Annotated in this window: 49 protein-coding genes, 2 tRNA genes, 1 other RNA gene and 48 pseudogenes (2 of these 100 only partly in view); 43 read left to right on the top strand and 57 right to left on the bottom strand. The window is 71.7% G+C overall.

Annotation, left to right across the window (positions count from 1 at the left end; translation table 11 throughout):
* The 4 genes and pseudogenes from DA06_RS21865 to DA06_RS21850 form a co-directional block, all read right to left on the bottom strand.
* Positions 1 to 143: the start of an Ig-like domain-containing protein gene (locus tag DA06_RS21865; RefSeq protein ID WP_418606015.1), read on the bottom strand. It extends 157 nt beyond the left edge of the window; the window shows 143 of its 300 coding nt (coding positions 1–143); its start codon is at positions 141 to 143; its stop codon lies off the left edge, out of view.
* Positions 140 to 331, bottom strand: coding sequence for a hypothetical protein (locus tag DA06_RS21860; protein WP_043504914.1), 192 nt, complete (start codon positions 329 to 331; stop codon positions 140 to 142). The genes DA06_RS21865 and DA06_RS21860 overlap by 4 nt, the downstream gene beginning before the upstream one ends.
* Before the next feature lie 225 nt (positions 332 to 556).
* Positions 557 to 679 (bottom strand): annotated as a pseudogene (locus tag DA06_RS21855) (VOC family protein); the annotation flags it as partial.
* A gap of 118 nt (positions 680 to 797) precedes the next feature.
* Positions 798 to 1,364 (bottom strand): annotated as a pseudogene (locus DA06_RS21850) (long-chain fatty acid--CoA ligase); the annotation flags it as partial.
* Here DA06_RS21850 and DA06_RS21845 point away from each other — a divergent pair.
* Complete coding sequence (locus DA06_RS21845; RefSeq protein ID WP_418608158.1) at positions 1,336 to 1,911, top strand: sensor histidine kinase; 576 nt, start codon at positions 1,336 to 1,338, stop codon at positions 1,909 to 1,911. The pseudogene DA06_RS21850 and the gene DA06_RS21845 overlap by 29 nt on opposite strands.
* On the opposite strand, the gene DA06_RS21840 is transcribed toward DA06_RS21845, so the two are convergent.
* Positions 1,817 to 2,299 carry a gamma-glutamyltransferase gene (locus DA06_RS21840; protein ID WP_418606013.1) on the bottom strand — a complete coding sequence of 161 codons (483 nt, stop codon included), beginning with the start codon at positions 2,297 to 2,299 and terminating at the stop codon, positions 1,817 to 1,819. The two genes, DA06_RS21845 and DA06_RS21840, sit on opposite strands and share 95 nt — an antisense overlap.
* Position 2,300: 1 nt before the next feature.
* On the opposite strand from DA06_RS21840, the pseudogene DA06_RS21835 reads away from it, so the two are divergent.
* Positions 2,301 to 2,598 (top strand): annotated as a pseudogene (locus DA06_RS21835) (epoxyalkane--coenzyme M transferase); the annotation flags it as partial.
* A gap of 320 nt (positions 2,599 to 2,918) precedes the next feature.
* On the opposite strand, the gene DA06_RS21830 reads toward DA06_RS21835, so the two are convergent.
* Positions 2,919 to 4,175, bottom strand: a complete 1,257-nt coding sequence (locus tag DA06_RS21830) for a glutamine synthetase beta-grasp domain-containing protein (protein ID WP_418606011.1) — start codon at positions 4,173 to 4,175, stop codon at positions 2,919 to 2,921.
* Between the two features lie 90 nt (positions 4,176 to 4,265).
* Between DA06_RS21830 and DA06_RS21825 the strand changes: the two are divergent.
* A pseudogene (locus DA06_RS21825) lies at positions 4,266 to 4,595 on the top strand (acyl-phosphate glycerol 3-phosphate acyltransferase); the annotation flags it as partial.
* Between the two features lie 219 nt (positions 4,596 to 4,814).
* Here the strand turns inward: DA06_RS21825 and ffs are convergent.
* An RNA gene (gene ffs / locus DA06_RS21820) (signal recognition particle sRNA small type) lies at positions 4,815 to 4,909 on the bottom strand.
* A 136-nt stretch (positions 4,910 to 5,045) separates the two neighbouring features.
* Between ffs and DA06_RS21815 the strand changes: the two genes are divergently transcribed.
* The 4 genes from DA06_RS21815 to DA06_RS21800 all read left to right on the top strand — a co-directional run bounded on the left by DA06_RS21815 (position 5,046) and on the right by DA06_RS21800 (position 6,524).
* Positions 5,046 to 5,130, top strand: a tRNA-Ser gene (locus tag DA06_RS21815).
* 211 nt (positions 5,131 to 5,341) lie between these two features.
* The gene (locus DA06_RS21810) at positions 5,342 to 5,488 is read left to right on the top strand and encodes a hypothetical protein (RefSeq protein ID WP_418606010.1); all 147 of its coding nucleotides are present in this window, start codon (positions 5,342 to 5,344) and stop codon (positions 5,486 to 5,488) included.
* A gap of 5 nt (positions 5,489 to 5,493) precedes the next feature.
* A complete protein-coding gene (locus tag DA06_RS21805; protein WP_418606009.1) occupies positions 5,494 to 6,225 on the top strand; it encodes a hypothetical protein in 732 nt (243 codons plus the stop codon).
* 56 nt (positions 6,226 to 6,281) lie between these two features.
* The gene (locus DA06_RS21800; protein WP_418606008.1) at positions 6,282 to 6,524 is read left to right on the top strand and encodes a hypothetical protein; all 243 of its coding nucleotides are present in this window, start codon (positions 6,282 to 6,284) and stop codon (positions 6,522 to 6,524) included.
* Positions 6,525 to 6,787: 263 nt separating this feature from the next.
* Here the strand turns inward: DA06_RS21800 and DA06_RS21795 are convergent, their stop codons facing one another.
* The 5 genes and pseudogenes from DA06_RS21795 to DA06_RS21775 form a co-directional block, all read right to left on the bottom strand.
* Positions 6,788 to 7,183: a hypothetical protein gene (locus DA06_RS21795; protein WP_418606006.1), complete on the bottom strand. Its 396-nt coding sequence runs from the start codon at positions 7,181 to 7,183 to the stop codon at positions 6,788 to 6,790.
* A 122-nt stretch (positions 7,184 to 7,305) separates the two neighbouring features.
* Positions 7,306 to 7,763 (bottom strand): annotated as a pseudogene (locus tag DA06_RS21790) (AAA family ATPase); the annotation flags it as partial.
* 75 nt (positions 7,764 to 7,838) lie between these two features.
* On the bottom strand, positions 7,839 to 8,063 hold the full coding sequence (locus DA06_RS21785; protein ID WP_418606005.1) for a VOC family protein: 225 nt from the start codon (positions 8,061 to 8,063) through the stop codon (positions 7,839 to 7,841).
* A gap of 96 nt (positions 8,064 to 8,159) precedes the next feature.
* Positions 8,160 to 8,825, bottom strand: coding sequence for a hypothetical protein (locus DA06_RS21780; protein ID WP_418606003.1), 666 nt, complete (start codon positions 8,823 to 8,825; stop codon positions 8,160 to 8,162).
* Positions 8,798 to 9,166 (bottom strand): hypothetical protein, encoded by a 369-nt coding sequence (locus DA06_RS21775; RefSeq protein WP_418606002.1) that lies wholly within the window; start codon positions 9,164 to 9,166, stop codon positions 8,798 to 8,800. The genes DA06_RS21780 and DA06_RS21775 overlap by 28 nt, the downstream gene beginning before the upstream one ends.
* 207 nt (positions 9,167 to 9,373) lie before the next feature.
* Between DA06_RS21775 and DA06_RS21770 the strand changes: the two genes are divergently transcribed.
* The gene (locus tag DA06_RS21770) at positions 9,374 to 9,700 is read left to right on the top strand and encodes a dsRBD fold-containing protein (RefSeq protein WP_418606001.1); all 327 of its coding nucleotides are present in this window, start codon (positions 9,374 to 9,376) and stop codon (positions 9,698 to 9,700) included.
* 90 nt (positions 9,701 to 9,790) lie between these two features.
* On the opposite strand, the pseudogene DA06_RS21765 reads toward DA06_RS21770, so the two are convergent.
* Positions 9,791 to 10,094: pseudogene (locus DA06_RS21765) on the bottom strand (SRPBCC domain-containing protein); the annotation flags it as partial.
* A gap of 1,434 nt (positions 10,095 to 11,528) precedes the next feature.
* A pseudogene (locus DA06_RS21760) lies at positions 11,529 to 11,771 on the bottom strand (alcohol dehydrogenase catalytic domain-containing protein); the annotation flags it as partial.
* Positions 11,772 to 11,998: 227 nt separating this feature from the next.
* On the opposite strand from DA06_RS21760, the pseudogene DA06_RS21755 reads away from it, so the two are divergent.
* The 4 genes and pseudogenes from DA06_RS21755 to DA06_RS21740 form a co-directional block, all read left to right on the top strand.
* Positions 11,999 to 12,208: pseudogene (locus tag DA06_RS21755) on the top strand (tRNA pseudouridine(38-40) synthase TruA); the annotation flags it as partial.
* A pseudogene (gene carB / locus DA06_RS21750) lies at positions 12,197 to 12,617 on the top strand (carbamoyl phosphate synthase large subunit); the annotation flags it as partial. The pseudogenes DA06_RS21755 and carB, both read left to right, overlap by 12 nt.
* A gap of 178 nt (positions 12,618 to 12,795) precedes the next feature.
* Positions 12,796 to 13,239: a hypothetical protein gene (locus DA06_RS21745; RefSeq protein WP_418608373.1), complete on the top strand. Its 444-nt coding sequence runs from the start codon at positions 12,796 to 12,798 to the stop codon at positions 13,237 to 13,239.
* Positions 13,124 to 13,558, top strand: coding sequence for a cysteine hydrolase family protein (locus DA06_RS21740; RefSeq protein ID WP_418608157.1), 435 nt, complete (start codon positions 13,124 to 13,126; stop codon positions 13,556 to 13,558). Before DA06_RS21745 ends, DA06_RS21740 begins: the two co-directional genes overlap by 116 nt.
* 626 nt (positions 13,559 to 14,184) lie before the next feature.
* Here the strand turns inward: DA06_RS21740 and DA06_RS21735 are convergent.
* Positions 14,185 to 14,618: pseudogene (locus tag DA06_RS21735) on the bottom strand (GTPase); the annotation flags it as partial.
* 564 nt (positions 14,619 to 15,182) lie between these two features.
* Between DA06_RS21735 and DA06_RS21730 the strand changes: the two are divergent.
* The gene (locus tag DA06_RS21730; protein WP_418608372.1) at positions 15,183 to 15,506 is read left to right on the top strand and encodes a helix-hairpin-helix domain-containing protein; all 324 of its coding nucleotides are present in this window, start codon (positions 15,183 to 15,185) and stop codon (positions 15,504 to 15,506) included.
* A 48-nt stretch (positions 15,507 to 15,554) separates the two neighbouring features.
* On the opposite strand, the pseudogene rplJ reads toward DA06_RS21730, so the two are convergent.
* Positions 15,555 to 15,840: pseudogene (rplJ, locus tag DA06_RS21725) on the bottom strand (50S ribosomal protein L10); the annotation flags it as partial.
* A gap of 642 nt (positions 15,841 to 16,482) precedes the next feature.
* Positions 16,483 to 16,911 (bottom strand): annotated as a pseudogene (locus DA06_RS21720) (nucleoside-diphosphate sugar epimerase/dehydratase); the annotation flags it as partial.
* Between the two features lie 514 nt (positions 16,912 to 17,425).
* Between DA06_RS21720 and DA06_RS21715 the strand changes: the two are divergent.
* Positions 17,426 to 17,794, top strand: a complete 369-nt coding sequence (locus DA06_RS21715; RefSeq protein ID WP_418608371.1) for a hypothetical protein — start codon at positions 17,426 to 17,428, stop codon at positions 17,792 to 17,794.
* 212 nt (positions 17,795 to 18,006) lie between these two features.
* Here DA06_RS21715 and DA06_RS21710 read toward each other — a convergent pair.
* The 3 genes and pseudogenes from DA06_RS21710 to DA06_RS21700 form a co-directional block, all read right to left on the bottom strand.
* Positions 18,007 to 18,315, bottom strand: a pseudogene (locus DA06_RS21710) (pyridoxal 5'-phosphate synthase lyase subunit PdxS); the annotation flags it as partial.
* A gap of 122 nt (positions 18,316 to 18,437) precedes the next feature.
* Positions 18,438 to 18,605 (bottom strand): DUF948 domain-containing protein, encoded by a 168-nt coding sequence (locus tag DA06_RS21705; RefSeq protein WP_418605999.1) that lies wholly within the window; start codon positions 18,603 to 18,605, stop codon positions 18,438 to 18,440.
* A 110-nt stretch (positions 18,606 to 18,715) separates the two neighbouring features.
* Positions 18,716 to 18,911: pseudogene (locus tag DA06_RS21700) on the bottom strand (hypothetical protein); the annotation flags it as partial.
* Between the two features lie 50 nt (positions 18,912 to 18,961).
* On the opposite strand from DA06_RS21700, the gene DA06_RS21695 reads away from it, so the two are divergent.
* Positions 18,962 to 19,195 (top strand): hypothetical protein, encoded by a 234-nt coding sequence (locus DA06_RS21695; RefSeq protein ID WP_418605997.1) that lies wholly within the window; start codon positions 18,962 to 18,964, stop codon positions 19,193 to 19,195.
* Here the strand turns inward: DA06_RS21695 and DA06_RS21690 are convergent.
* Positions 19,152 to 19,823 carry an ABC transporter transmembrane domain-containing protein gene (locus DA06_RS21690; protein WP_418608155.1) on the bottom strand — a complete coding sequence of 224 codons (672 nt, stop codon included), beginning with the start codon at positions 19,821 to 19,823 and terminating at the stop codon, positions 19,152 to 19,154. The two genes, DA06_RS21695 and DA06_RS21690, sit on opposite strands and share 44 nt — an antisense overlap.
* A 102-nt stretch (positions 19,824 to 19,925) precedes the next feature.
* Positions 19,926 to 20,131: pseudogene (locus tag DA06_RS21685) on the bottom strand (CHC2 zinc finger domain-containing protein); the annotation flags it as partial.
* Positions 20,132 to 20,851: 720 nt separating this feature from the next.
* Here DA06_RS21685 and gltD point away from each other — a divergent pair.
* From gltD to DA06_RS21670, 3 genes and pseudogenes are all read left to right on the top strand, one after another.
* Positions 20,852 to 21,068, top strand: a pseudogene (gene gltD, locus DA06_RS21680) (glutamate synthase); the annotation flags it as partial.
* A gap of 87 nt (positions 21,069 to 21,155) precedes the next feature.
* Positions 21,156 to 21,344 (top strand): annotated as a pseudogene (locus DA06_RS21675) (DUF6058 family natural product biosynthesis protein); the annotation flags it as partial.
* The gene (locus DA06_RS21670; protein ID WP_418608153.1) at positions 21,281 to 21,529 is read left to right on the top strand and encodes a DUF6058 family natural product biosynthesis protein; all 249 of its coding nucleotides are present in this window, start codon (positions 21,281 to 21,283) and stop codon (positions 21,527 to 21,529) included. The pseudogene DA06_RS21675 and the gene DA06_RS21670, both read left to right, overlap by 64 nt.
* A 23-nt stretch (positions 21,530 to 21,552) precedes the next feature.
* Here the strand turns inward: DA06_RS21670 and DA06_RS21665 are convergent.
* From DA06_RS21665 to DA06_RS21635, 7 pseudogenes are all read right to left on the bottom strand, one after another.
* A pseudogene (locus tag DA06_RS21665) lies at positions 21,553 to 21,927 on the bottom strand (DEAD/DEAH box helicase); the annotation flags it as partial.
* A 1-nt stretch (position 21,928) separates the two neighbouring features.
* Positions 21,929 to 22,323, bottom strand: a pseudogene (locus DA06_RS21660) (peptide chain release factor-like protein); the annotation flags it as partial.
* A gap of 447 nt (positions 22,324 to 22,770) precedes the next feature.
* Positions 22,771 to 22,980, bottom strand: a pseudogene (locus DA06_RS21655) (LCP family protein); the annotation flags it as partial.
* 1,076 nt (positions 22,981 to 24,056) lie between these two features.
* Positions 24,057 to 24,433, bottom strand: a pseudogene (locus tag DA06_RS21650) (IMP dehydrogenase); the annotation flags it as partial.
* Positions 24,434 to 24,441: 8 nt separating this feature from the next.
* A pseudogene (locus tag DA06_RS21645) lies at positions 24,442 to 24,872 on the bottom strand (alanine:cation symporter family protein); the annotation flags it as partial.
* Positions 24,862 to 25,278, bottom strand: a pseudogene (locus DA06_RS21640) (1-acyl-sn-glycerol-3-phosphate acyltransferase); the annotation flags it as partial. The pseudogenes DA06_RS21640 and DA06_RS21645, both read right to left, overlap by 11 nt.
* Positions 25,279 to 25,281: 3 nt before the next feature.
* Positions 25,282 to 26,061 (bottom strand): annotated as a pseudogene (locus DA06_RS21635) (aminotransferase class I/II-fold pyridoxal phosphate-dependent enzyme); the annotation flags it as partial.
* Here DA06_RS21635 and argB point away from each other — a divergent pair.
* From argB to DA06_RS21615, 4 genes and pseudogenes are all read left to right on the top strand, one after another.
* A pseudogene (gene argB, locus DA06_RS21630) lies at positions 26,039 to 26,391 on the top strand (acetylglutamate kinase); the annotation flags it as partial. The pseudogenes DA06_RS21635 and argB overlap by 23 nt on opposite strands.
* A gap of 109 nt (positions 26,392 to 26,500) precedes the next feature.
* Positions 26,501 to 26,692, top strand: coding sequence for a PspC domain-containing protein (locus tag DA06_RS21625; RefSeq protein WP_043499070.1), 192 nt, complete (start codon positions 26,501 to 26,503; stop codon positions 26,690 to 26,692).
* A 160-nt stretch (positions 26,693 to 26,852) separates the two neighbouring features.
* Entirely contained in the window at positions 26,853 to 27,416 is a 564-nt protein-coding gene (locus tag DA06_RS21620) for a nitronate monooxygenase (RefSeq protein ID WP_418605996.1), read from the top strand.
* Between the two features lie 148 nt (positions 27,417 to 27,564).
* Positions 27,565 to 27,989, top strand: a pseudogene (locus DA06_RS21615) (N-acetyltransferase); the annotation flags it as partial.
* 4 nt (positions 27,990 to 27,993) lie between these two features.
* On the opposite strand, the pseudogene DA06_RS21610 reads toward DA06_RS21615, so the two are convergent.
* The 3 pseudogenes from DA06_RS21610 to DA06_RS21600 all read right to left on the bottom strand — a co-directional run.
* Positions 27,994 to 28,318, bottom strand: a pseudogene (locus tag DA06_RS21610) (WhiB family transcriptional regulator); the annotation flags it as partial.
* Positions 28,319 to 28,515: 197 nt separating this feature from the next.
* Positions 28,516 to 28,815, bottom strand: a pseudogene (locus DA06_RS21605) (glutamine amidotransferase-related protein); the annotation flags it as partial.
* A gap of 384 nt (positions 28,816 to 29,199) precedes the next feature.
* Positions 29,200 to 29,382, bottom strand: a pseudogene (locus DA06_RS21600) (cell division protein CrgA); the annotation flags it as partial.
* Positions 29,383 to 29,525: 143 nt separating this feature from the next.
* Here DA06_RS21600 and DA06_RS21595 point away from each other — a divergent pair.
* Complete coding sequence (locus DA06_RS21595; RefSeq protein ID WP_418605995.1) at positions 29,526 to 30,344, top strand: aldehyde dehydrogenase family protein; 819 nt, start codon at positions 29,526 to 29,528, stop codon at positions 30,342 to 30,344.
* Between the two features lie 292 nt (positions 30,345 to 30,636).
* On the opposite strand, the gene DA06_RS21590 is transcribed toward DA06_RS21595, so the two are convergent.
* Positions 30,637 to 30,816, bottom strand: a complete 180-nt coding sequence (locus DA06_RS21590) for a hypothetical protein (protein ID WP_418605993.1) — start codon at positions 30,814 to 30,816, stop codon at positions 30,637 to 30,639.
* A 444-nt stretch (positions 30,817 to 31,260) separates the two neighbouring features.
* Entirely contained in the window at positions 31,261 to 31,647 is a 387-nt protein-coding gene (locus tag DA06_RS21585) for a hypothetical protein (protein ID WP_418605992.1), read from the bottom strand.
* A gap of 499 nt (positions 31,648 to 32,146) precedes the next feature.
* Here DA06_RS21585 and DA06_RS21580 point away from each other — a divergent pair, with 499 nt between their 5' ends.
* A complete protein-coding gene (locus DA06_RS21580) occupies positions 32,147 to 32,569 on the top strand; it encodes a hypothetical protein (protein WP_418605991.1) in 423 nt (140 codons plus the stop codon).
* Positions 32,570 to 32,893: 324 nt separating this feature from the next.
* On the opposite strand, the gene DA06_RS21575 is transcribed toward DA06_RS21580, so the two are convergent.
* Complete coding sequence (locus DA06_RS21575; RefSeq protein ID WP_418608151.1) at positions 32,894 to 33,421, bottom strand: LLM class flavin-dependent oxidoreductase; 528 nt, start codon at positions 33,419 to 33,421, stop codon at positions 32,894 to 32,896.
* A 399-nt stretch (positions 33,422 to 33,820) separates the two neighbouring features.
* Here DA06_RS21575 and DA06_RS21570 point away from each other — a divergent pair.
* Together DA06_RS21570 and DA06_RS21565 are read left to right on the top strand one after the other, a co-directional pair.
* Positions 33,821 to 33,988, top strand: a pseudogene (locus DA06_RS21570) (hypothetical protein); the annotation flags it as partial.
* Positions 33,989 to 34,769: 781 nt separating this feature from the next.
* Positions 34,770 to 35,057: an ATP-binding protein gene (locus tag DA06_RS21565; RefSeq protein ID WP_052437035.1), complete on the top strand. Its 288-nt coding sequence runs from the start codon at positions 34,770 to 34,772 to the stop codon at positions 35,055 to 35,057.
* A gap of 96 nt (positions 35,058 to 35,153) precedes the next feature.
* Here the strand turns inward: DA06_RS21565 and DA06_RS21560 are convergent, their stop codons facing one another.
* The 5 genes and pseudogenes from DA06_RS21560 to DA06_RS21540 form a co-directional block, all read right to left on the bottom strand.
* A complete protein-coding gene (locus tag DA06_RS21560) occupies positions 35,154 to 35,606 on the bottom strand; it encodes a helicase-related protein (protein WP_418605990.1) in 453 nt (150 codons plus the stop codon).
* 186 nt (positions 35,607 to 35,792) lie between these two features.
* Positions 35,793 to 36,359, bottom strand: a complete 567-nt coding sequence (locus tag DA06_RS21555; protein ID WP_418605989.1) for a hypothetical protein — start codon at positions 36,357 to 36,359, stop codon at positions 35,793 to 35,795.
* 176 nt (positions 36,360 to 36,535) lie between these two features.
* Positions 36,536 to 37,300, bottom strand: coding sequence for an ABC transporter substrate-binding protein (locus DA06_RS21550; protein ID WP_418608150.1), 765 nt, complete (start codon positions 37,298 to 37,300; stop codon positions 36,536 to 36,538).
* Positions 37,301 to 37,327: 27 nt separating this feature from the next.
* Positions 37,328 to 37,683 (bottom strand): annotated as a pseudogene (locus DA06_RS21545) (carbon starvation CstA family protein); the annotation flags it as partial.
* A gap of 262 nt (positions 37,684 to 37,945) precedes the next feature.
* Complete coding sequence (locus DA06_RS21540) at positions 37,946 to 38,185, bottom strand: BMP family lipoprotein (protein WP_418605988.1); 240 nt, start codon at positions 38,183 to 38,185, stop codon at positions 37,946 to 37,948.
* A gap of 71 nt (positions 38,186 to 38,256) precedes the next feature.
* Here DA06_RS21540 and DA06_RS21535 point away from each other — a divergent pair.
* Positions 38,257 to 38,559 (top strand): annotated as a pseudogene (locus DA06_RS21535) (WhiB family transcriptional regulator); the annotation flags it as partial.
* Positions 38,560 to 38,935: 376 nt separating this feature from the next.
* Positions 38,936 to 39,136: a hypothetical protein gene (locus DA06_RS21530; RefSeq protein WP_418605987.1), complete on the top strand. Its 201-nt coding sequence runs from the start codon at positions 38,936 to 38,938 to the stop codon at positions 39,134 to 39,136.
* A gap of 162 nt (positions 39,137 to 39,298) precedes the next feature.
* Here the strand turns inward: DA06_RS21530 and DA06_RS21525 are convergent.
* The 3 genes from DA06_RS21525 to DA06_RS21515 form a co-directional block, all read right to left on the bottom strand.
* Positions 39,299 to 39,371, bottom strand: a tRNA-Lys gene (locus DA06_RS21525).
* Positions 39,372 to 39,679: 308 nt separating this feature from the next.
* Positions 39,680 to 39,979 (bottom strand): hypothetical protein, encoded by a 300-nt coding sequence (locus DA06_RS21520; RefSeq protein ID WP_418605985.1) that lies wholly within the window; start codon positions 39,977 to 39,979, stop codon positions 39,680 to 39,682.
* 240 nt (positions 39,980 to 40,219) lie between these two features.
* Positions 40,220 to 40,312, bottom strand: a complete 93-nt coding sequence (locus DA06_RS21515) for a hypothetical protein (RefSeq protein ID WP_418608148.1) — start codon at positions 40,310 to 40,312, stop codon at positions 40,220 to 40,222.
* Between the two features lie 65 nt (positions 40,313 to 40,377).
* Here DA06_RS21515 and DA06_RS21510 point away from each other — a divergent pair, with 65 nt between their 5' ends.
* The gene (locus tag DA06_RS21510) at positions 40,378 to 40,542 is read left to right on the top strand and encodes a hypothetical protein (RefSeq protein ID WP_418608147.1); all 165 of its coding nucleotides are present in this window, start codon (positions 40,378 to 40,380) and stop codon (positions 40,540 to 40,542) included.
* 227 nt (positions 40,543 to 40,769) lie between these two features.
* On the opposite strand, the pseudogene DA06_RS21505 reads toward DA06_RS21510, so the two are convergent.
* Positions 40,770 to 41,060: pseudogene (locus tag DA06_RS21505) on the bottom strand (DUF2071 domain-containing protein); the annotation flags it as partial.
* A 181-nt stretch (positions 41,061 to 41,241) separates the two neighbouring features.
* Positions 41,242 to 41,445, bottom strand: a complete 204-nt coding sequence (locus DA06_RS21500) for a hypothetical protein (protein WP_418608369.1) — start codon at positions 41,443 to 41,445, stop codon at positions 41,242 to 41,244.
* Here DA06_RS21500 and DA06_RS21495 point away from each other — a divergent pair.
* Positions 41,428 to 42,477, top strand: coding sequence for a hypothetical protein (locus DA06_RS21495; RefSeq protein WP_418608367.1), 1,050 nt, complete (start codon positions 41,428 to 41,430; stop codon positions 42,475 to 42,477). The genes DA06_RS21500 and DA06_RS21495 overlap by 18 nt on opposite strands.
* A 56-nt stretch (positions 42,478 to 42,533) precedes the next feature.
* Here the strand turns inward: DA06_RS21495 and DA06_RS21490 are convergent.
* Together DA06_RS21490 and DA06_RS21485 are read right to left on the bottom strand one after the other, a co-directional pair.
* Positions 42,534 to 42,749 (bottom strand): annotated as a pseudogene (locus tag DA06_RS21490) (VOC family protein); the annotation flags it as partial.
* A gap of 5 nt (positions 42,750 to 42,754) precedes the next feature.
* Positions 42,755 to 43,152, bottom strand: a pseudogene (locus tag DA06_RS21485) (helix-turn-helix transcriptional regulator).
* Here DA06_RS21485 and DA06_RS21480 point away from each other — a divergent pair.
* A pseudogene (locus tag DA06_RS21480) lies at positions 43,130 to 43,771 on the top strand (chromosome segregation protein SMC); the annotation flags it as partial. The pseudogenes DA06_RS21485 and DA06_RS21480 overlap by 23 nt on opposite strands.
* Positions 43,772 to 43,787: 16 nt before the next feature.
* Here the strand turns inward: DA06_RS21480 and DA06_RS21475 are convergent.
* A pseudogene (locus tag DA06_RS21475) lies at positions 43,788 to 44,205 on the bottom strand (ATP-binding cassette domain-containing protein); the annotation flags it as partial.
* A gap of 119 nt (positions 44,206 to 44,324) precedes the next feature.
* Between DA06_RS21475 and DA06_RS21470 the strand changes: the two are divergent.
* Both DA06_RS21470 and DA06_RS21465 read left to right on the top strand, forming a co-directional pair.
* Positions 44,325 to 44,723 (top strand): annotated as a pseudogene (locus DA06_RS21470) (hypothetical protein); the annotation flags it as partial.
* Between the two features lie 134 nt (positions 44,724 to 44,857).
* Positions 44,858 to 44,986: pseudogene (locus DA06_RS21465) on the top strand (low molecular weight phosphatase family protein); the annotation flags it as partial.
* A gap of 58 nt (positions 44,987 to 45,044) precedes the next feature.
* Here the strand turns inward: DA06_RS21465 and DA06_RS21460 are convergent.
* A pseudogene (locus DA06_RS21460) lies at positions 45,045 to 45,424 on the bottom strand (GTP-binding protein); the annotation flags it as partial.
* 51 nt (positions 45,425 to 45,475) lie between these two features.
* On the opposite strand from DA06_RS21460, the gene DA06_RS21455 reads away from it, so the two are divergent.
* A complete protein-coding gene (locus DA06_RS21455) occupies positions 45,476 to 45,622 on the top strand; it encodes a hypothetical protein (RefSeq protein WP_418605983.1) in 147 nt (48 codons plus the stop codon).
* Positions 45,623 to 45,713: 91 nt separating this feature from the next.
* Positions 45,714 to 45,839 carry a hypothetical protein gene (locus DA06_RS21450; protein WP_418605981.1) on the top strand — a complete coding sequence of 42 codons (126 nt, stop codon included), beginning with the start codon at positions 45,714 to 45,716 and terminating at the stop codon, positions 45,837 to 45,839.
* Between the two features lie 9 nt (positions 45,840 to 45,848).
* On the opposite strand, the gene DA06_RS21445 is transcribed toward DA06_RS21450, so the two are convergent.
* Positions 45,849 to 46,277, bottom strand: coding sequence for a hypothetical protein (locus DA06_RS21445; RefSeq protein WP_418605980.1), 429 nt, complete (start codon positions 46,275 to 46,277; stop codon positions 45,849 to 45,851).
* A 56-nt stretch (positions 46,278 to 46,333) separates the two neighbouring features.
* On the opposite strand from DA06_RS21445, the pseudogene DA06_RS21440 reads away from it, so the two are divergent.
* A pseudogene (locus DA06_RS21440) lies at positions 46,334 to 46,666 on the top strand (alkaline phosphatase PhoX); the annotation flags it as partial.
* Positions 46,667 to 46,734: 68 nt separating this feature from the next.
* Here the strand turns inward: DA06_RS21440 and DA06_RS21435 are convergent.
* The 4 genes and pseudogenes from DA06_RS21435 to DA06_RS21420 form a co-directional block, all read right to left on the bottom strand.
* Positions 46,735 to 46,909: pseudogene (locus tag DA06_RS21435) on the bottom strand (ROK family protein); the annotation flags it as partial.
* A gap of 60 nt (positions 46,910 to 46,969) precedes the next feature.
* Positions 46,970 to 47,350, bottom strand: a pseudogene (locus DA06_RS21430) (M24 family metallopeptidase); the annotation flags it as partial.
* A gap of 123 nt (positions 47,351 to 47,473) precedes the next feature.
* Positions 47,474 to 47,710, bottom strand: coding sequence for a hypothetical protein (locus tag DA06_RS21425; protein ID WP_043504570.1), 237 nt, complete (start codon positions 47,708 to 47,710; stop codon positions 47,474 to 47,476).
* A 2-nt stretch (positions 47,711 to 47,712) separates the two neighbouring features.
* The gene (locus DA06_RS21420) at positions 47,713 to 47,901 is read right to left on the bottom strand and encodes a hypothetical protein (RefSeq protein ID WP_418605979.1); all 189 of its coding nucleotides are present in this window, start codon (positions 47,899 to 47,901) and stop codon (positions 47,713 to 47,715) included.
* 77 nt (positions 47,902 to 47,978) lie between these two features.
* Between DA06_RS21420 and DA06_RS21415 the strand changes: the two genes are divergently transcribed.
* The gene (locus DA06_RS21415; protein ID WP_418605978.1) at positions 47,979 to 48,119 is read left to right on the top strand and encodes a hypothetical protein; all 141 of its coding nucleotides are present in this window, start codon (positions 47,979 to 47,981) and stop codon (positions 48,117 to 48,119) included.
* A gap of 181 nt (positions 48,120 to 48,300) precedes the next feature.
* Here the strand turns inward: DA06_RS21415 and DA06_RS21410 are convergent.
* A pseudogene (locus DA06_RS21410) lies at positions 48,301 to 48,486 on the bottom strand (AGE family epimerase/isomerase); the annotation flags it as partial.
* A 32-nt stretch (positions 48,487 to 48,518) separates the two neighbouring features.
* Here DA06_RS21410 and tsf point away from each other — a divergent pair.
* A pseudogene (tsf, locus tag DA06_RS21405) lies at positions 48,519 to 48,938 on the top strand (translation elongation factor Ts); the annotation flags it as partial.
* 276 nt (positions 48,939 to 49,214) lie between these two features.
* On the opposite strand, the gene DA06_RS21400 reads toward tsf, so the two are convergent.
* Positions 49,215 to 49,442, bottom strand: coding sequence for a hypothetical protein (locus DA06_RS21400; RefSeq protein ID WP_418608366.1), 228 nt, complete (start codon positions 49,440 to 49,442; stop codon positions 49,215 to 49,217).
* Positions 49,443 to 49,562: 120 nt separating this feature from the next.
* Here DA06_RS21400 and DA06_RS21395 point away from each other — a divergent pair.
* Both DA06_RS21395 and DA06_RS21390 read left to right on the top strand, forming a co-directional pair.
* Positions 49,563 to 49,840, top strand: a pseudogene (locus DA06_RS21395) (ArsR/SmtB family transcription factor); the annotation flags it as partial.
* Between the two features lie 15 nt (positions 49,841 to 49,855).
* A pseudogene (locus DA06_RS21390) lies at positions 49,856 to 50,056 on the top strand (helix-turn-helix domain-containing protein); the annotation flags it as partial.
* Positions 50,057 to 50,131: 75 nt separating this feature from the next.
* Here the strand turns inward: DA06_RS21390 and DA06_RS21385 are convergent.
* A complete protein-coding gene (locus DA06_RS21385; RefSeq protein ID WP_418605977.1) occupies positions 50,132 to 50,578 on the bottom strand; it encodes an Atu1372/SO_1960 family protein in 447 nt (148 codons plus the stop codon).
* A gap of 362 nt (positions 50,579 to 50,940) precedes the next feature.
* On the opposite strand from DA06_RS21385, the gene DA06_RS21380 reads away from it, so the two are divergent.
* The 3 genes and pseudogenes from DA06_RS21380 to DA06_RS21370 all read left to right on the top strand — a co-directional run.
* On the top strand, positions 50,941 to 51,117 hold the full coding sequence (locus DA06_RS21380) for a hypothetical protein (RefSeq protein ID WP_418605976.1): 177 nt from the start codon (positions 50,941 to 50,943) through the stop codon (positions 51,115 to 51,117).
* A gap of 59 nt (positions 51,118 to 51,176) precedes the next feature.
* Positions 51,177 to 51,407 (top strand): annotated as a pseudogene (locus DA06_RS21375) (cytochrome d ubiquinol oxidase subunit II); the annotation flags it as partial.
* A gap of 169 nt (positions 51,408 to 51,576) precedes the next feature.
* Positions 51,577 to 51,809, top strand: partial view of a hypothetical protein gene (locus DA06_RS21370; protein ID WP_418608364.1) — the 5' portion only. It continues 184 nt past the right edge of the window; the window shows 233 of its 417 coding nt (coding positions 1–233); its start codon is at positions 51,577 to 51,579; its stop codon lies off the right edge, out of view.

Raw genomic sequence — 51,809 nt, 5'->3', positions numbered from 1 at the left:
GTCGTGCCGTCGGTGACCTCCTCGCCGTCGAGCGTGATGTCGACGGCGTGCACACCGCTGAGGTCGTCGGACGCCTCGACGTCCACAGTGAACGTCTCCGTGTAGGAGAACGCCGCACCGTCCGCCGTGCCGACGGAGATCACGGGGCGACGTGGTCCTCGGCCTGCAGCGCCGCGGCGTACTGGCCGAGCGTCATGAACACGGCGCCGGAGCGTTCCGCGAGGTCCTCGAGCTCGGTGAGCGTCTGCCGGTACCCGGCGAAGGCCCGGGGGTCGAGGCTGCCGTCGGCGAAGTCACCGTCGTACGAGGTCAGCTCGAAGAGGACTCGCACATGCCGTACCGGCCGAAGTCGTTCTCGCACCGGTCGGCGAGCGAGTTGTCGGCGTGCTGCTGCCAGGAGTAGTCCTTGCCGTCCTTGGTCGGGGCGCACGCCCTCCGGGTCCTGCATGACGATCCAGCCCGCGTCCATGCCGCCGGGCTCGAAGCGACGCACGCGCACGGCACCGAGGGCGACCAGCTGGTCGCACCGCTCCTCGAGCGCCCGCCATCCCGCTCCTCACCCCTGCAGCCCGGGAGCTGCGCGGACGTCCAGGTGCACGCGATTCTTCGCGGTCTTGCTCTCCGGCACGCGCTGGAAGAACAGGCGCGGTCCTGTGCCTCCGGGGTCGCTGACGGCGGACCGGTCGTTGCGGCGCTCCTCGGGGCGCCCCCAGGCGTCGAGCGCGTCCGTCCAGGAGGCGAACCCCGGGCGGTGGCGGGTCGAGCTGGTAGCCGAGCACGTCGGCCCAGAAGCGCGCGAGCGCGCCGGGGTCGGCCGCGTCGAAGGTGATCTGCACTGTCGCTGCCATGACGTCTCCTGACGGGGTCAGGTAGCCGTTCTCCACCGTGAAGTCCATGTCGAGCACGTGGAAGGAACGGATCTGCTCGGCGCGCGAGACCTTCGTGTTGGCCCTGTCGACGGCCATCTGCAGGTGCTCGCGCACGAACGGGTCACGTGCCGCCTGCTCCACCGTGAGCGGCTCCCGCCCGTGGTTGGTCAGCCACCCGGGCAGCATCTCGGCGTCGAGGGTGACGAGCGCCCCGATGAACGGGCGCTGGTCACCGACCACGACGCACTGGGAGACGAGGGGATGGGCGCGGATGGAGTCCTCGAGCGGGGCCGGCGCGACGTTCTTGCCGCCGGCCGTGACGATGATCTCCTTCTTCCTGCCGGTGATGCGCAGGTAGCCGTCCTCGTCCATGGACCCCAGGTCGCCGGTGCGGAACCAGCCGTCCTCGAAGGCCTCCGCCGTCGCCGCCGGGTTGTTGTGGTAGCCGCGGAAGACCGGCACGCCCCTGGCGAGGATCTCGCCGTCGTGCGAGATCAACGCCCTCGCCCGCGACCTCCACGACAGCGTCGGTCACGCCCTGACAGTCACCTCGCTTCAGGCCGCAGCCGCCGAGCGGGCACTCGACCGCGATCCCGAGTTTGTCCGCTCCGCGCTCACCGCTATCGCCAGCACCGGTAGGGATGCGGCTGCCGAGCTCGACCGTGCGCTGGGACTGCTCCGCCAGGGCGCGCCGACGGCCGCGGAGGCCGCCGCGGGGGATCGGACCCTTGCCGACCTGCCCACTCTCGCCGATGAGCTGGGCACCGCCGGGGCCGAGGTCGCGCTTGCGCTGCCCACCACCGATCAGGTGCCACCGCTCGTCTCTCGCGCGAGCTACGCCGTCGTCCGTGAGGCGACGCGAACGCTCTGCGCCACGGGTGACGGGCAGCATCGTCATCACCCATGGGGGGGTCACCCGGGCTCCCGCAGTCGAGATCGAGGGTGGGTCAACGGGTCTGTCCCGGGCGGGGGGGAGCGGGGGGAACCCCCCGGGGCAGGGGCGGGGGGATTGGGCCCGGGCATGCGGGGAGAGGGGCTGTAGCCCCTCGGGTGGGCTGCGACCGAGGCCGGCTCCCGGGAGCGGCGGGGCGGCAGCGAGCACCGTGTGGTCGCCGAACTCTCGCCCGGACGGTCGGTGCGGACCACGGAGTAGCCGGCCAGCGTCGCGGCGTCGAGCCCGTCGACGGAGGTGAGCGCTCGGTGAGCTCGCCCTGGTAGAAGGCGTCGGCCCCACCGTCGGCGATCGTCCGCATCGTCCCGGCAAGGTCCTCCTGGACGAGCCGCTCCCCGGCGGCCAGCGGCTCGCCGCCGGGCGAGAAGTGCTCGAGGGCGCCCACGGCGGCGGGCCCGTAGTCACTACGCATGCGAAGAGCGAGGAACTCCGAGACCTCGAACCCGTCCGCGGCCAGCTCGATCGCCGGTGCGACCACCTCGGACCAGGGCAGCAACGTCCGTCACGAGCACGAGTACAAGGTGTGGGACGACGTCGCGCTGCCGGAGGGCAAGCTCGTCCTGCCCGGCGTCGTCTCGCACGCGACGAACGTCCGTCGAGCACCCCGAGCTGGTCGCCGACCGCATCGAGCGGTTCGCGGTCCGCGTGGCCGCGAGAACGTCGTCGCCTCCACCGACTGCGGGCTGGGCGGGCGGATCCATCCGCAGATCGCGGTCGCCAAGCTGGAGGCGCTCGCGCAGGGGGCGGAGGATCGCCACCAGGCGGCTCTGGGGCTGACAGCGGGAACGTCGTCGGGGGGCGCGCGCCGCGATCGCGCGCGCCCCGGTGCCGGATCCCCACCGGTTCCGAGCGCCGTCGACCCGCCGGCCCGTGGTCCCGTCAGGACAGGGCCACGACGAGCCTGCTGCTTCCCGACTCCACGGCCGCGGCCAGGGAGCGACCCACGCGGGAGCGCGACACGTGCCAGGCGCCTCCGCTGACCCGCCCGGGCTTGCGTCCGCGTCCCGCCACCACCACACTTTTTGTACCAATGCATTAGTTCATTGAGGGAGTGGAGACCATGGCGCTGTTCTCGTTCGTCCTCGTGCTCGTCCCCGTCACGGTCGCCGTCGTGCTCTCGACCTGGATCGCCCGTGCCGCGCGGGAGCCGGCCCGAGAACACCCCCGGCCGCCACACTCGTCGCCGCACGCAGGCACGAGAGCGTCACCTCGGCGCTGGGGCTGGCCGGCGGGGTCGCCGTCGCGGTCGTCGCCGTCGTCGTCGCGGGGAACGGTGCCAGGGTCGTGCCGGGCGCACCCGGCCTCGTGGCGGCTCTTTCCTCGTGCAGGCGGGGCGTCTGGAGGAAGACCTCGCGGATCGTGGCGGTGATGATCGGCAGGATCATCACCGCGAGCACGATGCCGGCGGACATGACGTTCTTCGCCGGGGCCTGGAAGTCGGCGAAGAGCGGGATGAAGCCGAGCGTGCCCGAGAGCCAGTCGAACAGCGGCTCCAGCTGGGGAACGAGCCAGGACATGCCCCACATGCCGTAGACGACCGACGGGATGGCGGCCAGCAGGTCGACCAGGTACCCCAGGCCCTGCGCGGCCCGGCGGGGGCGTAGTGCGAGATGAAGAGCGCGATCGCGACGCTCAGCGGCACCGCGAGCAGCAGGGCGATGGCGGAGGAGAGCAGCGTGCCGAAGATCAGCGGGGCGATGTAGGCGCCCAGGCCCTTGCCCTGCATGAACCCGACGGCCTCGTAGTCCTCCTGCGAGGCCATGATGGCGGGCCACGAACGCACGAGGAGGAAGCCCGCGACCGCCGCGAGGATGATGAGGATCGCGATGCCCGCTCCGGTGGAGACGCCGGCGAAGACCTTGTTGTCGGTGGGCGGTGCCGCGGGCGACGTGGTCGAAGTACCCGCCGGTGTCGATCGGCACCAGCGGGTCCTTCGGCGAGGAGACGTTCTGGAAGAGGTAGAACTCGATCTCCGGATGGGTGTAGAAGGTGAAGCCGGCGTCGGCCGCCTTGTTCATCGCCCGCTTGAGGACGCCGCGCGGGTCGGACGGGCGGGTCGCCGGTGGGGTCAGCACGTCGCAGAACATGCGGGCGACGCCGTTCTCGTCGCCCCGCCACGGGAGCACCTGGAACGTGGAGGGGTCCGGCTTGGCGAGCATGTCCGACTCGTAGACCCTGGAGAGGCCCTCGATCGAGGAGCCGTCGAAGCCGATGCCCTCCGCGAAGGCGCCCTCGAGCTCGGCGGGGGCGATCGCCACGGACTTGAGCACGCCGAGGACGTCTGTGACCAGCCGGATGAAGCGGACGTCCCGCTCCTCGATCGCCCTGAGGACGTACTCCTGCTGCTTGTCCATGTGTCGGCTCCTGGTTCGGCGTGGCTGACCGCGGCGAGGCGGCGTGCGGCAGGTGTCCGCACGGTCCCATCATGGCGCAACTCCGCCTGCAGGCTCGTCGACGAGCTCGTCTCCCGGGTGAAGGCGGGCGAACGGTTCTACCTCGTGGTCACCCCGGGAGGGACGCGCAGCGCGTCGCCGTACTGGAAGTCGGGCTTCTACCGCATCGCACGGGCCACCGGGCTGCCCGTCACGCTGGGATACGTCGACCGCACCACGATGACGGCCGGCCTCGGACCCACTCTGGCGCTCACGGGCGACGTGACGGCGGACATGGACCGGATCCGAGCGTTCTACCGGGACAAGACCGGTGTCACGGGTCGGACCACCACTCCGCGCCTGCACGAGGAGTCGTCGGACGGTCCGGCAGACGGCCGCTGAACCCACGCCGCAACCCCGCCGTGCCCGGGCGGCAGGGAGTCCGGGCGCCCCGCAGCGCCGCCATAAGAGGTTCGGTGACGTGCTCCTGGCCGATGACCTCCTGGAAGGTCTCGGGCCGGTAGCGGCGGTACAGGGCTGTGCTCACGGACCGAGGTTAGCCGCGCGCACCCACACCTGGCACACACCCTCGTCAGGGCTGTGCACAGCCGCGCACGGGCATGAGAGGACCCCCCGTGCACCCGCCAGAGCTCACCTACTTGCTGCCTTCCGGCCCTGGGGGAGTTCGGCAAGATGACGCCGCACGAGGGGTCGCCGACAAGTCTAACGGACCGCCGCGCACCTGTGCGCACGGGTGACCAAGCCCACCCCGCGGCCCACGCCGCCGTGGTCGAGGCCCCGCGCCCGGTCGGGTATCCTCGACACTCGAAAGTCCGCCGCAAGTCTTTCCCAGGAGGATTCGCCTAGTGGCCTATGGCGCACGCTTGGAAAGCGTGTTGGGTTAACGCCCTCGGGGGTTCGAATCCCCCATCCTCCGCACTCGGATCGGGTGCCCGCTTCTGCGGCGGGCACCCGATCGTGCTTCCCGGGCCCGTCCCTCCTCCGGCACACGGCGGCCGTCCTGGGCGTCGTCGGCTACGTGATCGTCGTGGAGCTGATGCTCATGAACTACCTCGGCGAGCTCCAGCCGTGGCTGGTGGTGAAGAACGTGGAAGTGGATCAACCGAGGCGCCAGCTACTTCGTGGACGTGTGCACCACCGGGCCGACCGGCACCACGTGCGAGTTCACGGAGAGATCGCTCGCGTTCGGGCACTCGGCCGTCTACCTCGTCACCCTCACCGCCGTCGTCGTGCTGGCGGGCGCGCTCGTGCTCCGCCGCCGGGACGCGGTTTGACGCCCGTGGGAACCACACGCGTGGGACCGTGGAGCATGGGTGACCACGGACCCCTACATGCGCGCCGAGGGCCGTTACCGGCTGATGCCCGGCATCATCACGCCCTGGCCGAGTCCGGAACCCCGTTCTCCATACTCACCAAGGGGCTGCTCCGTCGGGACCTCCCGTTGCTGGTCGAGGCCTCCCGCACGGTGGACGTGTCGGTCGCGGTCTCGGCTCGCTCCTGGTCGATCCCGATCTCCAGCAGCGGCTCGGAGCCCGGGACCCCGACGCCGAGGGCGCGCCTGGACCTCGTCCGCGCGATCACCGCGCGGCTCGAGTGCTCCGTCCTCGCGATGCCGATCCTGCCCTGGCTGACCGACTCCGAGGAGCAGCTCGACGCCCTCTACGCGGCCCTCGCCGACGCCGGGGCGTCCGACGTCACCACCGGTGCGCTGCACCTGCGGCCGGGCGCGCGCGAGTGGTTCCTCGCCTGGCTGGGGCGGGAGTACCCCGCGCTGGTGCCGCGGTACCGCCGCCTCTACGGCACGAGCTCCTACGCCCCTGCCGACTACCGGAAGTGGCTGGGTGAGCGGTTCACGGGGCAGGCTCGCCGACGGCACGGGTTCGCGCGCGTCGCGACTCCGTCGAGTTCCCGTCACCGGACAGGTCTGAGGAAGAGGTATCGATGTCCCGACCAGCCCAGCCCCCGAGCTCACCGTCGCCATCCTCGCGGGAGGCCTGTCCCACGAGCGTGACGTGTCCCTGCGCTCGGCGCCGCGTCGCGGGTGTCCTGCGCGACGAGGGGGTCAGGGTGCACGTGCTGGACGTGGACGCGAATCTGGTGCCCCGCCTGGAGCAGCTCCGGCCCGACGTCGTGTGGCCGCTGGTGCACGGGTCGACCGGCGAGGACGGGTCGCTCCAGGACCTGCTGGGTCTGCTGGGCCTGCCCTTCGTGGGGAGCGAGGCGGCCGCGTGCCGGCTCGCGTCGCAGAAGCCGGTCCGTCCTGCCGCGGATCGAGCGCCACGGCTCGTACATCCATCCTGCGCGCGGTGACCAACGTGCTGCTGGCGCGACCTCGCCGGGCTCACGTCGAGCAGATGATGGCCGGGGGCACCGTCGGTCTTCTGCGACTTCACCGACTACGACGAGATCGCCCCATCACGCCGGCCCGACGCGTCCGGAGTCGATGGCGTCGCTGGAGGGGCTCGACCACCTGATCGGCGTGCTGCAGAGCGCGTCGGAGCAGCGCCGAGGCCGTACGAGTTCGTCGTCCTCTCGGACCACGGGCAGAGCCAGGGCGCCACGTTCCGGCAGCGTCACGGCCAGAGCCTCGAGGAGCTCGTGCGCGAGCTCGTCAAGGGCGGCACGGTCGCCGCCGCCACGGAGCGCACCATGCCCAGCCCCCCACGGAGCGTCGAGCTCCCCGCTCCGCCTCGTAACGGGTCCCGCCGACGTAGGGGCCCCTTGGCGGTGAGCGCGCAGAAGTTGACGTGCCCGCCAGCTCGTCCAGGAGCGCCGCCTCGTCGACGACGGCGTGCACCGGCACCCGGCGCCGGCGCCTGCAGCCGGATGCGCAGGGCGTACCCCTCGGCGGCGAGGTAGTAGCTCTGGACGATGAGGACGGGATCGGGCTCCCGCAGGACGGAGTCCGGCAGCGCGCGGACGAGGAACTTGCGCTCGAACTCGAAGTCGCCGTAGCCGGTGTCACTCATGACCAGAACCTATCGCCGCCGGCCCGCGGGGAGGCGGCCACCCGCCGGGGCCTGATGGCCGCGAGGCGTCAACTCCCCACGGAGCGGTCGACCCGGCGCAGGTCGCCGTCGCGGTGACAGAAGGGCACGAGCCGGAACGGGTAGTGGTGCGTGCGCGACCGGATCGTGCCGATGACCTTCTCCGGCTCCGTCGTCGCGAAGATGAATTTGATGTGGGGCGGGGCTCCTCGACGAGCTTGAGCAGGGCGTTGAAGCCCTGCGAGCTCACCATGTGGGCCTCGTCGAGGATGAAGATCTTGTAGCGGCGGGCCGGGGCGAAGCTGGCACGCTCACGCAGCTCGCGGGCGTCGTCGACACCGTTGTGGGAGGCGGCGTCGATCTCGACGACGTCCAGGGAGCCCGGTCCGCCGCGCGCCAGCTCGACGCACGACGGGCAGGTGCCGCACGGGGTGTCGGTGGGGCCCTTCTCACAGTTCAGGCAGCGGGCCAGGATGCGGGCCGACGTCGTCTTGCCGCAGCCGCGAGGCCCGGAGAAGAGATAGGCGTGGTTGGACACTCGTACAGCCAGGAAGCGTCGCACTCGGTGGTCTGCTCAGCCCCGGTCCGGCAGCTCGCGGCGTCGCTCGCCCCGGGGCGTCGCTCGGCCCGCGTCCGCTCAGCCCGCCGTAGGGCCGTTCCAGTCGACCAGCTGGACGATGACGCCGTTGGGGTCGCGGACCTGGAACGCGCGCTCGCCCCACTCCTCCGCGGTCAGCGGCATGGTGATCTCGACTCCCTCGCCCTGCAGGCGGGCGAGCTCCGCCTCGAGGTCGTCGACGACGAACGCGAGGATCTGCCCCTGGGCGTGGACGTCCCGCTGGTCGTCCGGGAGGGTCGGCATGCCGGTGCCCAGGTAGACGACGTTGAAGCCGGCGTCCGGCCGCGCGCCCTTCTCGGCGGACTTCGTCGGACCCGGAGCCGCCGCAGGCGGCGAGGGTCAGGGCGAGGGCGGCGGACGCGGCGACCGCACCGCCACGGCGCAGGTTGAACATGGTGAGTCCTTCGATAGGTCCGGGCCGGGCACCGGGCGCCGGGCGGAGACCGCCGGGGGGTTGGCGGCTCGACTGGTTCCAGAAAACAGCGCGGTGCGGCCTCGTGCGAACCGTGAGCCGCGCGGTCTCAGGATTCGGTCGCCACGGAGGCCGGATGAGGCGGACATCACGCGTGCCCGCCGGGGTGGTCGCGCCCGGCGGACGGTCCGCGCTCTGCGGAGGGGCGGAAGGTTGGTCGCTTCCGCGTGCGGGGAGGGTGCGCGGACCTCGCGCAGCACCTGCAGCAGGTAGGCGGGGTCCGCCGTCAGCTCGGCACGCCTGGCACGGATCGGTGCGAGCATCTCGTTGACCGCCTCGATGGTGGCCTTCTTGAGGGTGGCGGCTCCGCCGTCGCCGATCTCCGTGGCGACCTCGTACGGGTCCCGCCCGCCTGCCAGAGCCGTCAGGAGCACCAGGTTCGAGACCTCGGGGCGGTTCTCGGGGTCGTAGGTGATGCGGTCGGAGTCCGTGACCGCCCGCTTGAGCACCTTCGCGGTGGTGTCCGCGTCCATGCCGAGCTCGATCGTGTTCCCGCGCGACTTGCTCATCTTCTGCCCGTCCGTGCCGAGCACGCTGGCGGCGCTCGACAGCAGCGCCTCGGGTCCGGGGGAAGACCGGCTCCGAGCCGGCCCCCCGCGCGGCCGTAGCGCTCGTCGAAGCGCCGGGCGATCACGCGTGCCTGCTCCAGGTGCGGGAGCTGGTCCTTGCCGACGGGGACGAGGTTCGCCTTGCAGAAGAGGATGTCGGCGGACTGGTGGGACGCGCGCCGAGGCCCGCATCCGGAGCGGGATCGGCCGCGCGCCGTACGGGTCGCGGCGGGGGAACCCCGGCACGCGGATCGCGGCCGGACCGAGGCCGAAGGCCCTTCCGCTGCGGGGTGGGCGGAGAGACAGTGGGTGTCACGGTAGGCCACGCACGAAGGAGCGCGTCATGAGGGGCTCGACGAGGAGACCGCATCTCCCTGGGCGGGGGGGAGCAGGGTGGGCCCATCCCGGGTCCGGGGACGGGGGGAGATCATCGAGGGTGCGCGGGCGCGGGACGGGGGGGGCCCCGCCCGTACGTGGGTGAGGTGGAGCGACGGGGCACGAGGCCACGTTCTTCCCCCGGGCCAGGAGCGGTGGTGCGCACGCGCGGCGAGACGACCGGCCAGCCGGAGGCGGCCGGGGGCGACGGCGGAACCGCTGCACGAGTGGAGCATCCGGGTGTCGCTGTTCGAGCAGGAGGACGACACGACGGCGCAGGCGTGCTGGTCAGCGGACCCGCGGAGCAGACGGACGCCAGCGGGACCGCCCACCGCAGCGCGCGCGATCCGGCGTCGCCGCGCATCGGCGACGAGATCGCCGTGGCGAGGGCGCTGCGTCACCTTTCCGACAAGCTGTTCGAGCGGGCCCGGCACGACGTCGAGGAGGCGACCGGCGAGCACGACGTCGACATCCGGGTGAGCTGAGCGGACGCGAGGCGGGGGCGCCGACGGCGGTGCGGTCGGGGGGGCGGGCCGGACCGCACCGACGTCGTCGTGCGGACGACGACGTCCGCGCTACTCCTTGCCGAGCAGCAGCTCCTCGAGCCGCTCGTAGCCCTCGCTCATGCCCTGCTCCATCCCGGAGGACACCATGCCGTCACGAGCCTCCATGCTCGGGTACACGGAGTGGCCGGAGACCTTGGAACGGCCGCCGCCGAGGTCCATGAAGGTCAGGAACTCGATGCTGACGCGTCCGGGTAGCCGCCGAACTCGAAGGTCTGGATGGCGAACTCGTTCTCCCGCACGGTGTGGAAGACGCCGGAGAACTCGTAGGGACGCCGTCGGGACCGGTGTGGACGTAGCGGTAGGTCCCGCCGGTGAACGGCCGACGACCGCCCGGAAAGGCCTCCGCGCCCGCGCACCGTCCGGTGCCGGCACCGCGCTCGGCGACAGGTGCGGGCAACTGGTCGCACAAAGGCCCCGGCAGGCGTGGGCGTGCGGGGGCCCTTGTGCGTTGAGCTCAGGCGTACGGCGTCACTTCGTGGCGTTGGGGGCGGCCTTCACCGCGGACACGCACTGGCCCTGGTTCGGGTAGCCGAGGTCCGCCCAGCTCCGTCCTTGCACTCCCACGCCGACTCGTAGGACCGGCCGGCGCCGTAGGCGTAGAGGTCTCCGACGCTGACCGGCAGCCGGCGCCCGGCTCGGCCTTCCCGACCAGGACGTTGGCGAGCCCCTCGAGGACCGGGGTGGATGACACGGCGTTGACGTTGAGGGCATAGGTGGCCACCGCGGCGTCGGCATCCTCGGCACCGGCCAGGTCGTACGGGATGCCGAGCGAGACGACGACGACGGGCTTGCCAGTTGCGACGAGACGGTCGACGAGCTCCTGCTGCTGCGAGCAGTGACTCCTGCCACCACGTCAGCGCGGCGTACATGGTGGCGAGAGCGTCCGTCACCTCGTCCGGCTCGCCCTCCGGCGACGCCCCGTCCCCCTGCCCGGTCGTAGACCGCCTCCGCGTCCGCCTCGTCGGAGATCCCCCAGGCGGGTCGCGATGACGAGCCGGACGTCGGTGAGGGCGGCGAGCCAGTCCCCCTCCGCCCCGGTCGGCACGACGACGCGTCCGCGTGGACCTCCGGGGCCGAGAGCTCACGCCAGACCACCTCCAGCCGTGACACCTTGCCCGAGCGCACCGAGTCCTCGGTCAGGCGCGCAGCTCGGCGGACAGCCTCGCGTCGTCGTGGCTCATCGGAGGCAGCAGCCGGGCCAGGGCCGGGTCCGACGGCGCGTCGGGCGTGGCGTCGTGCGAGGGCTCGAAGTCCAGCGCCGCCAGGAGCGCCTCGTCACTCCCGAGGTCGGCTCTACGCCGAGCTCTACACGACCCAGTTCCAGCCGCAGGACAGAGCCCGCACCTGACGGCCGGTTGTGGGCGCTGGCCCGCAGAAAGCCGCTGCGGCACCAGACGTGCCCCACCCGATTTTCCCCACCCTTCCCAGGCCGTCGCTTTCACCCCGGGGTTCATCCAGGACGAGCTGCCACGCGCGTGGACGCCTTGCTGTGCTTCTTCCTCCCAACGGAGGTCACGAGGGAGTCCACATGACGAGGCACGCCCGCTTCCGGGTCCTGCACGTCGTCGAGAGCTACGGCGGGGTCGCCAGCGCGATCGACGCGTATGTCGCCGCGACGCCCGAGCTGGAGCACCACATCCTGAGGAGGAGACGTGAGGGCTCGCTCGCCGGCGACGCGAGTGCCGCGACGTTCGCCTCGGTGACGGATCTGCCCGGCGGCCCTCAGGCGGTTCTCGCCGTGAGGCGCCTCACCGGTGATCTCGTGCCCCAGCACCAGGCCCTCCGGGGCGGTGGTGCGGCCACGCACCATGTGCTGGTCGGACCCGCAGATATTCGTCGAGACGGTCTTGAGGATGACGCCGTGGTTGACCTGGCGCCCGATGTTGGCCGGGTTCACCCCCGGTCCGTCCTTCAGCTCGAACTCGGGGTAGGGGGTGTCGATGACCTCGACCTTGCCCGGACCTGCGTAGCTGACAGCCTTGTTGGTCACGAAACTGCTCCTTCGACGACGTCGTTGTCCGAAACAGGAAGCCGGCCTCTTCCGATCCTGGAGGCGACCGACCCCCACCAGCCTGCCACGCCGGATGGGGGTCCGTCACGGGTCGGGGGCTGATCCACCCCGGCCGGGAAGGGGGAACGACGGGTTAGCCTCGGGCGGTGAGCACTTCACCCTCCGTGCCGTCTTCGGGGGCCCCCCAGGCGGCCCCGACGGCGCAGCTGCGGGTGCGCCTCGACCTCGCCTACGACGGCACCGAGTTCGCCGGGTGGGCCCGCCAGCCGGGGCTCCGAACCGTCCAGGGCACGCTCGAGGAGGGGCTCACCACGGTGCTGCGCCTGCCGGAGCCGGCGAGGCTGACGGTCGCGGGCCGCACGGACGCGGGTGTGCACGCGCGCGGCCAGGTCGCGCACCTCGACCTGCCCCGCGAGGCCAAGCGGCACGGCTTCTCCGACCTGCAGATCGGGCGCTGCGCGATCTCGGCGAGGAGGCGGTGCGCGAGGTCCGCCACGCGTACGGCCTGCGCCCGGTGTACAAGACCGTCGACACCTGCGCCGCGGAGTTCGCCGCGCGCACGCCGTACCACTACTCCGCCTACGACCTGGAGACCGAGGTCGCGCCGCGAGCGCGAGGCCGTGATCATCCTGGGTTCTGGCCCGAACCGGGATCGGCCAGGGGATCGAGTTCGACTACTCCTGCGTGCACGCCACCATGGCGCTGGCGGAGAAGTACGAGACCGTCATGGTCAACTGCAACCCGGAGACGGTCTCCACGGACTACGACATCTCCGACCGCCTGTACTTCGAGCCGCTGACCTTCGAGGACGTCCTCGAGCTAGTTCTCGGGCCGGTCATCGACGACCTCGGCCTCGACACGACGCCCACCGGCCTGAAGTCAGCTCTCACCGTCACCGTCCCGCCGGAAACGGTCATGGTGGACATCACCGCCACGGATGAGCAGCCCGAGCGGGCGGCCGATATCGCTAACGCCGTCGCCGAGCAGCTCAGCGTCGCCGTCGGTGAGCTCTCCCCCGAACGGCAGGACGGCGCGGAGGCGGTTCGCGCCACCGTCACGACCCCGCCGCCGCCCCGACTCGCCCTCGTCCCCCAACGTCACCCGCAACCTCGCGCTCGGCCTTGTCCTGGGTCTCATGCTCGGCGTCGGCGTAGCCATTCTCCGCGAGATGCTCGACACCAAGGTCCGCAACGAGAAGGACATCAACGCCGTGACGGACAGCTCCGTCATCGGGACCGTGGGCTTCGATCCCTCGGGGATCGAGCATCCCGTGTTCATGTACGACGACCCGACCGGCCAGCGCGCCGAGGCCGTTCGCCGGCTGCGCACCAATCTCCAGTTCGTGGATCTGGCCGACCGGCCCGGCTCGATCGTCGTCACCTCCTCCGTGCCGGGCGAGGGCAAGTACCGTATTCGCGGGCACCGACCTCGTCAGCTGGCTGCGTGAACGCGAGATCGACACCGTCACGCTCGTCGGATACATGACCAACAACTGCGTCATCGCCTCCGCGGCGGAGGCCGAGACGCACGGAATCTCAGCTGAGGTGCTCGCCGACGCCACGGGCGCGATCAACATCGCGAACGACGCAGGCTTCGTCGACGCCAGGACGGTGCACACCACCCTGCTCGCGCTGCTGAACTCGAACTTCGCCGCCGTCGCGGACACCGCGACGTGGTCCGGTGCGGTGGCCGGCGAGGCGCTGCCCAAGAGCGACCTCGGCGCCTCTGCCGTGACGGGTGCACAGCTCGCCGCTTCTCTGGTCTGACGCCAGCAAACCCCCACGCCCGCCCGCGCCGAGGACTCCTCCTCGCGCGGGCGCGCCGTGGGTGTTGAAGGCGTTCGAGACGGTTACGCGACACGCCGAGGTCGTCGGCGAGTGTCTGCAGCGTCACACGTGGCACCTGGCTCCCTCCGACTTGTCGTCTTGCTCTCGCGCGGACCGTAGCGCGCGAGCATGCCTACCTACGTACCGCCGCGGGCCGGAGTCGTCGGCAACGCCATTGCCCGGCCAGGGACCTCGAGGTCGGGGTGACTCCCTCGTGTGTGGTTGCCTCATTGCGTGTCCCACTGTGCTGAGGGTTGCCTGAACGGAGCCTGAATGCACCTGCGTCCTGCTCAGTCGGTAAGGTCCGGTCCTCACGGTTCCCCGCGCCCCGTCAAGCGTGGTGTCCGTTCGGCCCGGCAGGTTCCCGGTCCGGTCAGGATGCTGAGGAGTGCGCCGGTGACCGTCCCCGCGGTCGCGCCCGAGGGGCGTAGAGCCGGGGGCCAGGGTGACGCAGCAGTCCGTGACGACTCTTGGGCGGGAGGTGGGCGACGACCACGGCGTCGCCGCGACCGTTCTCCCCACTCCCGCCCAAGCTCCGTACACGCTGTCGTGTAACGCCTTCTCCGCGCCGCCTGCGTGCGCAGCGAGGCGTAGAAGTCGCGCCGGACGTCTGGTGCACGCGGCGGCGGATCCCCGCGGTGTCGACGAACCACCACGGCTTCCCGTCGAGCTCCACGAGCTCCGTCGACGGGTCCCGGGTGGTGCCGGCGGTCTCGTGGACCACCACCCGCTCGCGCCCGCGAGCGAGTTCAGCAGCGAGGACTTCCCCACGTTCGGACGGCCCAGCAGGGCCACGCGCCGCGGCCCGCCCGCCGGCAGCCTGCCGGCGACGGCGGAGACCTCGGGGAGGATCTTCATGGCGGCGTCGAGCACGTCGCCGGAGCCGCGCCCGTGGAGCGCGGACACCGGGGTACGGCTCCCCCCAGCCCCCAGCGACCACAGCATGGCCGCGGTCGGCCTCCTGCACGGGCGAGTCGACCTTGTTGGCCACGAGCACCATGGCCCCCCTGGCTGTCCCCTGCCTGCTGCCCGTACGCCGCCTGGGTCCGGCGTCGGGCTGCTGCCAGCCGGACGAGGAGTTGCTGGCGCCGACGTCCGCGCCCGGGCGGCGGCGCAGGGCGGCGTCGACCGCGACGTCACCGAGGCCCACGAGCCACTGCGCCGTGGGCTCCAGGGGTGGACGGGGTTCGCCGCCACCAGGGCACGCAGTTCCGGGCGGTGCGCGGGCGATCTCGGCGAGGGCCTCGGGGGCGTGGACGGGTTGCTGGCGTCGTAGGACGAGTACTGGTCGGCGGTGGTCATGCGGGTTCCTTCGGGTTACGGTCGTTCTCCTCCGGAGGCTAGGGCATAGACCCGCCCGTGCCGATGGGGAGGACTGCCCGGTGAGACCTCGCGCACGCCGGCACCACCCGTCCGAGCGTTTGGCGACGACGAGCCGCGGTTCTTCACGACGATTCACACACCTTCGTCAGCAAGTGGCATGATCTGTCCATGCCCAAGATCATCGGCGGCTCACTGGCGGAGCACCGCGAGCGCACGCTCCGTCGGCCGGAGCCCGGCCGACGTGCTGGAGGCACTGTCGCGGCTGACGTCGGCACAGCTGGTAGACATGCCGACCATCGCACGGGTCATCGGTGTCGGGCCCGACGGCGATGCGCTGGACTCCGCCCTCGCACCGCGCGGCTACCGGGTCCTCGCGAAGATCCCGCGCCTGCCCACACCGGTCGCGGAGTCGATCGTCGCCCACTGCGGCAGCCTGCAGGTGATGCTCTCGGCGTCGGCCGAGGACCTGCAGTCCGTCGACGGCGTCGGTCCGCACCGCGCCCGCGCCGTCCGTGAGGGACTCTCCCGCCTCGCCGAGTCCTCGATCCTCGAGCGCTTCGCCTGACGGGGCGTTGCCCGTCACTCCAGCGTGAAGACCGTCGCCGCCGCGGGCAGGCTCGCCCCGTCGAGGGTCGCGTCGACCGGCTCCCCCGGTCACGAACGCGATCGCGGTGGGGCCGGAGAGCTCGTCCTCGAGGTTGTCGAGGCCGGCCTCCTTCGCCGCGATGGCCGTCAGCGTGTTCTTCACCACGGCGTAGCTAGCAGTACCGGCGAGCGAGGCGCAGCTGCTTGAGCTGGGCGACGCTGAGTCCGCGGTACTCGGTCAGCATGACGGCGCTCGACCCACGGAACTGCTCCGTGATCTCGGCAACCGCTGCCGCCTTGTCAGGCCTCGCCATGGCCCTCCTTCCGGTAGTGACGCCGGTCGGCGGCCCGAAACGCAGAAAAGCCCCGTGCGCAGGAAGCACGGGCTCGGGCGCCACGAATGGCTCAAGCTCGTCTCTCACCTGCGCAGGCTCCGCGTCAGCGGACTTGGCCCCGTCTGCGAGACGGCGACCGGCGGTCTTTGGCAGCTGCCACCTTACAGGGCCTCCCACGTCCCCGACAACGGCCGGGCCACCCTGCGCCGCCCCGGAGGCCGTGTCGTTGGCCACACAGCGCCCCGGCAGTCGCCCGCTCGGGAACCGGTAGGGCTGGGACACAGGCAGCGCTCGGACACCGAGCGGGCGGCTGTTCTGTCGGAGCCGCGTAGCGGCCGAGCTGGCGGAACGTCTCGACGGCGTGGCGGTACACCTCGGGGTCGTCGGGTCGGCGGCGCCGGGCTCGTGCCAGAACCAGGTCGCCGTCTGCTGCGCGGGGGTCAGCGGCTGGTGCAGGCCGAGGCACACGGTGCGCACCCCGAGCTCGACCGCGGCGTCGACCGTGCGGTACGAGTACGCGACGTTCGCCGCCGCGGCGACGGGGTCGTGGTCGACGACCGACCGGCGCGACACGGAGATCGCGCTGACGCCCAGCCCTTCGTCGGCGCCGGCCGACGGGATGGCGAGGATCACGGCGGTGGCACCGGTGCCGCGGGCGTGCTCGGCGAGGGCCTGCCCGGTGCCGAGGACGCGGCAGCCGTCGATCACCAGGTGGCGCTTGAGCCGGTCGTCGTCGACGAGCCCGACCACGTGGTAGGCCGCGGCACGGTCCTCCCTGATGAGCCGCACCAGCTGCGAGCCGGCGTCGCCGGCGCCGTAGACGAGGACCCGCTCGCACGTGGGCGGTGCGGGGGCCGTTCGCGGTCGTGGAGCATCCGGTAGCGCCCCGGCCCAGGGCCATGAACAGCAGCGCGAGCAGGGGGCAGAGCACGGACAGCGCCACGGCGGTGGACTCCAGGCCGTAGAGCGAGACGGAGAAGGTGCTGGCCGGGCGGCTACGCCTTGCTGCGCAAGGGCAGGAAGACCCTCGCCGTCATCGCTACCAACCACGTCTAGGTGAACCGCTCCGCGCCGCCAGAAGTATCGCGGGGCAGGTTCCACGACCCTCCGCAGCGCCGCTACGGACGCGCAGGGGCGAGACTCGGATCGGCCGACGGCGCCCGGGCAGGACTTGCGCGGGTGGCGTGGGAATCAGCTGAAGGGGCGGGGCGCCACCGGGTGCCTCGCCCCTTCTCGTGCCCCGGGCCGGAACTTCCGGGGATCTCACCGCGCGGCGGCCGGGAGTTCGTAGACCGTCGCGACACCGGTCGGAGGCGGCGCGAGGCGGAGGCAGGTCCTGGGAGCGGAGTCGCGAGGCCGGAGTCGCCCCTGGAGTGAGTCAGGGGTCGGAGCCGGGGCGTCCGAGGTCGGAGCGGGGTGGAGCGAGTTCGGGCGGGGAACTGCGGTGACGTCTCGGAATTTGAGAAGAACCACCTCGGGAACGGGGAGCATTCGGACAACGCATGGCGTCCGGATTCGGGTGGGACTAAGGTCCCGTCTCAACGCCCTTCCCCCAGGAGGTTCGATGCGCGACTCCGGCACTCCCCGTCGCCCGGGCTGGTCCAGCCAGCTCTCACCCGCTCGCAAGGGTTGGATGCTGATGGGCGGAGGCCTCCTCGTGACAGCCCTCCTCGCCTCCGCCGGCATCAACAGTTCCTTGCTCGCCGCGCTCCTCGCGGTGATGATGGGGATCGGTCTGGTGCTCGGCCTCGCCCCGATCTTCTCCGCCGGCACTCCTTGGTCCTCCCTGCGACGGGCGGGGCAGGGACGAGGAGGACCGTCGGCCGGACCGGTGGTCACTTCCTCGAGCGGCCGCCGTTCGCCGGCACCGGCTTCACCAGCACGGGCGATATCGTGGTCCCCCCTCTCCCTGGGGTGGAGCACACCCGCCTGACGCCGGCGCCCCGGCTGTGGCGGTTCACGCCGGGCGCGGACGAGCCGGAGCTGGTCGGCACCTACCACGGCGTGGCGTTCGGGTGGCAGAACCACCTCGACGGCGACAGCTTCCACGCGATCCTGCCCTCGAAGTACGTGGGCCACGTGGCGAAGATCGACGTCGGCACGTTCGCGGCGGACGTCACCACCGACGAGTCCGGCAACCCGACGGTGCTGACCCTGTCGGCCGGGGGTGAGCACCTCGGACTCGTCGACGTAGTCGACGCCGAGGGACTGCAGGACCTGGGCCTCCACGAAGTGGCCGATGCGGGCCTTGGCCATGACGGGGATCGAGACGGCCCCGATGATGCCGTCGATCATGTCTGGGTCGCTCATGCGCGAGACGCCGCCCTGGGCGCGGATGTCGGCCGGGACGCGCTCGAGAGCCATCACGGCGACGGCGCCGGCGTCCTCGGCGATCTTCGCCTGCTCGGGGGTGACGACGTCCATGATGACGCCGCCCTTGAGCATCTCCGCCATGCCTCGCTTGACCCGGGCGGTGCCCTGCTGCGGGGCGGGACTGTCGATGGCGAACTCGTTCTCAGACACGGTGACCTCGGTGTTAAGCGGTGGAAGGGCCGCGGTGCAGGCCCGCGCCGAGTCTAGTCGGGCGGTCCGCGGGCCCGGGAGGGTGTGCTCGGTGAGCTGCCGGACGGTGCCGCGGGTCTCGTCGAGAACCTTGCCGAGCTTGAGCAGGGCACGGCGAGGAAGATCACCAGCGCCACGAACGCGATCGCGGCGATCAGACCGGCGATGTCACCGACGGACATGTGGGCTCCTTGGGAACGAGAGGTCAGGCCCGGCGTCCGGTCCTGAGCCGACGCCGCCGGGAGGAATCTACCCTCCGACGGCAGCGCCCCGGGAACCGGCGTGGTGGGCCGTCCTCGGCGCCGACGGCGCCGCGGTGGTCCAGGTTGAGCAGTGCGGTCAGCCCCGGCGTCCACGATGTCGCGGCCCGGGGTGCCGCGGAGCGTCGCGACGAAGGCGACCCCGCAGGCGTCGTGCTGCCCGGTCGGGCGAGTACACGACCCGTGCGCGCGCGCGGGGAAAGGCCCGGAGACCTGAGGTGACTCCATCCGCGTGCTGTCCTCACTGCGGAGGCCCGGTCGGACGGCTCCGCATCGTCGTGGTGCTGATGTGGTGGGTCGTCGTCGTCCCGTGGAGGCAGATATTACTCGCCGATGACGTTGGGTTAACGGTATGTGTCCACATACTTGACCTCGCACCGGAGCCCGCCGCCCGAGACCCCAGCGCTCGCGTCGAGGACCTCCTTGACGCGCTCGGAACTGACCTCGCGCGCGGGACCATCACGAACATCATGACCGCCATGAGCACAGACATAAGGATCTGCATGAGGTAGTTGAGGAAGGCGACGAGGGAGCCGATCTCCATCTCTCCGGCGTCGATCCGGCCGCGCCGAACCAGATGACGCCCACCGACGAGGCGCCGATGATCAGCTGCACCGCCGGGAAGACCACGGCCATGATCTTCCGACGCAGCGCCGTCGCCATGAGCTCCGTGCTCGCCTCGTCGAAGCGGACCCGCTCGGTGGGCTGGCGGTTGAACGCGCGGACCACCCGCACGCCGGCGATCTGCTCGCGCAGCACCAGGTTGATCCGGTCGATGCGCTTCTGCATCACCTTGAACAGCGGCGCCATGCGCCAGATCGCCAGCCCCATGACGGCTCCGAGCACCGCGTCGATGTCGGCGGCGGTCTCCAGCCGGCCCGCATGGTGGTAGTCGTCGATGACGACGGTGAGCGGTTCCGCGCGTCGCGTCAGCCCCTGGACCACCCGGGTGCGGTGGCCGGACTCCCCGTCGAGCACGCTGGCCTGCGTGAGCTCCGCGTCGACCGCGCGCCAGAACTCGTCCGGGTCGTTCGCGTCACGGGTCAGGGAGAGCCGCACCACCTGGTGGGTGGGCGGCGCGGAGGAGAGCCAGGCGCTCAGGGTGGCGGACTTGCCGTAGCCCCGGGGGCCACGTACCACCGTCAGCGGCGCCTGCTCGACGAGAATCTCGAGGACCGCCTCGTCCACGACGAGGTCTCTGGGGACTCGCGCGCGGGAACGCGTCGCTCGCAAGGCTGTCGCGTCGCCGCCCTCGTCGCAGCCGAAGCAGTGCCACAGCCCGAGCTGGGGCCGGACGTGGAAGGAGGGGGTGCGCTCGTCGTGGAACGGGCACAGCCCCTTCATCGAGCCGCGGCGGGCTTGAGGGTGACGTAGGTGCCCACGACCTCGTCGATCCGTGCACGCTCGCGGACTGCCGCGATGTCCTCGCGCCGGATGAGGCCTGCCATGGCGTCAGTGTAGGCGTGGCCGTCCGGTACCCGGCCCCGCGCCCGGGATCAGTAGACCTCGGAGAGCATCCCGCACAGGCGGGCGTGCCACTGCTCCTCCGGCCTGCACCGAGATGATCGCGATGATGAAGAGGCCGGGACCACGAGCAGCAGGTCGATGACCCACACGCGACCTTGTCGAACCACCGTCCGTAGTAGGCGGCGAACGCGCCGACGGTGGCCGCGACGAAGGTCTGGATGAGCGCGACCCCGAGGCCGATCATCATCGACTTGCGCAGGCCCTCGATCGTCAGGGCGACGTCGCGCCCGGCCTGGGTGGTTCCCAGCACGTGGGCGTCGCTCGGAGGCTTGAGGAAGGCGCTCTGGTCGACCTGGGTGTAGGACCACGGCGAGACCAGCGGCCCCACGAGAGCCACGACGACGAGGAGCAGGTAACCGACCAGGCGACCACGGCCGTCTTGTTGCGCAGGAACCGGCGCAGCACGATGCGGCCGCGGGGAGAGCCGCCGCGAGTCGGGCGCACTGTCCTGCGCGATCTCCGGCAGCGTGGCGCTCAGGGGATGTCCTGGCCGCTCTGCTCGACGTCGACGGTGATGCCGGCCGGGCCGGCGGAGTGCTTCAGTACGCCGCCGTCTCCGCCGCCCTCGTCCGGGCGGCCGAGGACGGCCTCGACCCGGCCTCGCCCGACGTGTGGGCCACGATCATGGAGGCGACCCGTGGCTGACCCCCCAGGGCTTCCTGAAGCACCGCGAGCGTGAGCTCCCGGCCCGCCGGCCGGTGGCCGTGCGCATCCTCGACAACCGCGAGGTCTACACCCGCCGCCTCGAGGACTCCCCGGCGCTGACGCGCCAGGCGAGCCGCTGCATGGACTGCGGCGTGCGTTCTGCCACAACGGGTGCCCGCTCGGGAACTCATCCCCGAGTGGAACGAGCTCACCCGATGGCCGAGCCGGAGGCTCCCGCTGCCGGCCTACCCTGCTCTCCGGACGGGACGCCGATGGTGCACACCGGACTTCCTCGGTCCCGTGCAGGAGGCCGGTTCGGAGACGGCGCTGCGGGACTGGTTCCTCGGGCAGTGGCCGGCCGAGGAACGTGACGTGGCCGAGGCGGAGTGGACGCACGGGTATCTGTCCGGGCAGTACGTCTGCCTGTGGTCGGTCTCCCCGACGACGATCCGGGCGAAGGACGAGGTGATCGAGGAGATCAAGAAGGAGATCGCTGCGCTCGAGGAGGGCGGGGCTCGCGGGATCGCCTCGCTGCGGCGGTGGACCGGCTCGACGAGCTGGAGCCGCCGTTCACCGGCTACGACCGCAAGCGCTTCGGGGGGCCGACCTCACGGCAGGTGTGGATCGACGACGTGCGCACGACGCACCTTGCCCAGGAGCGTGCGCGCCGCTGATTCTCCGGGCGCGAGGCGTGCGGGCCGCGGCCGTCGGCCTGGAGGATGCGCGCGAGCATCTCGACCTTGTTCAGGGCGTGTGCGCGGTAGACCACCTGGCGGATGTTCTTGACGGTGGTCCCCTGGTCGTCGGGGTCCTGGGCGCGGATGTGCGTCGGCGCGTCATGTACGCCGCGCCATGGCCACGAGGCGCCGGGCATCGTGGCGGAGAAGAGCATGGTGTGGCGCGAGGCGGGCGTGCGCGAGAGCAGGGTCTCGACGTCGGGCAGGAAACCCAGGTCGAGCATCTCGTCGGCCTCGTCGAGGACGACGGTGCGCACGTGCGAGAGGTCCAGGATGCGCTGCTTGAGCAGGTCGATCATGCGGCCCGGGGTGCCGACCACGACCTCCGCACCCTTGTCGCATCGCCTGCTCCCGGTTCTGCAGCTGGGACTTCTCGTTCTGCATGGACACGACGATGCCGGTGGGCACGTGCGTGATGCGCACGGCGGAGTCGGTGGTGTTGACGGACTGCCGCCCGGGCCGGAGGAGCGGTAGACGTCGATGCGCAGGTCGTTCGGGTCGATCTCGACCTCGCCCGGGTCGTCCACCTCGGGCAGCACGAGCACGCCGGCCGAGGTGTGGATGCGGCCCTGGGACTCGGTGACCGGCACGCGCTGGACGCGGTGCACGCCGCCCTCGTACTTCAGGTGGGCCCACACGCCCTCCGACGGGTCCTGCGGCACGCCCTTGGTCTTGATGGCCACGGAGACGTCCTTGTAGCCGCCGAGGTCGGACTCGGTCGCGCCGATGACCTGGGCGTGGGGCGCTCGTCGCGGAACGCCAGCCACAGCTGGCCCGAGCGTCGTGCAGCCACGTCGCCGGGACCTGCTGCGCGTCGAGCTGGACGGAGATCGGTGCACCGAACGCGACGACGGGCGTCCCGTGAGGGCCAGGGACCGCAGCTCGGTGGAGACGCCGCCGGCGGTCGACCTCGGCGGCCGGAGGCTGATCGAGCTGCGCGAGAGGTAGCGGTTGTCGATGACGCTGCCGGAGAGGTCGACGGCGAGGTGGTTCACCGCGTCGGGGGCGGTCATCTCGGCGGTGACGGCCACGTCGCTCTCCCGCAGGTGCAGGGCGTCCCGGAGCGAGCCGGCGACCCGCTCCGCGAGCTCCTCACCGTCGACCGGAATCTGTGCGGCGCCTGCAGGGATCATGCGGCGCCTCCCGGGCGATCCGCGGCCACGTACGCTCCTGCTGCGTCCGATGCGGGAGATGTCCGAGCCGTCGCGACGGTCTTGCGCGCGCGGGCGACCCCGAGCGCCTCCGTGCCGTCGAGCACCTGGCAGCCGGCGGCACCCGCAGCTGCGCGTAGGGTCGTCGATCGGCTTGTCGAAGTAGAGCGGCACGCCGTCGAGAGCGTCGACGACGTTCTTGAACCCGGCGAAGTCCACGACGACGAAGTCGTCGATGACGATGCGGTCAGGTCCTGGACCGTCCGGATGGTGCAGGCCGCCGCCGCGCCGACGTCACCGGTCTGCCCACCCGTCTGGAACGCGGAGTTGAACATGGCGTCCTCGTGCGGCGTGGTCGTGCTGCCGTCGGGAAGCGTGCAGGCGGGCACGTCGACCAGCGTGTCGCGCGGGATGGCCGCGCCACGACACCCAGAATTCAAATGGCATCAAAAAACTTGGCACACTGTTGAGTTCTCAAAGAACAGACACACACCGGAGACAGAACCCGAAACAATTCCCGCTCTCGGACCCCCTCCGGGGCAACCTCTCAAACCTAACCCGTCCAACCCCGCCCCCGCAAATCCCCCCGGAGTAATCCAGGACACATTCACCAGGACAAAGAATTCGACACAGGCACCCGGCCCCCGCGCAGCACGAAACCACACTCAGAACCAGGACTCCCCCGGGACCGGCCACCCTCACGGTGTCCGTGCCTCCCTGGCAGGGCCCACCAATACTACACAGCCCCCGAACCCACGATCAACCCCCCACCCATGACCCCCATCACACAAATCGGAGGCGCCCGGCCTCCTTCCGTACGCTGCCCCGACCGCAAGCCCCGCCGTGGCAGCTGTGCGGCCGAGAGCCGGGCATCCGCGCGGGCTCCACTTCACAGCCAGGGCCGGGCATTCGCGCGGGCATCGCTGCACAACCGCCCCCACGGGCATCACTGCACAGCCGGCCACGGCGACGTGCGTCCACGGCCGTCGGCCGGCACCACAGCATGTCGACGCCGTGGCGCTTCAGCACCTCGACGCTGACGCGCGGATGAACACCGACAGTCTCTGTACCGGTGCACGCAATACCGGTACGGTTCTGTCCGAACTCAGGCGTGGACATGCATTTCCATAATGTGGAACCCGATCGATCCGGCGATGACGCCGGCACCTGGAGGGCTCATGGACAACCTCGCAGTACTCGCTCTACTCGCCTGCTACCGATCCTGGTGGTCGGCACACTCCTGCTCTGGCTCAGATGGCCTGCCAAGTACGCCATGCCCGTCGGTCTCGCGGTGGTCGGTCTCGCACCGAACTCCGGCCGAGATCGGTGCGCGCGGTGTGACGGCCCATCAGGATGATGCGCTCGGCGCCCAGCCGGCGCGAGGCCTGGACGGCCGAGAGACCGACCGCACCGTCGCCGATCACGGTGACGGTGCTACCGGGCGCACCCGGCCCATGTAGGCGGCGTGGTAACCGGTCAGATAGACGTCGGTCAGTGCGAGCAGCGACGGGTACAGGTCCTCGCCCGCGCCCGCCGGTGCGACCACCAGGGTGCCGTCGGCCTGAGGGACGCGGATCGCCTCCGCCTGGCCGCCGCCCACGCCACCGGCGCCGTACCAGCCGCCGTTGACGCAGGAGGTGTGGAAGCCCTCCTGGCAGAAAGGGCAGGAGTTGTCGCTGAACGCGAACGGTGAGCGCCGGTGGCGACGGCCAGCACGAGGCCGACGATCCACACCGGAACCCCGAAGGACTCCTCCACCGAGGTGGCGACGGTGTTGGACTGGGTCATGTTGCCGATGCCGAAGCTGGCCAGCACCGCGAAGACGGCGAAGACGAGGCTCAGGACGAGGCCGAACCGTGGGTGATGGCCCGGGCGAGGTAGGTACTGGGGGCCGCCCGAGACGTCGCCCCTGGCGTCCTTCGTGCGGAACCGCACGCCCATGAACGCCTCTGAGTACTTCGAGGCCATGCCCAGCAGACCGGTGACCCACATCCAGAACAGGGCACCCGGCCCGCCGAGGTGGATGGCGGTGGCGACACCGGCGATGTTGCCGACGCGACGGTGGCGGCAAGCGCGGTGGTGAGGGCCTGGTAGTGCGAGATGTCGCCGTCGGCCTCGTCCTTGCGCTTCCCGGTAGAACGCTCGGATCCGGTCCATGTCCGCCGTCACGTCGCCCGTGAGCGCCAGAGTGGGTCCGAGGCCGGCCGTCATCGTGGTGCGGTCGACGTATCCCAGCGTGACGGGCAGCCCGGTGGCCCGTGCGATGCGGTAGAAGCCCGACTTCCAGTACGGCGACGCGCTGCGCGTCCCCTCCGGGGACCACGAGGTAGAACCGTTCGCCCGCCTTCACCCGGGAGACGAGCTCGTCGACGAGCCCTGCAGGTTGGCGCGGTCCACCGGGATGCCGCCCAGCGCCCGCATCAACGGTCCGAACGGCTTCCTGAACAACGTGTGCTTGCCGAGGTACCTCACCGGCGCGCCCGCCCGCCAGCTGATCGCCAGCATGAGCGCGAAGTCCCAGTTCGAGGTGTGCGGGCGGGCGGAGTGGTAGAAGTTCCGCTGGCCGAAGCGGCACTGCAGCCCGCCGAGGCACTCGCGGTAGATCTGGATGGTGGCGCCCATGCCGCGCAGCGTCGGTGAAGCCGAACCGGTTCTCGTACACGGTCTCGTGCACGATCGACAGGCCCTTGGCCTGCGTGAGCGCGACGACGAGCGGCTGCTGCCAGTCGGTCATGAGCGGGGTGGACGTCGGTCTCCAGCACGATCGAGTGCAGGTCGCCGCCGGGGTGCCAGAAGCGGATGCCGTCGTCGCGCACGTCGAATGCGCCGCCGACCTTCCGGAAGGTGTTGAGGAAGGTCATCATGTCGGGCTGGGTGGCGCCGCGGACGGCCGTCCGGTAGGTGGTCCAGGTGACGGGGCGGGAGCACGCACCTCGCCGCCCGGGTCGACGATCGCCGCGAACGCCTGGTAGACCGCCTGCTTGCCGCCGTTGGTGACCAGCACCGAGTCGGGGAGACCTCGTACCCGGAGTCCCGCAGGGTCTTGGCCGCGATGGCCTCGCGCAGCACCGGCAGCCCCTTCGCCGGGGTGTAGCGGTGGTTCACCGGGTCCTTCGCGGCCGCGACTGCGGCCTCGACGATGTAGTCGGGCGTCGGGAAGTCGGGTTCGCCGGCGCCGAAGCCGATCACGGGGCGGCCGGCGGCCTTGAGGGCCTTGGCCCTGGCGTCGACGGCGAGCGTGGCCGACTCGCCCGCCGGCCCCGAGGCCTGGACGTCGAGCAGCACCTGTACCCCCGTGCACAAGGCCGAGGTGCTCATCCAGGCGCTGCCCTGGCTGCGCCGGTTCTCGCGCCCGCGTCGTCGTCAAGTACGGCGGCAACGCCATGGTCGACGACGAGCTCAAGCGGGCCTTCGCCAAGGACGTGCTGTTCCTCCACCAGGTGGGGCTGCGGCCCGTCGTCGTGCACGGCGGCGGTCCCCCAGATCTCCACGATGCTCGAGCGCGTCGGCCTGGAGTCGGAGTTCCGCGGCGGGCTGCGCGTGACCACCCCGGACGTCATGGACATCGTGCGCATGGTGCTCACCGGGCACGTGCAGCGCGAGCTCGTCTCCCTGCTCAACGCCGACGTCGCCCACGCCGTGGGCCTGTGATCAGGGTGAACTTCAGGGTCCGACCCCGATGCACGTGGCGGGCTGGTGCGCACCGTTGAGGTACCGACACCGAAAGGATCTGTCACTGACCGACATCCGCCAGTCCGTGGGCCGCACCGGCCTCGTCCGTCCGCGCGACACCCGCGTGATCGCGGGCGTGTGCGCGGGGCTCGGGCGGCGCTTCGGGCTCAGCCCGTGGGTGGCCCGGCTGCTGTTCGTGCTGCTGCTGATGGTGCTGCCGGGCAGCCAGTTCCTCGTCTACTTCATCCTGTGGATCCTCATGCCGAACGAGTACTGATCCATGATCCATGACGGCGGGGCCTGCTGCGGGGGCGGCGGAGGTCCGGCGCGGCGCGCCGTCGGGAGGATCACATCGGTGAGGAAGCTCTGCTCCGATAGCATTCAGGTGGAGTTCCGGGTGCGTGAGGAGGGGCGATGACCAGCGGAAAAGCCATGCGTTGGGGCGCGATCTCCGTGATCGCCGCAGCCGGCATCGCGGTGCTCGCGACCACCGCCGTGCCCCGCGCGCCGCGGACCTTCGGAGCCAGATACCCGAGGAGCACCGGCAGTTCGTCGACGGCCTGCTCGAGAAGTACGGCATCCCGCCACTGAGCGAGCACGACCAACTCGAACGGCTCGGGAGGATCGACGCCAGCCTCGAGACGAACACCGACGCCGCGCTGGTGGCCGAGCTGCTCGACGTCCACCTTCTCCCACCCGGGTGGCCCTGGTCGCAAGCGCACTCCGGAACCCCGCCGCCGGCGATGCTGGAGGCGGCCAGCGCAGGGGTGCCCGTTGCGGCGCTCGTCGGCAAGGGCGAGCACGCCGAGAAGCAGCTCGCCGCCGGAGTCGACCTCATCGTGGCGCAGGGCACGGAGGCGGGTGGCCACACGGGAAACGTGGCAACGATGGTTCTCACGCCCGAGGTGGTAGGGATCGCCGGTGACGTGCCGGTGCTGGCAGCCGGCGGTATCGCGACGGGACCCCAGCTCGCGGCGGCGCTCGCTTCTCTCAGGAGATGAGCTCGCTCCGGCCACACGGCTCGGCCGTTCGCATCTCTGGCTCGCCGGGTCTTCCGAGCCGATCGTCCCGAGAGGCTCTGTGCACGCTGGGATACCCGTTCCCCGACCGGCCGCAGCACCCGACGCGGCCCGAGGACAGGAGGGCTCGATGGTGCCACGCATCGTTGACAGTGCGGACGTGTCACCCGACGCGGTGATCGGTGAGGGGTCCTCCGTGTGGCACCTGGCGCAGGTTCGCGAGGGTGCGGTGCTGGGGAGGGGTGCGTCGTGGGCCGTGGAGCCTACATCGGCACCGGCGTGCGGATGGGGCGGAACTGCAAGGTGCAGAACTACGCCCTGGTGTACGAGCCGGCGGTGCTGGGTGACGGGGTCTTCGTCGGCCCGGCGGTGGTGCTGACCAACGACACGTTCCCGCGGGCGGTGAACCCCGACGGGTCGCTGAAGTCCGCGCACGACTGGGAGCCGGTGGGGGGGTCACGATCGAGGGAGGGGCGCGTCGATCGGGCGCCCCGGGGGCGGGTGTGCATCGCGCCGGGTGCGGGATCGGGCGCGTGGGGCCCACGGGGTCGCGGGCCCGGGGGGGCGGTCCGGGGACGCCGCGGCCACGCTTGCGGGCGACGACAACACCGTCGACGAACACCTCGCCGCCCCAGACGCCCCACGGCTCCTTGCGCTCGAGCGCGCCCGGCCAGGCACGCTCGCGCCGTCTGAACGGGGCACTCACGGCAGAGGGCCTTCGCCATCTCGACGTCGGCCGTGCGCTCGGCGAACCACAGGTCGGAGTCCTCGGCGGACTGGCACGGCGTGGCCGACGCGCCGGTGCTGGTGGGCGTGGAGAGGACTCCCCAGCCGGCCTCACCGTCGAAGGGTGTTGCGGTGGACCGGGCCGGGTCGTGGGCCAGGAGACGGATGATCCCTGGCTGATCTGGTCGAGTAGAGCCGTGAGCTGCACAGCTGCCTCCTGTTGGGTCGTTCTGTGTCCGGGGGCTTGGGGCCACGGGCGTCATCTACGACGACGGCCGCGGTCCCGATCGGGATCGCGGCCGGAGCATGCAGCTCAGGGGTGTGAGCTACGTCCGGGAGTCGATCCCCAGGGTGGTGTGCCGCCGTACTCGCGCGTGCCGGTCTTCGCGACCTTGCCGCCGAGGGCGCGGGCCATGGACTGGAAGCCGTAGCAGATGCCGAGCACCGGCACCCCGGCGTCGAACAGCTCGGGGTCGGTGGCCGGGGCCCCCTCCTCGTACACCGAGGAGCCGCCGGAGAGGATGATGGCGGCCGGGTCCTTGGCGAGGATGTCGTGCACCGGCGTCGTGTGCGGGACGATCTCGGAGTACACGTTCGCCTCACGCACGCGGCGGGCGATGAGCTGGGCGTACTGGGCCCCGTAGTCCACCACCAGGACGGGTCGCGGCGCGGCCGGCGAGGTCTCCCCCGGTCGAGCTTCTGGGGCGGTCTCGGTGGGCGCCGGACTGGGCTGCTCTGGGGTGCTCACGCCCGCCAGGATAGACGCCGGGCGCGTCAGCGCGTGCGGGCGGCCAGCCGCTGGAGGACGGCCGGGAGCGGCATGGGGGGCCTCGGCAGGTCGTCGGAGCGGCGATAGTCCGCCTGGAGAGCATCACGATGTCCGCTGACCGCAGCGGGCGGTCGGCGGGATCGACAGCGTTCCGGCGCCGACCGCGAGCTGTCCCGGGAGACGGGTCAGGGACGTCCGAGGGGTGCACGGTCCGTCATCGACGGCCGTCAACGTGCCTGGGCATTAGAGCTAGGACAGCGGGTTGGGGCCTCAGCGCCAGCGCAGCGTCATGAAGAAGCCCACGACCATCACACCGAAACCGATCGCGAGGTTCCAGTTGCCGAGGGCTGGGGACGGGCAGGCTGCCTTGGTCAGATAGGTGAGCACGACGGAGACGAGTCCGAGCACCATGAGGGTCACCATGGTGGGCGCCCACCACCGCGGGCTGGCGGCGGGTGTCGCCGCCGGACGCGGCTGGCGGGCGGTGCGGCGGGTCCAGCGCTCGTCGCCGACCGCCGTATCGACGTTCTCTCGTTCACGGGAGGTCCGACGACGGCGGACAAGATCGCTGCAGGGGGCCGGCGCGGAAGCTGCTCATGGAGCTGGGTGGCAACAACGCCCTCATCGTCTGTGCGGACGCCGACCCCGATCAGGTCGCCGGTGCGGTGGTTTCCGGTGCGTTCGGGGTCGCGGGCCAGAACTGCCTCTCGGTGCAGCGTGTCCTCGTGGCCGAGGGCCTCTACGAAGACGTTCTCGCTCGCGTGGTCGCCGGTGCCGCGGCTCTGGTGGTGGGCGGCAAGAGGGATCCGCGGACGGATGTCGGGCCGTTGATCTCGGAGGCGGACCCCGCGGTCGATCTCGCCACGCTGGGTCGTCGCGTGCGGCACGCCCGGCAGCGGGCCGGCCTGACGCTCACCGAGCTGGCCGCGCGGGTGGAGCGAGCGCCGTCGCTCCTCTCCTCGATCGAGAACGGGCGCCGCGAGCCGCGGCTTGCGCTGCTGAGCGCGATCTCGACCGAGCTCGGCGTCCCGGTGGCGGACCTCATGAAGAGCGAGCCGCCGTCGCACCGCGCCGCCCTGGAGATCGCGCTGGAGCAGGCCAGGCGTCCGCAGTACGTCGCCCTCGGGCTGCCCCCGGGTGCGGCCGGGAGCGAAGGTGCCCACCCTCGGTCTCGGCGACGTGAAGCTGGCAGGGGTGCTCGGGCTGTGGCTCGGATGGTTCGGATGGTCGACCGGTGCTCGCCGGCCCCGTGCTCGCGTTCGTCCTGGGCGGGCTCTTCGCATGCGTGCTCCTGCGTCGTCCGCCGCGCGGGGCGGGAGTCCGCGTTCGCCTTCGGGCCCTGGATGATCCTCGGCGCGGCACTGGCCACGGCCGCGGCGGTCAGTGACGTGCTCACCGGCACACTGCTGCCCTGACGGCCGCCGGCCCACACCGGGTCGCACCTGCTGGACGCCCTGACGACCGTCGGCTCACACCGGGTCGCTCCGGCTGGACGCCCTGACGAGCGCCGGCCCACGCCACGTCGCACCAGCTGGACCTGCTGGACGCCCTGACGACCGTCGGCCCACACCGGGTCGCACCTGGCTGGACGCCCTGGACGACCGTCCGGCCCGTGAGTCCCGGCGGGAGAGGTCGCCCTCGAGGGTGTCCCGTACTGCACCTCGGGGCTTGCGGGAGCCGACCTCGTACGCTCGGTGCGGTAGGTCGTCACCTCGACGACGGTGTCTCCCTTGCGGCGCCGATGGTGCCGAACTCCTTGCCGATGTCCCAGCAGGCGTCGCCCCAGGCGGCGAGGAGACGCTCGGTCTCGTCCGGGCGGGCGGAGGTGGCGAAGTCGAGGTCGTGCGAGACCTCGCCGAGGAACGCGTCGCGGACCGGCCCGCCCACCAGCGCCAGCTCGTGCCCGCGCCGGCGAACGCCTGCCCGAGCTCGCGGACGGAGGCGGGCGAGGGCCGCGAGGGCGGAGAGCGCGCGACGCTGCAGGTCGAGCCGGGATGGCGGCCAGCACGAGCGCGAGCACCACGCGGACTGCGTTGCCGAACAGGAGCACCTGCCTGCGCCGCCACCTGTCCAGCAGCGGGCCGGCGAAGGGGCCGACCACCGTGAACGGGAGGAGGAGCACCGCGGCCGCCGCCACCGAGCCGGCGGTGGCCATGTTCTGCGGGTTGAAGAAGAACAGCGTCGCCAGGCCGATCTGGAACGCGCCGTCACCGCACTGGGAGACCAGGCGGACGGCGAAGAGCTTGCGGAAGCCGTCGTTGACGGCGACTGTGCGCAGGTCGGAGAGGACGCTCATCGGACGCGGGTGGAGGGGGTCGGCACCGTCGCAGGTTATCCGCCGACCGCCGCACCCGCGGAACGCGCGCGGGCCCCCGGCGGACCCGGCCGTCGCCGACGGGCCCCGAACGGTTGCCGCCGGCATCGGCGGAGCGCGGCTCGTGGCGAGCATCGCGACGAGGTCCAGGAAGATCGCGAGGTGACGGGCCCGCTCGCGCCCGTGGCGCCGTCGGACATCGTCAGGTAACGGAACCGGCCCTCCCACAGCCTCTCCTGGGCCGGCTTGGGCGAGAGCGTGACGACGGTGCCGATCGGCGGGGCGCCGTCGTCGTCCCCGTGCGGGGGGTCGCGCTCGCGGAAGGCGGTGACCTCGTGGGCGAGGCGGAGGAAGTTGTCGTCGGTCATGGAGGCGCCGACCACGAGGAGGTGCCGCGTGAGCATGAGCGCCTGCACCGCCGATGACGGGGCGGGAGAGCGCGTCGTAGGTGACGACGTCGCTGCGCGAGAGGACGATCGACTCCGGGCGGGCGACGTCGCCGTGCATCTTCAGCACCCACGGCGTGCCCGGCTCGACGGCGCCGCCCGGCAGCACCGTCACCGGCCGCTGGTACGCGTCCGCGGCCGCCGTTGAACCCGTACTTGAGGACCATCTCGAGGGTCAGCAGGAGCAGCATCCCGCCGGTGACGAACGCCATCACCTTGTAGCTGCGGAACGCGCTGCGGGCCTTCCGCTCACGCTCGACGACGGCGGGCGGGGCTGCGGGGGGTCGTGCGGTCGGTGCTCATGGGGTCCTCTCGGGTGATGGTGCCCTCCCAGTCTCTCAGGTGCGGGGGGCGGCCTTCCGGACCGGTCGGGCAGAGCCCGGCCGTCCGGGCGGCCGTCCGCCCGCCCGGTAATTCGGTCGCTCGCCGTGCCGCCGGACGCGTAGCCTGCTCCTTCGTGCTCGACGTCCCCCGGGGGCATCCCGGACATCCCCCGCTGACCCGCCCCGTCGCCCTGCTCGGGTGGCTGGCGCGCCGCGAGGCCGGGGTCCTCGCGTTCGCCGTCGCGCTCGGCATCGGCCGGCGCCGTACTTCAGCGCGTTCGTGGCCAGCTTCGGTGGTGACCAGGGCGAGGTTGTGGTGCACGGAGGAGTTCGAGAGCTCGTCGGTGTTGAGCTCCACCGACCGCGCCGCCGCCTCCATCACCGCACGCCGAAGCACCGGCAGCTCGTCTGCGTCGGTGAACTCCCAGCGGCCGGCAGGGCGCGCCGACCGGACGTCGGGCCGGTGGTCCGTCGTCGGGGGCGTTCGCTCGGGAAGCTGGTCAGTACGCATTTTCAGGTCCACGATACGGGGACGGGCGGCCAGGGGGCTGACCTGAGTCACGTGATCTTCTACAGTGCCAGGCTTCAATACTGGCACGAGGGTACGGGCCGACGGGCGTGCTCGCCCGTCGGGGCGGCGACGCGCGGGCGTACGGCGGGTTCTCGACATGTGCCCGGACTCAGACGGCGTCGCGCTGGCCGCCGAGTCCTGCGGCGTCGGAGGCGGGGTCGCCGTCCGGGAATCCGGGGTCGTTCTCGACGACGTCGAGCACCTCGTCCATGCGCGTGACCTCCAGGAGGGGCCGCGGCCCCCGTTGTCCAGGTAGGCGGCGACCACCGAGCGCAGCGTCTCGTGAGGCTGGTTGATGGTGATCATCCCGTCAGCCCACGCTGCCACGCGGGCCGCGCTCGCGGCGCTGATCGCCGCGACCAGCGGGACCGGCTCCGCCGGCAGGTCGTACAGGCGCGCACGGTCCACCCGGACGAGGCCGTCGTGGCTGACCTCCTCCCCCGGCGTGCAGGCGGCGGATGACGTCCACGCACTCCTCCAGGCGCCGCACCCGGGTCTCCTTGTCGGGCCAGCGCTCGCCGGTGACGTGCTCGTTCATCGCCTGCCCCGAGCCGAGCGCCACCCAGTACCGCCCCGGGAACATCTCGCCCAGGGTCGCCGTCGCCTGGGCGACGATCGCGGGGTGGTAGCGCTGGCGGGCGCGTTGACCGACCCTTCCGCAGGTCGGCGAACGTGGTGCGCCGCTCCTCCCTGAGGGTCTGCCGGATCTCGTGGATGCGCTCGCGGCGCCGGTGGTCAGGACCTGGCTGAGCACCGCGTGCGCCTCGTCGTGCCCGCCCCCTTCGCTACCAGGTGCGGTGACTCCGGGGATCTGCAGCGCCAGCACGCCGTACGCCACCGCGGGGGATGAGCTCGGTCCAGAACATCCAGCGCCACGCCTCCTGGCCGAACCACAGCGGCTCCGCCGCCCCCGCCGGCCACGCCGGCGAGGAACGCGTCGGAGAGCAGGGCGATGAAGATGCCCGTGACGATCGCGAGCTGCTGGAGCGACCCCGAGCCTGCCCCGGATGCTCGCCGGCGAGATCTCCGCGATGTAGGCCGGTGCGATCACCGAGGCGGCTCCGACCCCCCAGGCCACCCACCACCCGCCAGAGGATCAGGTCCCAGGGGCCGAACGCGAGCCCGGACCCGATGCTGGTCCTGGTGTTCACTCTCCTGGTGCCCTTCGGCGCGTTCGGCGGAGCGACGGCACCTACGAGCAGGCGCACGCTTTCCTCACGCACCCCCCCTCGTCGCGCTCGGCGTGTGCGTCGCGCTCGGCCTGGTGCTGTGGCACTGCTGCCACCGGACATACCACGCTCTGCACGATCTCGGCCTGCACCCGCCGGAGGTCGTCCGCGCAGCGATCTACGGTGTTGCGCTCCTGACGCCCGCGATCGGGTTCGCACTCTGCCTCGCGGCCTGATAACACGACGGCGGCGCCGACGACGCCCACTCCCTCGGTGCGACAGAGCCGGCCCGGCGGCGCGGTGCACCGGGGCTGGTCCGCGGCCGCGCCCGCACTCCGGGCTCGCGTGCCCGGCGATGAAGATTCGATGAAGGTTTCGTCCGTCTACGGCCGGCGACGTGCCGGCCGGAGGTGGTGACGGCGCGGGCTGCTGCGCCCGTTCGGCAGGATGTGCGGCATGAGTTCGACCGACCGTGGTACCCGGGTGCTCGTCGTCGAGGACGAGGCGCCGCTCGCAAGACTCGTCGTGAGCTACCTGGAACGGGAGACCTTGCGGCCGGGTCGTGGAGCTCGTCGAACCGCGGCTGGTTCACGACCCTGCGCTCGTGGGCTCCCGTGCCGGTTCGACAGATCCTCGGGCTCATCCGCGCTCCGGACGTCCTGGTGATGCGGAAACGCTGAAGTCTCGAGCCGATGACGCGGTACGGCAGGACAGGCGCGAGACATCGCCCTTGCGGGGGCACGAGCACTTGTGCAGGCATGGCGTGGAGCCGGCGCGCGTGGAGATGCTCTGTTCTTCGGGCGTGCGGGGGTTATCCGGCGTGCTGGCGTGCTGGCGTGCTGGGTTGGTCGTCGTGGCGGGTCCCGCGCTGCCTGCCGGGCCTCAGAACGGTGGCTCGCCGTTGGCGAGGAGGTCGGCCCAGCGGGTGGTGGCTGCCGGGGTGCCGGCGGCTCTCCGAGCTGCACGACCTGCTCGAGACGGTGGGGGGCGACCACCCCGCTGGCGGCCGAGGACCTCATGATGTTCGAGACGGCGGTCATCGAGGTGGCCGGGAACGTCGTCGAGCACGGGCGCCCCGAGGGCAGGGTGGTCTACCGCTTCCGGCTCGCGGTGCTGCCCGACCGGGTGGTGGCACGTCTCGAGGCCGGCCAGGAGGTCGACGGCGACCCCGGCGCCCCCGGCCTTCCCGACCCGCTCGCCGAGCAGGGCCGCGGACTCGCCCTCACGCGGGCGGTGCTGGACGAGTTCTCCTACGAGCGCCTCGACGGCACGAACGTGTGGCACCTGGTGCGCTACCGGCGCTGAAGTCTCGCGCCGGCACCTTCTCGCTTCCGACACCTTCCTGCCGGCGCGTCCTCCCTGCGAGGTGCGGGGGAGGGTGTGGGTAGGTCTCCACCGGCGTCAGGCGCCCAGAACGAGGGCCTTGTTGATGAGGGACCAGCGGGGCATGTCGTCCCAGTCGACGAAGGTCACCGCGGTGCCGGTGTTGCCCGCGCGGCCGGTGCGCCCGATGCGGTGCAGGTAGATCTTCTCGTCCTCGGGGCACTGGTAGTTGACCACGTGCGTGACGTCGTCGACATCGATGCCGCGGGCGGCGACGTCGGTGGCGACGAGGACGTCGATCTTGCCGGCGCGGAAGGCCCGCAGGGCCTGCTCGCGGGCGCCCTGGCCGAGGTCGCCGTGGATGGCGCCCGAGGCGAAGCCGCGCTCGGCGGCGATGGTCGACCCGCACCTGGCATCGACGTCCACCTCGGACGGGTCCGCATGCAGCGCGAGCTCCGCCAGCATGCCCCGCCAGGACATCCGCGCCTGCAGCGCTACCGACCGCCCGACCGGCAGCACCTCGATCGCCACCGGCGCCGGCTCCGCCGCACGCCACGCCCCCCGGCACCGGATCCGGATCCGGTCCCTGAGCAGCCGCTGCAGCCTCGTCGTCGAACATGCGTACAACGTTAGCGGCGGTCCCGACGGCCTGGGCGGACCTGGACCGGTCGACGGCGCACCTGCACCAGCTGCTGCGGGCCCGAGGGGTAGCCGCCGTCAGGCGTGGCCGATCTTCCTTCCGTCGGCGCGCCAGGCGACGACGGCGGGACGGGGGAGCGAGCCGCCGCCGTCGGGCCAGTGCGAGAGACGGTTCTCGAACGAGGCACCGTCGAGCTCGCCCGGGTGCTGCACGCACACCATGACGCGCTCGTCGGTCACGAGCGGCCCGCAGGTCTCCGCGCCGGCGCTGCACCGGGTCAGCGGGATGATGCGCCGCGGGAGGCGAACGTGCCGATCTGGTCCCGGTTGGCGTAGATGAGCTCGGGCGGCTGCCCCGAGGCGACGGCGGAGAGGAACTGCTGGATGTCGAGGTCGCCCTCGATCAGCTCGACCTCGACGTCCTCGCCGAGGCCTCCTTCGTCCGGTCGACGCGGGTGGTGGCGATCTCGTCGCCGGCGCCGAACCCATGACGTCGAGGGAGCCGCTCAGCTCGGCCTCGGGGTCGAAGTCGCCCCCCGCGCCCGTCCCGTCGTCGGAACCTCCACCGGTCCCCTGCGCACACGCTCCGAGAGCCAGAGCGACGGCGGTTGCTCCGACCGCCAGACGAGCGACCGTTCTCCTCATCGACCCACACCTTCCAGGTCCGTGGGGCATCGCTGCCCGTTCCACCCGGCGCTCCGTCCGGCGCCGGCCTTTTCCGACGGGTCCGTCGGAAGCCTCACAGTGACATAGAAGCGCCTCACCTGCACCAGAACCACCAGTTCCCGATTCGGCGTGTTGATGCGGATATGTGCCACTTCTCACCCGTCGGTAGCGTCCAGCAGCTCGGAGTTCGCCATCGTGACCTGGATGGAGTTGAACTCCGGGATGCCGTAGACCTCGCCGTCGAACGTCACCTGCTCGAGCGCGGGGTCACGGAAGTCGTCCGTGACGATGCCCTCTCCCTCGATGCACCGGGTCAGCGGGATGATGGCGCCGCGGGAGGCGAACGTGCCGATCTGGTCCCGGTTGGCGTAGATGAGCTCGGGCGGCTGCCCCGAGGCGACGGCGGAGAGGAACTGCTGGATGTCGAGGTCGCCCTCGATCAGCTCGACCTCGACGTCCTCGCCGAGGGCCTCCTTCGTCCGGTCGACGCGGGTGGTGGCGATCTCGTCGCCGGCGCGAAACCCATGACGTCGAGGGAGCCGCTCAGCTCGGCCTCGGGGTCGAAGTCGCCCCCCGCGCCCGTCCCGTCGTCGGAACCTCCACCGGTCCCCTGCGCACACGCTCCGAGAGCCAGAGCGACGGCGGTTGCTCCGACCGCCAGACGAGCGACCGTTCTCCTCATCGACCCACACCTTCCAGGTCCGTGGGGCATCGCTGCCCGTTCCACCCGGCGCTCCGTCCGGGCGCCGGCCTTTTCCGACGGGTCCGTCGGAAGCCTCACAGTGACATAGAAGCGCCTCACCTGCACCAGAACCACCAGTTCCCGATTCGGCGTGTTGATGCGACCGAGTACACGCCCCATGCAGACTCGCCCAGGGCGTTGACGACCACCACGCGAGGATGGCGACGATGATGATCATGATCGCCAGGGTCGCGAGCAGGCGGCCGTGCCACCGACGACGCCGAGCTCCTCGCGGGCCATCTGCCCCGAGCGACCGCCCGCCGCGGCGCATCGAGAAGAACATGACCAGGTAGTCCTGGACGGCACCGGCCAGGACGCCGACGATGATCCAGACCGTCCCGGGCAGGTAGCCCATCTGCGCGGCGAGCACGGGCCCGACCAGAGGCCCGGCGCCGGCGATGGCGGCGAAGTGGTGGCCGAAGAGGACCCGGCGGTCGGTCGGCATGTAGTCACGGCCGTTGTTGTTGTACTCGGCGGGGTGGCGCGCGAGTCGTCCGGCCGGGTGACCTTCCGCTCGATGTACTTGGCGTAGAACCGGTACGCGATCAGGTACGTGCTCACGGCCGCGAAGACGAACCAGATCGCGTTGATCGTCTCGCCGCGGGAGATCGCCAGGACGGACCAGGCGACGCCGCCGAGCAGGGCGATGGCCGCCCAGAGGGAGGCTTGGTGATCCCGCGCAGTTCTAGCTTCGCTTCCGGGCTCCGTCCCGTTCGGCAGGCGCCGTCTTCTCTGGGGTACCGCGGGTCGCCACGGTACCGGGGCCCGCGCGTGACGGCCCGGCCGACGAGGGCCGGCGTCAGGGTGTTCCGTGCTCAGACGGTCACGGGGCGTTCGTCGTCTCCACGGTGATCTCGCCCGAGACGATCTGCTCCTGCAGCTGCGCGACCGCGTCCTTGACCTCCTGCGGCACCTCGGCGTCGAAGTCGTGGAACGGAGCCAGGCCCACGCCCTCGTTCTCCAGCGTGCCGACGTACGGCTCGTTGGAGAAGTTGCCCTCGACGGACTCGGTGATCGTGTCCTCGACCGCCTGCCCGATCTCCTTCATGACCGAGGTCAGCACGATCTCGCCGTACTCGGTGGACTCGTACCAGTCGGAGTCGACGCCGATGATCTTACGGCGTCCGGTTCTCCGTGTGTGGCTTGGGGCATGCCGTAAGGCCCGTCGTTCCGACGACGCCGACGGGCCGGCGCCCAGCCTTCGGTCCGGCCGACGCGCCGCCGTGTACGAGGAGGACCAGCGTGATCGATGACCGGACGTGGGCGGGCTCCGCCGCGTGTGCGCAGACCTCGCCCGACACCCTGTTCGTGCGGGGAGCCGCGCAGCGGACCGCCCGCGAGCTCTGCTTCTCCTGCCCGGTACGCATGGCCTGCCTGGTCGAGGCGCTCTCCAGCGCCACCGAGTTCGGCGTCTGGGGCGGCATGACGGAGCGGGAACGCCGTGCGATCCTCAAGCGGAATCCCGGCGTGCACGACTGGGTGAGCTGGCTCGCCGAGCACGGCCACGAGGTCGAGACTCCGCGGACGCCCTACGGGCCGGGCGAGACCGTGGCCCACGCGCGTGGACACCCACCTGGAGGAGGGACTCGACCCCCGACGACGTCGACCGGTGGGTGCAGACGGCCTCGATCCTGCACTCCAACGGTGACGCCCTGGACATCGCGGTCAAGGACGACCGCATCGTCGCGGTCCGGGGCGCGCCGGCGACAGGGTCAACCACGGCCGGCTCGGGCCGAAGGACCTCTTCGGGTGGCAGGCGAACGCCTCGCCCGACCGGCTCACCCGGCCGCTGGTCCGCAAGGGCGGCGAGCTCGTGGAGTCGTCGTGGGACGAGGCGATGGACCTGGTCGTCGGTCGTACCAAGGAGCTGCTCGAGGAGCAGGGCCCGAGCGCCGTCGCGTTCTACACCACGGGCCAGCTCTTCCTCGAGGAGTACTACACGCTCCCGACGCGTCACCCACTTCGGCGCCCGTGCCGCGAGGCCGGGGGGCGGGTCCCGGTTGCGGTGGCGTAGGCGGCCATGGGCCGAGCGTGCGCCCCCTGCCTTGGAACCATCAGGGTGCCGACTGCGGTTTCGCCGTGGTTCTCGCCGAGCGGGCGGGCACGCCGACCGGGACCGGCGGTAGGCGAAGAAGAAGGTCCCCGCCCCGCGGAGCGGGACAGGGACCTTCGGAAGTACACCGCCTGGGACTCGAACCCAGAACCCACTGATTAAGAGTCAGTTGCTCTGCCAATTGAGCTAGCGGTGCTCGGTGCGAGAAGTGACTTTACTGCACCGCACTGGAGGCCTCAACCCGGGACGGCTCCACGGACGGGTGATGTCCGGCACACCCGCGCGGAAGCGCCCGGGGACGCGTCCGCGGCGCTCGGGACCGGGACGGCCGCACCACCCGCCGGGCCCGCCCCCGTGGCGAGACGGCGCGGGTCCGCAGACCACCCACACCACGCGCGGCCACACCTGCTGCATGGTCGGGGCGACCTTCTCCCACACCCACGCCCGCACCGTCGGGACGAGGAGGACGACGCCGATGATCGCCAGCACCAGCGACGGCGAGGATCACCGAGCCCGACGGCGCGGCTCAGCGAGCCGGCCGACCCCGGTCACCAGCGCGACCGCCACCAGCAGGAGCACCGTGGTGATGAACTGCGAGAGCTGCACCAGCCCCACCGTGGCGACGGCCATCGGCGTGGAGATCCGGGCCTTGTTGAGGAAGCGCAGGTTCAGCGCGGCCGGGCCGATGCCTGCGGGGGCCACGAGCGAGATGACGGACGCCGCCACCTGCACGAGCATCGTGCGCCACACGCCCAGGCGTTCCGGCGAGAACGCCACCAGCCCCATGGCCGGCGGAACTGTCACGTCGTTCCTGCGGAAGACCGTGGCGCGGGGCCTGGCGTGCCCGTGCCGCCCATCAGTCGCGCAGGGACGCGACGTACTCCTGGACCTCGTCGTAGGCGGGGGAGCAGACCCTGCTCCTTGTCGAGGAGATCCGGTGCGGCGGTGTCCTTGTCGGAGAGCAGCAGCTCCAGCGGCGCGCCGTCACGTCCGGTGGTCGGCCACTCGATCCCGACCGTGGGGCACAGCGGGTTGACGCCGTGCTCACGGCCGGGCGCGTAGGGGGGCCGAGCAGAGGTACACGACGGTGGAGTCGTCCTCCAGGGCGCAGAACGCGTGGCCGAGGCCCTCGGAGATGTAGATCGCGCGGCGGTCGACGTCGTCGAGAAGGCTTCGGCGGCCAGGTCGTCAAGGCCGGCGAGATCATCGTCCGCCAGCGCGGCCACCCACTTCCACCCCCGGCCTCACGTCGGCCGCGGCAACGGACGACACCCTCGTTCGCCCTCGAGGCCGGCGCGGTCGCCTTCGGCAACCGCCGGCCGCAAGGTGGTCGACATCGTCCTGGCCGACGCCTGAGTCGATACTGAACGCCTGGCAGGGGCGGACGGCGCGAGCCGTCCGCCCCTGCTGCATGCTTGACCGAGAACGGACGAGAGGACGACGGCCATGGCCACCTTCGTGGACCGCGTGGTGATCCACGTCGCGGCGGGCGACGGCGGGAACGGCTGCGCCTCCATCCGGCGGCCGGCGTCGGCCCAGACGTACGGACGCCGGCGGCCACGCAGGGCCAGCACCGACCGGAAGCGGGGGCATCGAGGGAGAAGAACCAGATGCCGTCCGAGCCGTCGGGACCGCGGACGTAGGTGCGGAGGTTGATCTCGGTGAACGTGGACAGGTGCGGCACCGCCGGCCCGAGGGAGGGCCGGGCGTGCATGGCGGAAAGGGCGTCGACCACCGGACCCAGCGGCTGGCCGTCGAACGTCGTCGACGGCCAGCTGGTGGGAGCCGGTCCTGGACGGTGGCGGCCGGCAGCGGCCAGTGCAGGAAGGTGAGGTCCTCCCAGCGCTGGAGGCTCAGCGGGCGCCGGACGCTCCGGTCCGGCCACCGTCCGGACACCGCAGGACCGTCGGGTCAGTAGCCGGTGCCGGACGGGTAGTCGGTCCCGGAGCCGGAGGATCCCTGGATGCGGTCCTTCGGCGGATGCCGCTCTCCGTCTACACCTGGGCGGTCCGCAGCAGGAGGGGCGCCGCCGCGGAGCGGTGGAGCGCGCACCTGCCGCTCTGTGACTACTCCCCCCGAGCTCGTCGCGCTGCGCGAGGCCGCCGCGCGGGCGTCCCGGCGCGCTTCATCGACCTCGACCTCGCCGAGCAGTCCGCCCTCGCACCCGGGACTTCGACCCGGACGCCGAGGAGCCGCTGCAGGACGAGCACCACTACCGCACCAGCGCCCGCCTCCAGGCGCTGGCCGAGCAGGTGGGCTGCCGCGATCACGAGGACCTCTGGGAGCACCTCTTCGAGGCGGACGCCACCGAGGTGACCACCGCGGAGCACACCGCCCGGGTGACGGCGTGGTGCCAGCTGGCCCGGCTGGACCACCCCGCGGCGGAGCTGGACCGGGACGGCACCACCGCCCGCGAGGCCGAGATGTCGACCGACGCGCCACACTCCCCGCTCAACGTGTTCCGCTCGCTCTACGTCGTGCCCGGGACGCAGCTCGAGGACGAGGACCTGCTGCTCGACTCCGTGCTCTCCACAAGGATCGGCGACGAGCACTACCCGGGCGGGACGGAGCCCAGCGAGAACTGGCCCGGAGTGGGGCCCGGGACCACAGGGATCAACAACGCTCTCTCGCCGCGGCACTACGACATGAGCGGCTTCGCGGACGTGCCCGAGGTCGGCCCGGTGCTCTGGGTGCGCGACGCCGACGCGATCGTCTCGGACACCTCGCTGCTCGACCTCGGACACCTCGGCTCGGTCGGGGCGATCCCGGGGTGGCCGGGAGCCGACGTCTACCCCGCGCAGCCGATGGTCCGCCAGATGCGCACGGTGCTCGACCGGTTCGCGGCCGCGGGCGGGCGCTACGAGGAGGTGGTCCTCGAGGGCGTCGGGCACAGCCCGCACCTGGAGGACCCCCGACCGCTTCGCAGAGCTGCTCGCCGGGCTGCTCAGCCGCGAAGGGGTGCGGCCGGCCGCGACCAAGGCCGACCAGGCCCACCAGGTGCGCCTGCTCGCCGCCGAGCTGGGCGAGCACGGCATCCGCGTCAACGGCATCAACCCGGACGGCGTGGTCCGCGGGTCCGGCATCTTCGCCGGGGGGGTGGCCAGCGGGCCAAGGTGTACGGCGTCGAGGAGGCCGAGCTGGGGGAGGTACTACGCCCCAGCGCACCCTGCTCAAGCGGGAGGTGCTGCCCGAGCACGTCGCGGCAGCCGTGTTCGTGCTCGTGGGGGCCGGACCTGGTCCAGACGACGGGGTCTGCACGTGCCCGTGGACTCCGGGGGTGGGCGGCGGCCTTCCTGCGGTAGGCCGCGGTGACGGGTGACGGGTGACGGGTAACGGGTGACGACGACGGCGCCGGGACGATCATCCGGCGCTCGTCGTCGGTGATGCCCGGGTCGACCGCGGGCGGGTGCAGGACGATCGCGGTGTCCGGCTGACCGACCGGCCCTACGGTGATCCACCGCATGCCTTCGTAACCGACGTCGAGAACCTCGAACCCGAGGGCGTCCCGGTAGAAGGCGAGGGCGGCATCGGGGTCGTTGTGCGGAAGGAAGCTCGAGCGAATCGTGACGTCCATGGCGCTCACGCTAGCTGCGGCTCCGCCGGCCGGGCTTCTCGATTTCTGATCGGTCTGGTGACCTGCCTGGCGACGCACGGCACCATCCCGGCCGTCGCCCCGGCGGACTCCCGGCGGTAGGTGCTCGGCGGGACGCGACGAGCTCGGTGAAGCGGGTGCTGAACGTGCCGAGCGACGAGCAGCCGACGGCGAAGCAGACCTCCGTGACGCTGAGGTCGCCCTTGCGCATCAGCGCCATCGCCCGCTCGATGCGTCGCGTCATGAGATAGGAGTACGGAGACTCGCCGAAGGCCTGCCGGAACTGGCGGCTGAGGTGACCGGCGGACATGCTGACGCCCCTGGCCAGCGCCTCGACGTCGTGAACCGGACGGCCTTGGCGCGCCGACGCACTCGCCTGGGTCATGGGCGAGCAGGGCGCCAAGACGCTGCGCGGCGGGTCGATGGCGGACGTCATCTTCGCCGGCACGTCCTCGCGCGCCCCGCTGGGGCGCGCGGAGGTCTCCCTCACGATTGACAACACGGACGGGCTGCTGCCGATCGAGTACACCGAGGTGACGATCTCGCGCACCCTGTTCCGCTCCGGCGGGTCCGAGTACGCGATCAACGGCACCTCGTGCCGCCTGCTCGACATCCAGGAGCTGCTCTCGGACACGGGCATGGGCCGGGAGATGCACGTCATCGTCGGTCAGGGTCGGCTCGACTCCGTCCTGCAGGCCACCCCCGAGGAGCGCCGCGGCTTCATCGAGGAGGCCGCCGGCGTCCTCAAGCACCGGCGCCGCAAGGAGAAGGCGCTCCGCAAGCTCGAGGCGATGGCGGCCAACCTCGCCCGCGTGACGGACCTGTCCGCGGAGATCCGCCGCCAGCTCGGCCCGCTGGCCAGGCAGGCGGACGTGGCCCGCCGTGCCCAGGTGGTCCAGGCCGACCTGCGCGACGCCCGCGCGCGCCTCCTCGCCGACGACCTCGTCCAGCTCACCGCCACCCTCGCGCAGGAGGAGGCCGACGAGACCGCGCTGGGTCCACGGTGGAAGACTGCCGCGGTCACCCCACGTAGGCGGCGAGGTGCTCCCCGGTGAGGGTGGACCGGGCCGCGACGAGGTCGGCGGGCGCTGCCCTCGAAGACGACCCGCCCGCCGTCGTGCCGCGCCCGGCCCGAGGTCGACGATCCAGTCGGCGTGCGCCATGACCGCCTGGTGGTGCTCGATCACGATGACGGACTTGCCCGAGTCGACGAGCCGGTCGAGCAGACCGAGCAGCTGCTCGACGTCGGCGAGGTGCAGGCCGGTCGTCGGTTCGTCGAGGATGTAGATTCCGCCCTTCTCCCCCCATGTGCGTCGCCAGCTTCAGCCGCTGCCGTTCCCCGCCGGAGAGCGTCGTCAGCGGCTGGCCGATGGTGAGGTACCCCGAGACCCACGTCCGCGAGCCGGTCGAGGATCTTGTGCGCGGCCGGCGTGCGGGCGCGACGCTCAGCCGCCCTTCTGCTCGCCCTCCCGCTGCGCCTGCTCGAGGTCCTCGTCGGAGAGGACGCGCTCGTCCGGGTCGGCCGCGTCCGGCACGCCGTCGAACTGGAGCTTGTCCATGTACGGCGTGGGTCGCCGCGCCGGTAGCCGGCGAACTCCTCGGCGTAGTAGGCGCGGGCGTCCTCGACGCTCCTGCGCCGGTGACGATGTCGTGCATGAGGTTCAGCGCGAGGTTGTTGGCCTCCTCGTCGTGGCAGCGGGCCGACACCTCGCCCTGGGTGCGGTCCACCACGACGCTGCCGTCGAACCGGGCCAGGTCGGAGACCTTCTCCGGCGGCACGCGGTACCCGATCACCGACTGCACGGAGTCGTTGTGCGGGGCGGGGAAGCGGTGCTCGTCGAAGTCCTTGGAGGCCACCATGACCTCACGCGCCGGTACGACGGCACCCTCGCGCCCGAGACGGTCGAGCGCACCGTGATGGAGTCCTACACGGCCCTGGCCCGGACGGCCAAGGTCACGACGCACCTGCCGGTGCTCGCCGCACACTTCGCGACCGAGCGTCTCGCCGCGCTCGCCCGGGCCAAGGCGTTCACGCCCGGGACTGCCCGGAGGTGCTCTTCGTGTGCGTGCAGAACGCCGGACGGTCCCAGATGGCCGCCCTGCTCCTCGAGCACTACTCGGCCGGCAGGGTCCGCGCCCGGTCCGCGGGTGCGGCCCCCATCCGGCAGGTGGATCCGCACGCGGTCGCCGCCATGGCGGAGCGGGGCCTCGACATGAGCCACGCCTACCCGAAGCCGCTCACCGACGACGTCGTGCGCGCGGCGGACGTCGTCGTCACTGGACCAGCACGGTCGCGACAGCGCCGCGGCCTTGTCGAGGTGGCCTCGATGGCCACGCCGCGGGCGTCCTTGTCGGGTTCGCCCGCAGCTCCAGAGCGCGTCCGCGGTGAGCAGGACGGCCTCGAGAAGGTCGTCGATGCCCATGCGCCGCAGCGCGGAGACGTCGACGAACATGGTGTCGCCGCCGTACTCCTCGGCCACGAGGTTGTACTCGGTCAGCTGCTGGCGGATCTTGGCGGGGTTGGCCCCCTCCTTGTCCACCTTGTTGACCGCGACCACGATCGGCACGTCGGCCGCCTGGGCGTGGTTGAGCGCCTCCACGGTCTGCGGCATCACGCCGTCGTCCGCGGCGACCACGAGGATCGCGATGTCCGTTCGCCGGAGGACTGCTGCTCGGCGTCGTGATGGCCCTGCTCGAAGCTCTCATCCGTGGGTCCGTACCGCTGGTTCGCCACCGCCTACATCGAGTTCTTCCGCGGCGTGCCGGCGCTGCTGACGATCTTCGCGATGGCGTACATGCTCCCCATCGCCCTGGCGTGCGGTGCGGCGGGCAGGTGGGCGGACTCGTCGGCCTGATCCTCGTGGCCTCCGCCTACATGGCGGAGGTGATCCGCGCGGGCATCCAGGCCGTCCCCAAGGGGCAGACGGAGGCGGCGCGCTCCTCGGCATGTCGCCGGGGCGCACGATGTCTGGTGTCCTGCCGCAGGGCATCCGCATCGTGATCCCGCCGATGACCAACGAGTTCGTGCTGCTCCTCAAGGACACCTCGCTGCTGTTGTGCTGTAGCGGTTGACGAGCGCGATCAGCACCGCGATGCGACGACGCTGAGCACGAAGCCGGTCATGATCAGGGTCCGCTGCGCCCGGCGTCTCGCCAGGCGCTCGGCGGTCAGGGACGACGCGAGCAGGCCGAGGGTGGCGGCCGTGAAGATGACGCCGGTCCCGGCGTCGTAGCCGCGCACCACCTGCAGGTAGGCGGCCACGGTGAACGAGGAGCCCAGGAGCATCAGCCACTGGACGTTCTGGGTGACCAGCCCGAGGTTGGAGGTGCGGTTGCGGAACAGGCTGAGGGACAGCAGCGGCTCCCGGCCGGACGCCTCCTTGGCCCGGACCCCACGGAAGAACCAGAGGAGCACCAGCACGCCCAGAGCCAGCAGGGCGAGCATCAGCCAGACGTTGTCGTCGGCCGCCAGGATGCCGGCGACGATCAGCACGAGGCCGACGGCGGACACGACCGCCCCGCCGGTGTCGAACTCGCGGCCCGAACCACGAGTACGTCACCGAGGAGATGATGCTTCCCGGCTACGACCCGGAGAACCCGACGCGGGAGCAGGTGGAGGTCTCCTGGGCCGCGCACGGGCTCAGCGTGGTTGCCGTCACGGGGCGGGCCTACGGCAGCCGCTCCGGCGCCTCGACGTCGTCGTCGACCACCCGCTCAACCGGCGCTTCGTCACAGCCACCCCCGTTCGCCCTGTCCGGCCCGGTGGCCGGGTCGGACCTGGTCCGCACGAACGCCGACCCGAGCCGGACGGTCCTCGGCACGCTGAACAACTGCGCCGGGGGCCTGACGCCGTGGGGCACGTGGCTGAGCGGCGAGGAGAACATCGACCAGTACTTCGCGAACGCCGCCGCGCTCGCCGGCCCGGACCCGGTGACGTACCGGCGCCTGCGGCGCTACGGGTCGAGGATGCACGAGCTCGGCGACCGTCTCGGCGACGGCGCGGGGCCGCGACGGGCTCGGCGTCGGGATGCGCAGCCGCTCGGCGGCGAGCTCGCCGGTGGACAGGTCCACCGGAGCGCCCTTGATGCCGGAGCCGCCGATGTCGATGCCGAACGCGACGGTGGGTGCGGCGGACTGGGTCATGGTTCTCCTCGTTGCGGGGCGGTGCCGGCACTGGACGGGGGTGGCCGGGCAGTGCACGGGTCAGGGCAGGGTGAGGACCTCGGCGCCGTCCTCGGTCACGACGATCGTGTGCTCCCACTGGGCGGTGCGCGAGCGGTCCTTGGTGAGCACGGTCCACCCGTCGTCCCACTGCTCCCACTCGATGTCGCCGAGAGTGAGCATGGGCTCGATGGTGAAGACCATCCCGGGCACCATCACGTCGTCGTAGCGGGGTGCCGAGTCGTAGTGCGGGATGACGAGGCCGGAGTGGAACGCCTCGCCCACGCCGTGACCGGTGAAGTCGCGCACGACGCCGTAGTCGAAGCGGCGCGCGTAGGCTTCGATGACGCGGCCGATGACGTTGACCGCCCGCCCGGGCCGCACGGCTCGGATGCCGCGCTCCATGGCCGCCTTCGTCCGTTCTGACGGTCGGCCGCTCGGTCCGCATGAGCACGGCCATGAGTGCGAAGAACAGCACCCCACCCACGAGGTAGCCGAGGAGCGGCAGGGCGGCTGTCCAGGCGACGAGCAGCACGACGGCCAGGATCAGCCCGCGCAGCATCTGCTCGAGCTCCTCGGTGTCGCGCCGACGCGCCGGCCGAGGAGGCCGAGCACCAGGAGCAGCAGCCCCAGGGCACCCAGGAGGATGATCACCGGGTCGGCGAACGTGCCGCCGTGCTGGGTCGTGTAGTCGCGCTGGGACCAGAACAGGGCGGCGACGGCGACGGTCAGTGCCCCGACGACGGCGTTGACCCTGCTGGCGGAGGCGAGTGCGGCGGCCATGGTCAGTCCTTCCTCAGCGTGTCGGCGATGACCACGACGTCGTCGCCCGGTGCACCGGCGGCGGTCGCGGCGCACCTCCTGACACGCCCGGACCTGACGACGGCGCACGCGGGAACGGTGCACCACGTCGCCCCCGGGAGAATGGCGGCGTGCCCTCCTACCGCGTGCGCCTGACCGTCGGCCTCCTGCACCCGGCGTCCCGCCCGAGCGGCTGCTTCCCGAGGCGGCCGGCGCGGCGGCAGAGACCACGACGGTCGAGGCGAAGGACGTGGGCATCGTCGCCGGGCGCCCGCAGATCACCGTGCGGTTCACCGCCGCGGACGACGGCGAGAGATTGGTTGCCGGGCCGGGCTCGCCGACGTCGCCGGCGGGCGGCCGTATCTGCGTCGTCACGGCCGTGCCTAGCTGACCGGTCCGGATGGGCAGACGGAAGATCGTGTTCATCGTGACCTCGCAGTGGCTGGGGAGATCCAGCGCACCAGCGGTCACGAACGGCCACTGCTACCTCCGACGGTGATCGGGGGTTGATATGGCCGACCTCGCACCGGGTGGGTGCGGGGGGTGACAGGGGGTGAGCACGGGGGTGTGCCCTACGTGTCGAGCAGGCCCGCGGCGAGAGCGGGAGCGATGGCGGGGCTCGCGGGCAGCCGCGCCAGGAGGGTCGCCTGCAGCGCGTGGTAGACGTCCGGCTTGCCGGCCCACGTCCTGGAGCTCGGCAGGTTGGTGGCGTCGAGCTCGTGCCGCCAGGCCCCCGGCGCGCGCAGGTGCTCCGCGGCGTACGTCCCGACCGAACTACACCGCCGCTGACATCAAGGCTCTGCGCGAGAAGACTGCGCGGGCATGCTGGACGTCAAGAAGGCTCTCGACGAGTCCGACGGCGACCAGGAGAAGGCGCTGGAGATCATCCGCGTCAAGGGTCTGAAGGGCGTCGCCAAGCGTGAGGGCCGCACCGTGGCCGAGGGCCTGGTCGCGGCCGAGGTCGCCGAGCCGCCGGGGAGACCGGCGTCATCGTCGAGGTCAACTCCGAGACCGACTTCGTCGCCAAGAACCAGTCCTTCATCGACTTCGCGAACGACGTCCTGAGGCCGCCGTCTCCTCCGGCGCGGCCGACGTCGACACGCTGCTGGCCGCGCAGCTCGACGGCGCGTCGGTGTCGGACAAGGTCGACGGCATCGCCGCGACCATCGGCGAGAAGATCGTCGTGCGGCGCGTCGCCCGCGTCAGCGGCCGGCCATGCTCCCGAGCCTACGTCAGCGTGCCGACACCCCTGCTCCGCGGGCCGGACCTCACACCGTGGCGACGGACACCTGCACCGGCTCCACCCGCACGGGGAAGCCGACCGAGCGTGCGAGATGGTTGTACTCACGCGCCTCGTGGTGCAGCCGCGCGGCGGACTCCTCGCTCATCGGGCCCGGCGTACGTCACGTGGGCCGCAGGACGACCTCGACGAACGGCGACCCGGCTCCCTCGACGCGCTGGGTCCCGGTTGCCTTGTCCGCGTAGCTCAGGACGACGACGTCGTGCTTGGCCGCGGTGCGCAGGAACCACAGCATCTGGGCCTGGGAGAGGGAGCGACGAACAGCTCCTCGGCCCGGTACCGGCTGACGTCGGTGCGGACCTTCAGGTCCGACGTCGCCAGCAGGGTCGGCTTGCCCTCCACCCGCAGCTCGTGGTCGCGCGAGTAGCTCGTGTAGCTGGCGGTGCCGCGCTCGTCGGCCCCGGTCCAGTCCACTGGCGAAACCCTTGACAACCCAACCGCCGACGCTCCATCCTTAATCAACCGATCAGTTGAACAACAAGGACGTTGACTAACGTGGCGGACAGCGACGAGGCGGACCTCGACCGGGCGTTCATGGCCCTGGCCGACCCCGCGCGGCGCCGGATCATCGCCCGGCTGAGCCGGGGCCCGCCACCGTCAACGAGCTCGCCGAGCCCTTCGAGATCACCAAGCAGGCGATATCGAGGCACATCCAGGTGCTCGAGCACGCCGGGCTCGTCACGCGCAGCCGTGACGCCCAGCGTCGCCCCGTGCACCTCAACCCGGCACGGCTCGAGGCGCTGACCGCCTGGATCGACCGCTACCGGTTGGTCAAGGAGGCGCAGTACCGCGGCCTCGACGCCGTGCTGGAGGAACGTCGCAGCAGGAACCGGTTCGGGCAGGCCACGGACGAGGGGGTCCACGTCCCGCACGACCTCACCCAGGAGGAGCTCGCCCAGCTGGTCGGCGCCTCCCGCGAGACCGTGAACAAGTCCCTGGCGGAGTTCGTCTCCCGCGGGTGGATCCGCCTCGAGGGCCGCGCCGTCCTGCTGATGGACCTCGACAGGCTGCGCCGCCGCGCCCGCTGACGGCCGGTACCGGCTCCTGCGGATACGGCGCCTCCCGAGGGAGGGGGCGCCGTATCCGTGGGCGGGCCCGGCCCGTCAGCGCACGGCGACGACGATCTCCACCTCGACCGGTGCGTCGAGGGGCAGTGCGGCGACCCCGACGGCGGAGCGGGCGTGCCGCCCGGCGTCGCCGAAGATCTCGCCGAGGATCTCCGAGGCACCGTTGACCACGCCGGGCTGACCCGTGAAGGCCGGCTCCGAGGCGACGAAGCCGGTCACCTTGACCACCCGGACCACGTGGTCGAGGCCGCCCGCCTCCGCGGCGACGGCGGCGAGCGCGTTCAGCGCGCAGGTGCGGGCCGCGTCCTTGGCCTGCTCGGGCGTGACCGCGCCGGCGGTGTCCCCGACCTTGCCGGTGAACCGGTCCGCGAGGGCGTCGAGCTGGAGCTGCCAGGACTCGACCGTGTCCCCGAGGCCGCCGAGGAGCAGGACGGCGGGACCTTCCCCGTGGTGCTCGACCCAGATGTCTCCGATGCGTGTCATCACGTCTCCACGAGCGGCAGGACCACGGCGTCCGTCGCCCTCCAGGTTGAGCGGTGCCTGCTCCGAGGTCAACCCCCGGGATGTGCGGGCTCACACCACCGTCGGACGCGCCCGGCGGAGGGTCCCCGTACCGTGGTCTCCCGTGAACCCTGTGCTGCTGTCCGCCCAGACCGCCTCGGACGCCCCCTGACCGGCATCGCCGCGTGGGCGGTGAGCGTCATGGAGACCCTCGGCGGCTTCGGCGCGGCGCTCCTCATCGGGCTGGAGAACCTCTTCCCGCCGCTGCCCAGCGAGGTGATCCTGCCCCTTGCCGGGTTCACCGCCTCACAGGGAAGCCTCGGCCTGATCGAGGTGATCGCGTGGTGCACCGGCGGCTCCGTCGTCGGCGCCTGGGTGCTCTACGGCATCGGCGCGCTGCTCGGCCGCGAGCGCACCTCGCCGCGGACCTCGCGCTCGTGGCCGCCCGGGACGACGACGCCGCCTCCCCGGGCGGCGACAAGAAGGACGAGCTCGAGCCCACCCTGTCCTTCGCCTACTGACGTCCCCTCCTTCCTTCCCCCCGGCCCGCCGCCGACCGCACGCCCTTCCTGGAGAAGTCATGGATCTGCCACTCCTGTGGTTCCTGCTCATCGCCGTCCTGTGGACGGGCTACCTCGTCCTCGAGGGCTTCGACTTCGGCGTCGGCATGCTGCTCAAGCCGTTCGCCCGGGACGAGAAGGAACGCCGCGTGCTGCTGCGCAGCATCGGCCCGGTCTGGGACGGCAACGAGGTGTGGCTGCTCACGGCGGGCGGCGCGACGTTCGCGGCCTTCCCGGAGTGGTACGCCACGGACTCCTCGTCGAGGTCCCTTCGATGCTACGCGCGTGCCCGACGGAGGGACAGACCGGACTGCGCGTCGAACGCTCCGGGTGCCGCGGACTTTGTTACAACATTAAGACCATTGTCGCGGTGGACGAGGCAACGACGCCGATGCCGCGACGCCGTCGAAGGAGACGCAGATGAACGTCAACCGGATCCGGTCCGGGCGCAGCGCTCTGACAGCGGTCGCGGCCGCGCTCGCCCTCACCCTCGCCGCGTGCTCCTCGGGGGGCAGGGACGAGACGTCGCCCACCGGTGGTCCGACCGCCGGAGGGGGCGGCGAGCCGCAGCAGATCACCTTCCTCACCCACTGGGGCCCGGAGCAGGTCGCGCAGCTCCGACCGGCTGCTGACGGAGCAGGTGAAGACCGCGC

This window comes from Georgenia sp. SUBG003 (assembly GCF_000715355.2).
In the GTDB taxonomy this organism is placed as follows: Bacteria; Actinomycetota; Actinomycetes; order Actinomycetales; family Actinomycetaceae; genus Georgenia.
Note: the sequence above shows the minus strand (reverse complement) of the source record. Positions and strands in the feature narration are given on the sequence as shown.

Excerpts from the sequence above, each read along its gene's own strand:
- DA06_RS21555 (WP_418605989.1), bottom strand. The coding sequence starts at position 36,359 with ATGAGGAGAACGGTCGCTCGTCTGGCGGTCGGAGCAACCGCCGTCGCT.
- DA06_RS21830 (WP_418606011.1), bottom strand. The coding sequence starts at position 4,175 with ATGGACAAGCAGCAGGAGTACGTCCTCAGGGCGATCGAGGAGCGGGAC.
- DA06_RS21785 (WP_418606005.1), bottom strand. The coding sequence starts at position 8,063 with ATGCCGACCCTCCCGGACGACCAGCGGGACGTCCACGCCCAGGGGCAG.
- DA06_RS21565 (WP_052437035.1), top strand. The coding sequence starts at position 34,770 with ATGATGTTCGAGACGGCGGTCATCGAGGTGGCCGGGAACGTCGTCGAG.
- DA06_RS21715 (WP_418608371.1), top strand. The coding sequence starts at position 17,426 with ATGCGCGACTCCGGCACTCCCCGTCGCCCGGGCTGGTCCAGCCAGCTC.
- DA06_RS21595 (WP_418605995.1), top strand. The coding sequence starts at position 29,526 with ATGGAGCTGGGTGGCAACAACGCCCTCATCGTCTGTGCGGACGCCGAC.
- DA06_RS21450 (WP_418605981.1), top strand. The coding sequence starts at position 45,714 with ATGTCGCCGGGGCGCACGATGTCTGGTGTCCTGCCGCAGGGCATCCGC.
- DA06_RS21705 (WP_418605999.1), bottom strand. The coding sequence starts at position 18,605 with ATGTCCGTCGGTGACATCGCCGGTCTGATCGCCGCGATCGCGTTCGTG.
- DA06_RS21385 (WP_418605977.1), bottom strand. The coding sequence starts at position 50,578 with ATGACACGCATCGGAGACATCTGGGTCGAGCACCACGGGGAAGGTCCC.
- DA06_RS21425 (WP_043504570.1), bottom strand. The coding sequence starts at position 47,710 with ATGGCCGCCGCACTCGCCTCCGCCAGCAGGGTCAACGCCGTCGTCGGG.
- DA06_RS21795 (WP_418606006.1), bottom strand. The coding sequence starts at position 7,183 with ATGAGTGACACCGGCTACGGCGACTTCGAGTTCGAGCGCAAGTTCCTC.
- DA06_RS21585 (WP_418605992.1), bottom strand. The coding sequence starts at position 31,647 with ATGCTCACGCGGCACCTCCTCGTGGTCGGCGCCTCCATGACCGACGAC.
- DA06_RS21550 (WP_418608150.1), bottom strand. The coding sequence starts at position 37,300 with ATGATCATCATCGTCGCCATCCTCGCGTGGTGGTCGTCAACGCCCTGG.